Annotated in this window: 53 protein-coding genes and 1 pseudogene (2 of these 54 only partly in view); 38 read left to right on the top strand and 16 right to left on the bottom strand. The window is 72.7% G+C overall.

The genetic code is table 11. The annotated features are described in order from the left end of the window. The 4 genes from HOO61_RS19900 to HOO61_RS19885 all read left to right on the top strand — a co-directional run. Positions 1–7, top strand: the 3' portion of a protein-coding gene (locus HOO61_RS19900) for a sugar phosphate isomerase/epimerase (protein ID WP_172259114.1). It extends 1001 nt beyond the left edge of the window; the window shows 7 of its 1008 coding nt (coding positions 1002–1008); the start codon falls outside the window, past its left edge; it ends in the stop codon at positions 5–7. A gap of 10 nt (positions 8–17) precedes the next feature. Continuing rightward, positions 18–1196, top strand: coding sequence for an inositol-3-phosphate synthase (locus HOO61_RS19895; RefSeq protein ID WP_172259115.1), 1179 nt, complete (start codon positions 18–20; stop codon positions 1194–1196). Continuing rightward, entirely contained in the window at positions 1197–1736 is a 540-nt protein-coding gene (locus HOO61_RS19890) for a copper resistance protein CopC (RefSeq protein ID WP_367650205.1), read from the top strand. It begins immediately after the preceding gene. A gap of 290 nt (positions 1737–2026) precedes the next feature. Continuing rightward, positions 2027–3589, top strand: coding sequence for a M20/M25/M40 family metallo-hydrolase (locus HOO61_RS19885; RefSeq protein ID WP_253942388.1), 1563 nt, complete (start codon positions 2027–2029; stop codon positions 3587–3589). A gap of 98 nt (positions 3590–3687) precedes the next feature. On the opposite strand, the gene HOO61_RS19880 is transcribed toward HOO61_RS19885, so the two are convergent. From HOO61_RS19880 to HOO61_RS19865, 4 genes are read right to left on the bottom strand one after another with little or no spacing between them, the layout of a single operon-like run. Further along, a complete protein-coding gene (locus tag HOO61_RS19880) occupies positions 3688–4098 on the bottom strand; it encodes a universal stress protein (protein ID WP_216658889.1) in 411 nt (136 codons plus the stop codon). Continuing rightward, positions 4095–5648 (bottom strand): tripartite tricarboxylate transporter permease, encoded by a 1554-nt coding sequence (locus HOO61_RS19875; protein WP_172259118.1) that lies wholly within the window; start codon positions 5646–5648, stop codon positions 4095–4097. Before HOO61_RS19875 ends, HOO61_RS19880 begins: the two co-directional genes overlap by 4 nt. After that, the gene (locus tag HOO61_RS19870) at positions 5648–6187 is read right to left on the bottom strand and encodes a tripartite tricarboxylate transporter TctB family protein (protein ID WP_172259119.1); all 540 of its coding nucleotides are present in this window, start codon (positions 6185–6187) and stop codon (positions 5648–5650) included. Before HOO61_RS19870 ends, HOO61_RS19875 begins: the two co-directional genes overlap by 1 nt. Then, entirely contained in the window at positions 6184–7179 is a 996-nt protein-coding gene (locus HOO61_RS19865; RefSeq protein ID WP_172259120.1) for a tripartite tricarboxylate transporter substrate binding protein, read from the bottom strand. The genes HOO61_RS19870 and HOO61_RS19865 overlap by 4 nt, the downstream gene beginning before the upstream one ends. Before the next feature lie 118 nt (positions 7180–7297). Here HOO61_RS19865 and HOO61_RS19860 point away from each other — a divergent pair, with 118 nt between their 5' ends. The 4 genes from HOO61_RS19860 to HOO61_RS19845 all read left to right on the top strand — a co-directional run bounded on the left by HOO61_RS19860 (position 7298) and on the right by HOO61_RS19845 (position 11666). Then, the gene (locus tag HOO61_RS19860) at positions 7298–8905 is read left to right on the top strand and encodes an ATP-binding protein (protein ID WP_216658890.1); all 1608 of its coding nucleotides are present in this window, start codon (positions 7298–7300) and stop codon (positions 8903–8905) included. Beyond that, on the top strand, positions 8902–9594 hold the full coding sequence (locus HOO61_RS19855) for a response regulator (protein WP_172259122.1): 693 nt from the start codon (positions 8902–8904) through the stop codon (positions 9592–9594). The genes HOO61_RS19860 and HOO61_RS19855 overlap by 4 nt, the downstream gene beginning before the upstream one ends. A 73-nt stretch (positions 9595–9667) precedes the next feature. Further along, positions 9668–11182 carry a DNA-3-methyladenine glycosylase 2 family protein gene (locus HOO61_RS19850; protein WP_172259123.1) on the top strand — a complete coding sequence of 505 codons (1515 nt, stop codon included), beginning with the start codon at positions 9668–9670 and terminating at the stop codon, positions 11180–11182. 1 nt (position 11183) lies between these two features. Then, the gene (locus tag HOO61_RS19845; protein WP_172259124.1) at positions 11184–11666 is read left to right on the top strand and encodes a methylated-DNA--[protein]-cysteine S-methyltransferase; all 483 of its coding nucleotides are present in this window, start codon (positions 11184–11186) and stop codon (positions 11664–11666) included. Between the two features lie 16 nt (positions 11667–11682). Here the strand turns inward: HOO61_RS19845 and HOO61_RS19840 are convergent, their stop codons facing one another. Together HOO61_RS19840 and HOO61_RS19835 are read right to left on the bottom strand one after the other, a co-directional pair. Further along, entirely contained in the window at positions 11683–12264 is a 582-nt protein-coding gene (locus tag HOO61_RS19840) for a TIGR03086 family metal-binding protein (RefSeq protein WP_172259125.1), read from the bottom strand. A 232-nt stretch (positions 12265–12496) separates the two neighbouring features. Further along, entirely contained in the window at positions 12497–13219 is a 723-nt protein-coding gene (locus tag HOO61_RS19835) for an IclR family transcriptional regulator (RefSeq protein WP_172259126.1), read from the bottom strand. Positions 13220–13303: 84 nt separating this feature from the next. Here HOO61_RS19835 and leuC point away from each other — a divergent pair, with 84 nt between their 5' ends. The 3 genes from leuC (at position 13304) to HOO61_RS19820 (ending at position 16106) form a co-directional block, all read left to right on the top strand. Further along, positions 13304–14716, top strand: a complete 1413-nt coding sequence (gene leuC / locus HOO61_RS19830) for a 3-isopropylmalate dehydratase large subunit (protein ID WP_172259127.1) — start codon at positions 13304–13306, stop codon at positions 14714–14716. Between the two features lie 2 nt (positions 14717–14718). After that, positions 14719–15318, top strand: a complete 600-nt coding sequence (gene leuD, locus HOO61_RS19825) for a 3-isopropylmalate dehydratase small subunit (protein WP_172259128.1) — start codon at positions 14719–14721, stop codon at positions 15316–15318. A gap of 116 nt (positions 15319–15434) precedes the next feature. Continuing rightward, a complete protein-coding gene (locus tag HOO61_RS19820) occupies positions 15435–16106 on the top strand; it encodes an HU family DNA-binding protein (protein ID WP_172259129.1) in 672 nt (223 codons plus the stop codon). Positions 16107–16166: 60 nt separating this feature from the next. On the opposite strand, the gene cofC is transcribed toward HOO61_RS19820, so the two are convergent. Beyond that, positions 16167–16826 carry a 2-phospho-L-lactate guanylyltransferase gene (gene cofC / locus HOO61_RS19815; protein ID WP_172259130.1) on the bottom strand — a complete coding sequence of 220 codons (660 nt, stop codon included), beginning with the start codon at positions 16824–16826 and terminating at the stop codon, positions 16167–16169. A 123-nt stretch (positions 16827–16949) separates the two neighbouring features. Between cofC and HOO61_RS19810 the strand changes: the two genes are divergently transcribed. Both HOO61_RS19810 and HOO61_RS19805 read left to right on the top strand, forming a co-directional pair. Further along, a complete protein-coding gene (locus HOO61_RS19810) occupies positions 16950–17747 on the top strand; it encodes a 1-acyl-sn-glycerol-3-phosphate acyltransferase (protein ID WP_172259131.1) in 798 nt (265 codons plus the stop codon). Then, positions 17744–18745, top strand: a complete 1002-nt coding sequence (locus HOO61_RS19805) for an NAD(P)H-dependent glycerol-3-phosphate dehydrogenase (RefSeq protein ID WP_172259132.1) — start codon at positions 17744–17746, stop codon at positions 18743–18745. Before HOO61_RS19810 ends, HOO61_RS19805 begins: the two co-directional genes overlap by 4 nt. Before the next feature lie 356 nt (positions 18746–19101). Here HOO61_RS19805 and HOO61_RS19800 read toward each other — a convergent pair whose 3' ends face one another. Further along, positions 19102–20175 carry a PLP-dependent aspartate aminotransferase family protein gene (locus tag HOO61_RS19800; RefSeq protein ID WP_172259133.1) on the bottom strand — a complete coding sequence of 358 codons (1074 nt, stop codon included), beginning with the start codon at positions 20173–20175 and terminating at the stop codon, positions 19102–19104. 32 nt (positions 20176–20207) lie between these two features. Here HOO61_RS19800 and HOO61_RS19795 point away from each other — a divergent pair, with 32 nt between their 5' ends. After that, a complete protein-coding gene (locus HOO61_RS19795) occupies positions 20208–21353 on the top strand; it encodes a D-alanine--D-alanine ligase family protein (protein WP_172259134.1) in 1146 nt (381 codons plus the stop codon). Positions 21354–21365: 12 nt separating this feature from the next. Here the strand turns inward: HOO61_RS19795 and HOO61_RS19790 are convergent, their stop codons facing one another. Both HOO61_RS19790 and HOO61_RS19785 read right to left on the bottom strand, forming a co-directional pair. After that, positions 21366–21875: a DUF3515 domain-containing protein gene (locus HOO61_RS19790; protein ID WP_216658892.1), complete on the bottom strand. Its 510-nt coding sequence runs from the start codon at positions 21873–21875 to the stop codon at positions 21366–21368. A gap of 14 nt (positions 21876–21889) precedes the next feature. After that, complete coding sequence (locus HOO61_RS19785; RefSeq protein WP_135840790.1) at positions 21890–22126, bottom strand: Lrp/AsnC family transcriptional regulator; 237 nt, start codon at positions 22124–22126, stop codon at positions 21890–21892. A gap of 116 nt (positions 22127–22242) precedes the next feature. Between HOO61_RS19785 and HOO61_RS19780 the strand changes: the two genes are divergently transcribed. Beyond that, entirely contained in the window at positions 22243–23193 is a 951-nt protein-coding gene (locus HOO61_RS19780) for a thiamine-phosphate kinase (protein ID WP_172259135.1), read from the top strand. Positions 23194–23411: 218 nt separating this feature from the next. Here the strand turns inward: HOO61_RS19780 and rpmB are convergent, their stop codons facing one another. Beyond that, entirely contained in the window at positions 23412–23597 is a 186-nt protein-coding gene (rpmB, locus tag HOO61_RS19775; protein ID WP_056602600.1) for a 50S ribosomal protein L28, read from the bottom strand. A 211-nt stretch (positions 23598–23808) separates the two neighbouring features. On the opposite strand from rpmB, the gene HOO61_RS19770 reads away from it, so the two are divergent. From HOO61_RS19770 to HOO61_RS19725, 10 genes are all read left to right on the top strand, one after another. Next, positions 23809–25449, top strand: coding sequence for a DAK2 domain-containing protein (locus HOO61_RS19770; protein WP_172259136.1), 1641 nt, complete (start codon positions 23809–23811; stop codon positions 25447–25449). Positions 25450–25465: 16 nt separating this feature from the next. Then, on the top strand, positions 25466–27673 hold the full coding sequence (locus HOO61_RS19765) for an ATP-dependent DNA helicase RecG (protein WP_172259137.1): 2208 nt from the start codon (positions 25466–25468) through the stop codon (positions 27671–27673). A gap of 49 nt (positions 27674–27722) precedes the next feature. Beyond that, complete coding sequence (rsmD, locus tag HOO61_RS19760) at positions 27723–28292, top strand: 16S rRNA (guanine(966)-N(2))-methyltransferase RsmD (RefSeq protein ID WP_172259138.1); 570 nt, start codon at positions 27723–27725, stop codon at positions 28290–28292. Between the two features lie 43 nt (positions 28293–28335). Then, positions 28336–28821 carry a pantetheine-phosphate adenylyltransferase gene (coaD, locus tag HOO61_RS19755; RefSeq protein WP_172259139.1) on the top strand — a complete coding sequence of 162 codons (486 nt, stop codon included), beginning with the start codon at positions 28336–28338 and terminating at the stop codon, positions 28819–28821. A 100-nt stretch (positions 28822–28921) separates the two neighbouring features. Further along, positions 28922–29488 carry a DUF177 domain-containing protein gene (locus tag HOO61_RS19750; protein WP_367650151.1) on the top strand — a complete coding sequence of 189 codons (567 nt, stop codon included), beginning with the start codon at positions 28922–28924 and terminating at the stop codon, positions 29486–29488. A 59-nt stretch (positions 29489–29547) separates the two neighbouring features. Then, positions 29548–29733 carry a 50S ribosomal protein L32 gene (rpmF, locus tag HOO61_RS19745; protein WP_129454709.1) on the top strand — a complete coding sequence of 62 codons (186 nt, stop codon included), beginning with the start codon at positions 29548–29550 and terminating at the stop codon, positions 29731–29733. Further along, the gene (gene rnc / locus HOO61_RS19740; protein WP_216658948.1) at positions 29730–30470 is read left to right on the top strand and encodes a ribonuclease III; all 741 of its coding nucleotides are present in this window, start codon (positions 29730–29732) and stop codon (positions 30468–30470) included. Before rpmF ends, rnc begins: the two co-directional genes overlap by 4 nt. Before the next feature lie 3 nt (positions 30471–30473). Continuing rightward, positions 30474–31349: a bifunctional DNA-formamidopyrimidine glycosylase/DNA-(apurinic or apyrimidinic site) lyase gene (mutM, locus tag HOO61_RS19735; RefSeq protein ID WP_172259142.1), complete on the top strand. Its 876-nt coding sequence runs from the start codon at positions 30474–30476 to the stop codon at positions 31347–31349. A 73-nt stretch (positions 31350–31422) separates the two neighbouring features. Continuing rightward, on the top strand, positions 31423–31617 hold the full coding sequence (locus tag HOO61_RS19730) for a hypothetical protein (RefSeq protein WP_172259143.1): 195 nt from the start codon (positions 31423–31425) through the stop codon (positions 31615–31617). A gap of 71 nt (positions 31618–31688) precedes the next feature. Next, positions 31689–32933 (top strand): MFS transporter, encoded by a 1245-nt coding sequence (locus HOO61_RS19725; RefSeq protein WP_172259144.1) that lies wholly within the window; start codon positions 31689–31691, stop codon positions 32931–32933. 7 nt (positions 32934–32940) lie between these two features. Here the strand turns inward: HOO61_RS19725 and HOO61_RS19720 are convergent, their stop codons facing one another. Then, positions 32941–34005: a bifunctional 2-polyprenyl-6-hydroxyphenol methylase/3-demethylubiquinol 3-O-methyltransferase UbiG gene (locus HOO61_RS19720; protein WP_172259145.1), complete on the bottom strand. Its 1065-nt coding sequence runs from the start codon at positions 34003–34005 to the stop codon at positions 32941–32943. A gap of 59 nt (positions 34006–34064) precedes the next feature. On the opposite strand from HOO61_RS19720, the gene HOO61_RS19715 reads away from it, so the two are divergent. The 3 genes from HOO61_RS19715 to HOO61_RS19705 are packed head-to-tail and all read left to right on the top strand — an operon-like array spanning position 34065 to position 37022. Beyond that, complete coding sequence (locus HOO61_RS19715; protein WP_172259146.1) at positions 34065–35426, top strand: FAD-linked oxidase C-terminal domain-containing protein; 1362 nt, start codon at positions 34065–34067, stop codon at positions 35424–35426. A 38-nt stretch (positions 35427–35464) separates the two neighbouring features. After that, the gene (locus tag HOO61_RS19710; RefSeq protein ID WP_172259147.1) at positions 35465–36559 is read left to right on the top strand and encodes an alanine--glyoxylate aminotransferase family protein; all 1095 of its coding nucleotides are present in this window, start codon (positions 35465–35467) and stop codon (positions 36557–36559) included. Beyond that, positions 36552–37022 carry a GNAT family N-acetyltransferase gene (locus HOO61_RS19705; protein ID WP_172259148.1) on the top strand — a complete coding sequence of 157 codons (471 nt, stop codon included), beginning with the start codon at positions 36552–36554 and terminating at the stop codon, positions 37020–37022. The genes HOO61_RS19710 and HOO61_RS19705 overlap by 8 nt, the downstream gene beginning before the upstream one ends. A gap of 6 nt (positions 37023–37028) precedes the next feature. On the opposite strand, the gene HOO61_RS19700 is transcribed toward HOO61_RS19705, so the two are convergent. Then, positions 37029–37655: a hypothetical protein gene (locus HOO61_RS19700; RefSeq protein WP_172259149.1), complete on the bottom strand. Its 627-nt coding sequence runs from the start codon at positions 37653–37655 to the stop codon at positions 37029–37031. A gap of 126 nt (positions 37656–37781) precedes the next feature. Here HOO61_RS19700 and smc point away from each other — a divergent pair, with 126 nt between their 5' ends. The 5 genes from smc (at position 37782) to ftsY (ending at position 44219) form a co-directional block, all read left to right on the top strand. Continuing rightward, positions 37782–41336 (top strand): chromosome segregation protein SMC, encoded by a 3555-nt coding sequence (smc, locus tag HOO61_RS19695; protein WP_172259150.1) that lies wholly within the window; start codon positions 37782–37784, stop codon positions 41334–41336. Next, the gene (locus tag HOO61_RS19690) at positions 41336–41788 is read left to right on the top strand and encodes a thioesterase family protein (protein WP_172259151.1); all 453 of its coding nucleotides are present in this window, start codon (positions 41336–41338) and stop codon (positions 41786–41788) included. The genes smc and HOO61_RS19690 overlap by 1 nt, the downstream gene beginning before the upstream one ends. A 103-nt stretch (positions 41789–41891) precedes the next feature. Beyond that, positions 41892–42068 carry a hypothetical protein gene (locus HOO61_RS19685; protein ID WP_172259152.1) on the top strand — a complete coding sequence of 59 codons (177 nt, stop codon included), beginning with the start codon at positions 41892–41894 and terminating at the stop codon, positions 42066–42068. Positions 42069–42136: 68 nt separating this feature from the next. After that, complete coding sequence (locus HOO61_RS19680) at positions 42137–43051, top strand: class I SAM-dependent methyltransferase (protein WP_172259153.1); 915 nt, start codon at positions 42137–42139, stop codon at positions 43049–43051. A gap of 13 nt (positions 43052–43064) precedes the next feature. Further along, on the top strand, positions 43065–44219 hold the full coding sequence (gene ftsY, locus HOO61_RS19675) for a signal recognition particle-docking protein FtsY (protein ID WP_172259154.1): 1155 nt from the start codon (positions 43065–43067) through the stop codon (positions 44217–44219). A gap of 127 nt (positions 44220–44346) precedes the next feature. On the opposite strand, the gene HOO61_RS19670 is transcribed toward ftsY, so the two are convergent. Both HOO61_RS19670 and HOO61_RS19665 read right to left on the bottom strand, forming a co-directional pair. Next, on the bottom strand, positions 44347–47337 hold the full coding sequence (locus HOO61_RS19670) for a glycosyltransferase (RefSeq protein ID WP_172259155.1): 2991 nt from the start codon (positions 47335–47337) through the stop codon (positions 44347–44349). After that, positions 47327–48271: a rhamnan synthesis F family protein gene (locus HOO61_RS19665; RefSeq protein ID WP_172259156.1), complete on the bottom strand. Its 945-nt coding sequence runs from the start codon at positions 48269–48271 to the stop codon at positions 47327–47329. The genes HOO61_RS19670 and HOO61_RS19665 overlap by 11 nt, the downstream gene beginning before the upstream one ends. A gap of 214 nt (positions 48272–48485) precedes the next feature. Here HOO61_RS19665 and HOO61_RS19660 point away from each other — a divergent pair, with 214 nt between their 5' ends. From HOO61_RS19660 to HOO61_RS19640, 5 genes and pseudogenes are all read left to right on the top strand, one after another. Further along, on the top strand, positions 48486–49808 hold the full coding sequence (locus HOO61_RS19660; RefSeq protein WP_367650152.1) for an ammonium transporter: 1323 nt from the start codon (positions 48486–48488) through the stop codon (positions 49806–49808). Then, the gene (locus HOO61_RS19655) at positions 49805–50143 is read left to right on the top strand and encodes a P-II family nitrogen regulator (RefSeq protein ID WP_172259157.1); all 339 of its coding nucleotides are present in this window, start codon (positions 49805–49807) and stop codon (positions 50141–50143) included. Before HOO61_RS19660 ends, HOO61_RS19655 begins: the two co-directional genes overlap by 4 nt. A gap of 78 nt (positions 50144–50221) precedes the next feature. Further along, positions 50222–52456, top strand: a pseudogene (locus HOO61_RS19650) ([protein-PII] uridylyltransferase); the annotation flags it as partial. 142 nt (positions 52457–52598) lie between these two features. After that, positions 52599–54197, top strand: coding sequence for a signal recognition particle protein (ffh, locus tag HOO61_RS19645; protein ID WP_172259159.1), 1599 nt, complete (start codon positions 52599–52601; stop codon positions 54195–54197). Further along, positions 54194–54556 (top strand): hypothetical protein, encoded by a 363-nt coding sequence (locus tag HOO61_RS19640; protein WP_172259160.1) that lies wholly within the window; start codon positions 54194–54196, stop codon positions 54554–54556. The genes ffh and HOO61_RS19640 overlap by 4 nt, the downstream gene beginning before the upstream one ends. Positions 54557–54565: 9 nt before the next feature. Here HOO61_RS19640 and HOO61_RS19635 read toward each other — a convergent pair whose 3' ends face one another. Next, positions 54566–56377, bottom strand: partial view of a DUF4082 domain-containing protein gene (locus HOO61_RS19635; RefSeq protein WP_172259161.1) — the final stretch only. The gene runs 5868 nt beyond the window's last position; only the last 1812 of its 7680 coding nucleotides appear in the window; the start codon falls outside the window, past its right edge; its stop codon occupies positions 54566–54568.

Raw genomic sequence — 56377 nt, 5'->3', positions numbered from 1 at the left:
GTCCTGACGGGCCCCAGATGTCCATCGACCCCGTGCACCACCCGTCCGACCAGGACGACACGAACCCCGCCCACGTGGTGACGGCCAGGACAGGCGTGTGGTTCGTGGGTGCGCGGGGCTCGGTGGCCACCACAGCGGTGGTCGGTGCGTACGCCGTGGCGCATGGCCTCGCACCGACCACCGCTCTCGTGACCGAGCTGCCGGAGCTGCGGCCCGAGGGCCTGCCGCCCCTGTCGGGACTGGTCTTCGGCGGCCACGACGTCAGCTCACGCTCGCTCGCCAAGCGGACGGAGGAGCTCGCGGCGGGTGGTGTCGTGCCGCCGTCGGTCGTGGACGCGGCCCGCGCCCACCTCGAGACCGTCGACGCCGAGGTACGCCCCGGTCATGCGGCCGGGTCGGCCTCTGCAGCTGACGCGGTGGAACGCCTCGCCGCCGACATCACCGACTTCCGCGACCGGCACCGCCTCGAGCGCGTGGTCGTCGTCGACGTCGCCAGCACGCAACCGCCGGTCCCCGACCCCGACGCGATGACGGTCGTCGACGACGCGCTGCCGGTCGGCGCGGTCTACGCGCTGGCGGCCTTCCGCGCGGGCGCGCCCTTCGTGTCCTTCACCCCGAGCCCGTGCCTGCGGCTCCCGGTCGTGGTCGAGGCAGCAGCGCGCAGCGGCCTGCCGTGGGCCGGGTGCGACGGGAAGACGGGGGAGACCCTGCTCAAGTCGGCACTCGCGCCCCTGTTCGTCATGCGCGCCCTCGAGCTGCGGTCGTGGACGTCGGTCAACCTCCTCGGCGGCGGTGACGGTGCGACCCTGGCCGATCCCGAGGCCGCCCGGAGCAAGACGGTCGCCAAGCGCAGCGGCCTCGATGCCATCGTCGGCCGCGCTGTCCCAGGGCCGATGCACATCGACCAGGTCGAGGACCTGGGGGAGTGGAAGACGGCCTGGGACCACGTGCGGTTCGACGGGTTCCTCGGCACGCGCATGACGCTCCAGCTCACCTGGGAGGGCTGCGACTCCGCCCTCGCCGCGCCGCTCGTCCTCGACCTCGCGCGCCTGGTGTCCGCCGCCCACGCAACCGGCAGGACGGGCCCCCTCACCGAGCTGGCCTTCTTCTTCAAGGACCCCGTCGGGGCCACCGAGCACCGACTCGCCCAGCAGTGGGACGACCTCGTCGCCTGGCGCCAGGGGCTCGGAGCATGAATTCCGCGGCGCCGCGTCGCGGGCTCGTCACCGTCGTCCTATCGGGCCTCGCGGCCCTCCTCCTGTGGGTGCCACCGCCCGCCTCCGCCCACGAGGAGCTCGTGTCCTCCGACCCCCTCGGCGTCGGGCGTGCTCGAGGCGCTGCCGTCGCGCGCGATCCTCACCTTCTCCGGGGCGGTCGCCGAGGTCCACGAGGTGACCGTGACCGGTCCCGACGGCAGCGTCGCCAACGGCGCGGCCACCGCCTTCGGCGCCGAGGTCCGCCAGAACCTGTGGGCCGGCCCCGACGGCGCCTACACCCTGACCTACGACGTCCTGTCCGCCGACGGCCACGAGATCGCCGGTGAGATCCGCTTCGAGGTGGACGATGGCCTGCCCGCCGAGGTGCGGGCGGCGGGGTCCTCGGCGTCCACTGCGTCCGAGGACGACTCCGACGGGACGCTGCGCGGGGTCGTCGTCCCGGCAGCGGTGGTCCTGCTGTCCGGCGCCTGCGCGCTGGTCATCCGGCAGCGGCGCCGCACGGCGAGGGAACCGGCCTGATCCTCCGGCACGGCCGGGCGCTCGCCAGGGTTACCCGCCGCCGCTCGGGCACCAGCGCGAGCATGCACGGCGTGAGGTCGTGCCCCGTCCAGGTGCGTGGTGGTCCGGTCGGGGGGTGCGGCGTGGCCCGTTCGGGCCAGGAGATCCCTAGTCATCTGCGCACCTGTGCGCATAGGTTGAGCGCCGCGGGCGACACCCGAGTGCCCGTCGACACGAATTGAGCGACAAAGGAGTCCTCTATGGTCAGCAAGCGTTCTGGACGATCTCTGGGCGTTGCAGCAGCCGGTCTGATGGTTGCCACTGCAGGTGCGGCGGTGCCGCTGACGGCCTCGTCCTCGGCCGCGGCACCTGCCGAGAAGGCGTGCGACAGCCGCAACAACAACACGTACTCCAAGCTCCTCGAGTGCGTCTCTGCCGACGGGGTCACCAAGCACCTCGAGGCCTTCCAGGCCATCGCGGACGCCAACGGCGGCACCCGCGCTACCGACACGCCCGGCTACCAGGCCAGCGTCGACTACGTCGTCGGGGTGCTCGAGAAGTCGGGGTGGACGGCAGACGTCGTGCCGTTCACCTACAACGCGACGGACACAGTGCTCCAGCAGCTCACCCCGACGCAGGCCGCGCACCCCCACGCCGGCGCGACCGGCACGGGCGAGGGCGACGTGACGGCTGCGGTGGTGCCGGTCGACATCGTCCTGACCGGTACCCGTGCCAACACCAGCGGTTGCGAGGCCGCGGACTTCGCCGGTTTCCCGGTCGGATCCATCGCACTGGTGCAGCGCGGCACCTGCCCGTTCGCGGCCAAGGCGATCAACGCCGAGCAGGCTGGCGCGTCCGGGGTCATCATCTTCAACCAGGGCGACGCGTCCGCCGGAGACCGTTTCGGCGTCATCAGTCCGACCCTGTCCCCGACTCCCGAGAACCCGACCGTCGTCGACATCCCCGTGGTCGGCACGAGCTTCGCCGCCGGCGAGTCCCTGGCCCAGACGGGCTCGACGGCGCGCGTCGCCGTCACCTTCCGCGAGGTCACCGACTACAACGTGATCGGCGAGCTGAAGGGCGAGGTCGAGGACAACGTCGTCATGGCCGGCGCCCACCTCGACTCGGTGCCGGCAGGCCCCGGCATCAACGACAACGGCAGCGGCTCGGCCGGGCTGCTCGACGTGGTCGAGGCCATGGGCAGCTCCAAGCCCCAGAACACCGTGCGCTTCGCCTGGTGGGGTGCGGAGGAGATCGGCCTGCTCGGGTCCAGTGCCTGGGTCGCGCAGCGCACCCAGGAGGAGAAGGACGAGATCGCGCTCTACCTCAACTTCGACATGATCGGCTCGCCGAACTACTACTTCGGCATCTACGACGCCGACGAGTCGAGCTTCGTGGCGCCGGTGCCGGTGCCGGAGGGGTCGGAGCACATCGAGGAGACCCTGGAGTCGTTCTACACCGTGCGCAGCGAGCCGTACGACGACTCGGCGTTCAGCGGCCGTAGCGACTACCAGGCCTTCATCAACAACGGCATCCCGTCCGGTGGCCTCTTCACGGGCGCGGAGGTCGTCAAGACCCCGGAGCAGCAGGCGATCTGGGGTGGTGTCGCCGGTGAGTCGTTCGACCAGTGCTACCACCAGGCCTGCGACACGATCGACAACGTCAACCAGAAGGCGCTCGACATCAACTCCGACGCGGTCGCGTTCGCCGTGCTCACCTACGCCTACTCGACCGAAGGCGTCAACGGGGTCGAGGGCCGCAACGTGCCCGGCAGGTTCACCATCCCGGCTCCCGCCGGGCCGGAGCACACCTTCGCCGGACCTCTCGGCGGCGACGACGGGCACGACCACGACCACGAGGCCGTGGCCAGCTGAACCGAGCTGAACCCGGCTGAACCCGGCTGGGGTCCAGCAGCATCGTGCGGCCGGGATGGGCGACCAACACGTCGCCCGTCCCGGCCGCACTAGTGTCGTCAGCCGGCCGGCTTCACCGCCAGCACGGCGCAGTCCGCGCCGAGCAGGATCCGCTGGGCGACGCTGCCCATCAGCAGCTTGCCCACCGGCGAGCGGCGGCGCAGGCCGATCACGACCAGGTCGGCGGAGACGTCCTCGGCCACCGCCAGGACCTGGTCCCCGACGTCGGCGCCCATCGAGCGTCGTACGTCGACCTCGACACCCGCCGCGCCCAGCTCGGCCGTCAGCGCGGCGAGCTGGTCCTCGTCGGCGTAGCGCTCGTCGACCAGCGCGTCACCGCGCGTGGCGTTGACGACCACGATGCGTCCGTCGCGCAGCCGCGCCTCCTCCACACCGCGGTGCAATGCGGTCTCACCGAACTCGTCGGGGGTCCAGCCCACCACGATCGTCACTGCTGCCTGCTGGCTCATCGCACCTGCTCCTTGTCCACGGACTCGTCGGTCGGGGTGTCGAGCTCCTCGGCCACGGCGGCCGGGGTGGGGCGGATCCGGCGGACCGCCAGGGGAGCGATCACCGCGATCGCGACCACCACGTAGATCACCACGGCGAGGGGCTCGCTCCAGAGCCCGGCGACGTCGCCTCCCGAGATCGCCATCGCCTCGCGGAGCCGGAACTCCATCAGCGGCCCGAGGATGACGCCCAGGATCAGCGGCAGCACCGGGAGACCGAAGCGGCGCATCGCCAGGCCGAGCAGGCCGAGCAGCACCAGCAGGAACAAGTCGAAGGCCTGCAGGTTGGCGGCATACGCCCCGAGCGCGGCGAAGAACAGGATGCCGGCGTAGAGCTGAGGCCGGGGGATCCGCAGCAGCTTGGCCCACACGGGGGCCAGCGGGAGGTTGAGCACCAGGAGCAGCGCATTGCCGATCAGCAGGCTGGCCAGCAGCGCCCACACCAGCTCGGGCTGGTCGGTCATCAGGCCCGGGCCGGGCTCGATGCCGTATCCCTGGAGCGCCGCGAGCATGACCGCGGAGGTCGCCGTGACCGGGAGGCCGAGCGCCAGGAGCGGGACGAACGTGCCGGCGGCCGAGGCGTTGTTGGCGGCCTCGGGCCCGGCGACGCCCTCGATGGCGCCCTTGCCGAACTCGTCGACGCCCTTGCGCTTCGCGATCCGCTTCTCGGTCAGGTAGGACAGGAAGGTGGGGATCTCCGCGCCGCCCGCGGGCAGCGCACCGAACGGGAAGCCGTACGCCGTCCCGCGCAGCCACGGGCCCCACGAGCGCCGCAGGTCGTCGCGGCCCATCCACGGACGGCCGACCGGGATCACGTGCAGGGGGCTGCGACGGAGGTGGGCGGCCACCCACAGCGCCTCGCCGAGGGCGAAGATGCCGACCGCCACCACGACCACGTCGATCCGGTCCGCCAGCAGCGGCTGGTCGAAGCTGAGCCGGGGTTGGCCGGTGTTGAGGTCGAGCCCGACGAGGCCGATGGTCAGGCCGAGGAACAGGGCGATGAAGCCGCGCAGCGGCGACCCGCCGAGCACGCTGGTCACCATGATCATCGCGAGGACCATGAGGGCGAAGTAGGACGGGGCGCCGATCTCGACTGCCACCGAGGCCAGCGCGGGGGCGAAGAAGACGACCAGCAGGGTGCCGATGGTGCCGGCGATGAAGGAGCCGATCGCGGCGGTGGCCAGCGCCTGCGCCGCCCGTCCGGCCCGTGCCATCAGGTTGCCCTCGAGCGCCGTCATCACCGAGGCTGACTCGCCCGGGGTGTTGAGCAGGATCGACGTCGTCGAGCCGCCGTACATGCCGCCGTAGTAGATGCCGGCGAACATGATGAAGGCGCCGATCGGGTCGAGGCCGTAGGTCACCGGCAGCAGCAGGGCCACGGCCATGGCCGGCCCGATGCCGGGCAGGACGCCGACGAAGGTGCCCAGGAGCACGCCGATGCAGGCGAAGAGCAGGTTCTGCGGGGTCAGGACGGAGCCGAAGCCGTCCATGAGCAGGGAGAGGTTCTCCATCAGAGCACCCCGTCCAGGATCCCGGCCGGCAGGATGACGCCGAGCCCCTCGTGGAAGGCGTACCAGCTGCTCACCGACAGCACGAGGCCGACGATGACGTCGCGGACCAGGGTGCGGCTGCCGAGCGACCAGGCCGAGCCGACGAAGAGGATCGCGCCGCTGATGGCCCAGCCCAGGAACGAGATCGTCAGGACCGTGAACATCAGGACGCCGACCAGCTTGCCGACGGTGACCCAGTCGGCCGGCTGGTGCAGGTCGATGTCCTCGCCGCCCTCGGCCTCCGGGACGTCGCCGCGCAGGGTGGCGAGCACCAGCAGGACGCCGAGCAGGACCGTCACGGCTCCGATGACGTAGGGGAAGACGCGCGGCCCGACCGGGTCGCCGAAGCCGATGCGCAACGTGGTGGCGTCGTAGACGGTGTAGGCGCCGACGACGACGAGCGCGGCCGCGAGGCCGAGCTGCGCCAGGTCGCGCCGGGGTTCCGCCGTGGTGGCGGGTGAGCCCGGGGTGCCCGGGTGGGTGTCGAGTGGTGTGCTCACAGCAGCTCCAGCTCCTCGAGGGTGGTGGCGACGCGCTCGTCCTGTTCCTTCAGGAACTGGGTGAAGTCGTCGCCGGTCTTGAACTCGTCGATCCAGCCGTTGTCCTCGAGGGCCTGCTGCCACTCGGGGGTCTCGTGCATCTCCTCGAGCATCCCGATGAGCTCGTCGCGACGCTCCTCGCTGATGCCGGGGGGCGCCCAGACACCGCGCCAGTTGGTGAAGACCAGGTCGATGCCGGCCTCGGTGAGGGTGGGGGCGTCGCTGATGCCCTCACCTTCGAGCCGCTCCTCGCCCGACACGGCCAGGAGCCGCAGCTCGCCGGAGGACAGCTGGCCCTCGAACTCGCCGACGCCGGAGAAGCCGACGTCGATCTTCTTGCCGAGCAGCGCGCTCGTCAGCGGGCCGCCGCCGTCGTACGGCACGTAGCGCACGTCGCGGGCGTCGATGTCGACCGCGCTCGCGAGCTGCATCGGGAACAGGTGGTCCGGCCCGCCGGGGGACGACCCTCCACCGACGACGATCGAAGCGGGGTCGTCCTGCCACGCCTGCACGAGGTCGTCGATCGTCTCGTACGGCGAGTCGGCGGGGACGAGCACGCCCTCCTGGTCCTCGATCAGCTGGGCGAGCGGCGTCGCGTCGTCCATCGAGTACGGCGCACCGAACGAGTAGAGCGACCCCACCACGCCGAGCCCGGCGGTCATCAGGGTGCGCTCGTCGCCCTCGGCGTTCATCAGCCGTGTCATGGCGACCGACCCGCCGGCGCCGATCACGTTGGTGACCTCGAAGGAACCGCCGGTGATGTCGCCGTTCTCCATGACCGCGACCGCGGCACGGCCGGTCTGGTCGTAGCCACCGCCGGGGCTGTTGGGGATCAGCATCGTCAGGTCGCGGCTCTGGTCGCCGCGCGTCACGCCGCAGCCCGTCGCCAGGAGCAGCGCGCTGGCGAGCGCGGCCACCGTGGCGACCGCCTGCCTCGTCCTTCGGCGCATCATGTGCTCTCCGATCTCTCGTGTGTCTCGTCCGGGTCGTCCTCGCCGGACCGCCCACGACGATGGTGGAGACTGCGTGTGGTGCTCGTCACGCTTGGGTAAGCAATGGAGGTTGTGGAACTTGTGGTCACGCTCGCGCTGGTGGCCGGCGACCCTCGCCGGTCAGTTCCTGGTGCTGCAGCTCACGGTGCTGCTCGTCGTGGTCGCCGTTGCGAGCGTGGTGTCGGTGCAGCAGAGCGACGCCGACTTCCGCGACACGCGTGGTGCAGGGCTCCGCGCGGACGCGGAGACCCTGGCCAACACGAAGATCGTGCGCTTCTCGTTCCGCACCGACGCGGTCGAGGCCAACCGCTCCGCCCTGACCCCGCTGACCCAGCGGTTCCAGGCCAGCGGTGTCTACCTCACCGACCCCGACGGGGTCGTTCTGGTCAGCAGTGACTTCGACGGCCGCGACCGCCGCATCGACCTGTCCGGGAGCACGGTGCAGCAGCTGCGCCCGTGGACCGGCGACGTCGACGACTTCGGGACTCCGTCGATCGCCGCGCAGGTGCCGATCATCAACCGGAAGCTCGAGCTGGTGGGCATCGCGATGGTGGCCGAGGAGTACCCCACGTGGGTCGAGCGGGCGCGGAGCGTGCTGCCCGACCTGCTGACGTTCGCAGGCCTCGGGCTGGCCCTGGGGGTGGCCGGGTCGTTCCTGCTGTCGCGGCTCATCCGGCGTCGTACGCGCGGCCTGGAGCCGTCCGCCATCGCGGCGCTGGCCGACCAGCGCGAGGCGCTCCTGCACTCGATCCGCGAAGGGGTCGTCGCGGTCGCGGACGACGGCACCGTGACGGTGCTGAGCGACAGCGCGCGCGAGCTCATCGGCCTCGAGGGCGAGGTGGAGGGACGCCGCGTCGACGACCTCGACCTCGAACCCGCCGTGCGCGACCTGCTCGCCGACGACGCCGAGATCCGGGACCACGTCGTCGTCCTGGGGGAGCGGGTCCTCGTCGTCAACCGCAACCCCGTGGTCGAGGCAGGCCGCCGGGTCGCGTCGGTGACCACGCTGCGCGACCGCACCGAGCTGCTCGCCCTGCAGAGCGAGCTCAGCGCGCGCGAGTCGATCACCAACACCCTGCGCGCCCAGACCCACGAGTTCCACAACCAGCTGCACACGATCTCCGGGCTCGTTCAGCTGGGGGAGTACGACGAGGTGTCGCGGCTCGTCGGCACCCTGAGCCGGCGCCGCCGCGACATCTCCGACGCCGTCACGGCCCACGTCGACGACCCCGCCGTGGCTGCCCTGCTCATCGCCAAGACCAGCCTCGCCGCCGAGCGCGGCGTCGACCTGGTCATGGCCGTCGACAGCGACCTGCCCCGCCTCGACCCGGAGGCGTCCACGGACGTCGGCACGGTGCTGGGCAACCTCGTCGACAACGCCGTGGACGCCTCCGTGTCGGTCGGCGGCACGAGCGTCGAGGTCGACCTGCGCCTCGACGGTGACGTCGTACGCCTCGCCGTCTCCGACACCGGGCCCGGCGTGCGGCCCGAGATGGTCGGGGAGATCTTCCGGCGGGGCTGGAGCACCAAGGCCGCGACCGCCGAGGGCCGGGGTGTCGGGCTGGCGCTGGTGCAGGTGGTCTGCGAACGTCGGGGCGGCGCCGTCACCGTCCACCCCGGCCGGGACGGCTCGGGCGCGGTGTTCGAGGCACAGCTGCCGGGCGTCGGAGTGGGGGTGGAGGCATGACCGGACCGGGTGGCGCACTGGGCGTGCTCGTCGTCGACGACGACTTCATGGTCGCGCGCATCCACACGCAGTTCGTGGAGCGGACCGAGGGGTTCGAGGTGGTCGGAGTCGCGAGCAGCGGCCAGGCCGCTCTCGACGACACCGCCCGCCTGCGACCCGACCTGCTGCTGCTCGACGTCCACCTGCCCGACATGACCGGCATCGACGTGCTACGCCGGCTGCGGGCCGCGGGCGACGACGTGGGGGTGCTGATGGTCACCGCGGCACGCGAGGCCGACACCGTCCGGGCCGCCGCGGCCGGGGGTGCGGTGCACTACCTCGTCAAGCCGTTCGACTACGAGGACCTGCAGGTGCGCCTCGAGTCCTTCCGCGCGGCCCAGCTGGCCCTCTCCGGCTCGGGCGCGCCCGGACAGGACGACATCGACGCTGTCTTCGGGGCGGCCGGTGCGGCTCCTGCGCCGGCGGTGAGCCTGCCCAAGGGACTCAGCCCGGAGACCGCCGACCTCGTGCAGTCTGCGCTGCGCGAGGCGGGTGAGCTGTCCGCCGCCGAGTGCGCCGACGTCGTCGGCATCTCGCGCGTCTCCGCGCGCCGCTACCTCGAGCACTTCGTCGCCCGCGGTGCCGTCGTCGTACGCCTGCAGTACGGCGGGGCGGGGCGCCCTGAGCGCCGCTACCGACCGACCGGCTAGCACCTCGCACCGGGTCGACGGCAGTGTCCGATTTCCGCTGGTGCGAGGTCGCGTGGGGTGACAGGCTCGACGCATGACACCGACCGGGCACCTCGACACCGAGGCCTGCTACCGCGCCGTCCGCAGCCGGGACCGGCGCTTCGACGGGGTCTTCTACACCGCGGTCCGCACGACCGGGATCTACTGCCGGCCCTCGTGCCCGGCGCGGACGCCGGCGGCCGGCAACGTGACGTTCCACCCGACGGCGGCGAGCGCGCACGCGGCGGGCTACCGCGCCTGCAAGCGCTGCCTGCCCGACGCGACGCCCGGCAGCCCGGAGTGGGACGTCGCCGCCGACGTCGCGGGGCGGGCGATGCGGTTGATCGCCGACGGTCTCGTCGACCGCGAGGGCGTCGACGGGCTGGCCCGCCGGGTCGGCTACACCCCGCGCCACCTGGGCCGGCTGCTGACCCAGGAGCTGGGCGCCGGTCCGCTGGCGCTGGCCCGGGCCCGGCGCGCGCAGAGCGCGCGGGTGCTCATCGAGACCACCGACCTGCCGCTGACCGACGTCGCGTTCGCGGCCGGCTTCGCCAGCGTGCGGCAGTTCAACGAGACCCTGCGCGAGATCTACGCGTCGTCACCCTCCGAGCTGCGCGGTCGTCGCAACGGCTCCCACCGCGCCGGCGCCATCACGATGCGGCTCCCCGTCCGCACCCCGTTCGCCGGCCGGCGGATGCTCGACTTCCTCGCCTACCACCTCGTGCCGGGTGTGGAGGTCGCCGGACCCGGCTGGTACGCCCGCACGCTCGACCTGCCCCACGGCAGCGGGACCGTCCGTCTCGAGCTGGTCGACCTGCCCGACACGTCAGGGGCCGCCGGCGGCGGGACCGGCTTCGTCACGGCCGAGTTCCGGCTGGCAGACCTGCGCGACACCGCGGCCGCGAGCGAGCGCGTACGACGCCTGCTCGACGCCGACTGCGACCCGCGCGCCGTGGACGACCACCTCGGTGGCGACCCGGTCCTGGGCCACCTCGTGCGCGCCACGCCCGGTCTCCGGGTGCCCGGGCAGGTCGACGGCGACGAGACGGCGATCCGCACGGTCATCGGCCAGCAGGTCAGCGTCACCGGGGCGCGCACGGTCGCCGGCCGGCTCGTGGCCGCCCACGGGCGGACCGTCGAGTCGGACGTGCCGGGGCTGACGCACCTCTTCCCCGACGCCGCCTCGCTCGCGGCCGCAGACCCCGCCACCCTGCCCATGCCGCGCGCGCGGGGACGGGCGCTCGTCGGGCTGGCCGCGGCGCTCACCGACGGAAAGGTGCTGCTCGACCGCGGCCCCGACCGCGACGGCGTACGACGCGCGCTGCTCGAGCTGCCCGGCATCGGCCCGTGGACGGCCGACTACGTGGCCATGCGGGCGCTCGGGCACCCGGACGTCTTCCTGCCCACCGACCTCGCCGTGCGCCGGCTGCTCGCTGGCCTTGCGACGTCGGGTGGCGGCGACCCGGATCCCGAGCGCTGGAGGCCGTGGCGGTCCTACGCGCTGATGCACCTGTGGAACACCCTGATGCCCGACACACCTGCGCCGCCCCGCGCTGACGAGGAGAACTGACATGTGGACCGTGATGCCCTCACCGGTCGGCGACCTGCGCATCGTGGAGCGCGACGGCTCGATCGTGGCGATCGAGTTCTCGCCCTTCCGGCAGCCGGCAGACGGGCGCCCGCTCGGCGACCGGTCGGACGACCACCCGGTGCTCGCCGAGGCCGTGCGGCAGCTGACGGCGTACTTCGAGGGCGACCTGACCGTCTTCGACCTGCCGCTGGCGCCCGTCGGCACCGACTTCCAGCGTCGGGTGTGGACCCAGCTGGAGCTGATCGGCTACGGCGACACCGCGTCCTACGGCCAGATCGCCGGCCGGTTGGGCATGACCAACGCCGCCTCCCGCGCGGTCGGCCTCGCCAACGGGCGCAACCCGATCCCCATCGTGGTGCCGTGCCACCGGGTCATCGGCGCCAACGGCACGCTGACCGGCTACGCCGGCGGGCTCGAGCGCAAGCAGCAGCTGCTCGAGCTGGAGCAGGACGCCCTTTTCTGATCGCCTCCTGGGTCGGTCAGGCAGACCAGCGCGGGTCGCGGCCCGAGCGGGCGAGCACCTGCTCGAACGCCGACGCGCCAGGACCGGCGTCCACCGCCGGGCCGAAGAGGCCGGGCGTGCCGCCCTCGTCGAACCCGCCCACGAACGCCATGCACGCCTCGGCCGTCGCGTCGTCGCAGTCGTAGTCCTGACCAGTGGCGCGGGCGAGGTCCCAGCCGTGGAGGACGATCTCGTCGAGAGCCACCAGACCGGCCACCTGCCCGGGCAGGTCGACCCCGCCGGCACGCGTCATGCCCTCCCAGGCCTCGGGGTCGCGCCAGGCCGCGGCCAGCGCCGGCACCCGCTCGGCCAGTGCTTCCCGCCACCCGGGCTCGACGTCCGGCCAGCCGTCGGCGTCCGGACTGGTGTCGGTGAGGGGACCGAGGTCCTTGTCCGCCGCGGCGCGGAACGCGAGCGTCAGCCCGGCGAGGTGCTGGACGAGCTGCCCGACGGTGCGCCCCTCGCACGGGGTGGGCGCGTCGAGCTGGTCGTCGGTGACGTTGGCGGCGACGGCGACGAGCCGCTCGCCGGCGGGTCCGAGGTCCACGAGGTCTGCCATGCGCCCACCCTGCCCCAGGTCACCGACACCGGGAAGGGCCACCGCGCGCCCTGGCCCTCAGGTCGCTGAGGGTGGCGGCGTACGACAGCGAATGGGCGCTGTCGGATGTCGCGCGCCGCCACCGTGGGGCTCGGCCCGGTGGGGAGTGGCGGCAGATCGCAGAAGATCGGGGCGCGGGTGTGCGATGTGCCGCCACCCTCGATGAGACGGCGGGCGAGCGGTGGCCGCGGACCTACTCCGACGCGGCGCGGCGCAGCGACTCGGACAGCCGGTCGGCGGCGGCGAGGACGGCGGGCGCGTGCATCCGGCCGGGCTGGCGCGAGAGCCGTTCGAGCGGACCGGAGACCGACACCGCGGCGATGACCTTTCCGCCGGGGGAGCGGACGGGGGCCGAGACCGAGGCCACGCCCTGCTCGCGCTCGCCGACCGACTGCGACCAGCCGCGGCGGCGGATGCCGGACAGGGCGGTGGCGGAGAAGGCGGCGTTCTGCAGACCCCGGTGCATCCGCTCGGGGTCCTCCCAGGCGAGGAGGATCTGGGCTGCGGAGCCGGCGTTCATGGTGAGCTGGGAGCCGACGGGGATGGTGTCGCGCAGGCCGGACGGGCGCTCGGCCGCCGCGACGCACACGCGGTGCTCGCCCTGGCGGCGCCAGAGCTGGGCGGACTCGCCGGTGATGTCGCGCAGCCTGGCCAGCACCGGTCCGGCCGCGGCGAGCAGGCGGTCCTCACCGGCGGCGGCGGACAGCTCGCCCAGGCGCGGGCCGAGCACGAAGCGCCCCTGCATGTCGCGAGCCACGAGACGGTGGTGCTCGAGGGCGACAGCGAGGCGGTGGGCCGTCGGTCGGGCCAGTCCGGTACCGGCCACGAGGCCGGCCAGGGTGGCCGGTCCGGCCTCCAGCGCTGCGAGCACGAGCGCGGCCTTGTCGAGTACGCCGACGCCAGATCCGTTGTCCATATGCCGATATTCTCATCTCAGAGAGTGGGATGCAAGATGTACCGTCGTCCTGTCGCACGAGGCAAAGGCTAAGGAGTTTGTGTCATGGGCAAGACCCTGTCCGAGAAGGTCTGGGACGAGCATGTCGTCCGGAGCGCCCCGGGGGAGCCCGACCTCCTCTTCATCGACCTCCACCTCCTCCACGAGGTGACCTCGCCGCAGGCCTTCGACGGCCTTCGCCTGGCGAACCGCACCGTGCGGCGTCCCGACCTCACCCTGGCGACGGAGGACCACAACGTCCCCACCCTCGACTGGGACAAGCCGATCGCCGACCCGGTGAGCCGCACCCAGGTGGAGACGCTGCGCAAGAACGCCGCCGACTTCGGTGTCCGCCTGCACCCGCTCGGCGACGTCGAGCAGGGCATCGTCCACGTCGTCGGCCCGCAGCTCGGTCTCACCCAGCCCGGCATGACGATCGTGTGCGGCGACTCGCACACCTCCACGCACGGCGCGTTCGGCGCGATCGCGTTCGGCATCGGCACCTCCGAGGTCGAGCACGTGCTGGCGACGCAGACCCTGACCCAGGCCAAGCCGAAGACGATGGCCGTCACCGTCAACGGCAGCCTGCCCGAGGGCGTCACCGCCAAGGACCTCGTCCTCACGCTGATCACGCACACCGGCACGGGCGGCGGCCAGGGCTACATCGTCGAGTACCGCGGCCAGGCCATCGAGGAGCTCTCGATGGAGGGCCGCATGACGGTGTGCAACATGTCGATCGAGTGGGGCGCCAAGGCCGGACTGATCGCCCCGGACCAGACGACCTTCGACTACATCGAGGGCAAGCCGGAGGCACCGAAGGGAGCCGACTGGGACGCCGCGGTCGCCCACTGGAAGACCCTGCGCACCGACGACGACGCCGTGTTCGACAAGGAGATCGAGCTCGACGCGTCCACGATGACGCCGTTCGTCACGTGGGGCACCAACCCCGGACAGGGCGCGCCCCTGGGCGCGAACGTCCCGAGCCCCGACGACTTCGACGAGCCCAACGACAAGGTCGCGACCGAGAAGGCCCTGCAGTACATGGGTCTCGAGGCCGGCACCCCGCTGCGCGACGTCAAGGTCGACACCGTGTTCGTCGGCTCCTGCACCAACGGCCGCATCGAGGACCTGCGCCTCGCGGCCTCCGTCCTCGAGGGCCGCACCGTCGCCCCGGACACCCGTCTGCTCGTGGTGCCGGGCTCGGTGCGCGTACGTCTCCAGGCCGAGGCCGAGGGCCTCGACAAGGTCTTCCTCGCCGCAGGCGCCGAGTGGCGCGGCGCCGGCTGCTCGATGTGCCTGGGCATGAACCCCGACCAGCTCGCACCGGGTGAGCGCAGCGCCTCGACGTCCAACCGCAACTTCGAGGGACGACAGGGCAAGGGCGGTCGTACGCACCTCGTGTCCGTCCCGGTCGCCGCCGCCACCGCCGTGCGCGGCACCCTCTCCTCGCCCGCCGACCTCACGCCGATCGGAGCCTGACCATGGACAAGTTCACCACCCACACCGGCGTCGGCGTCCCGCTGAAGCGCAGCAACGTCGACACCGACCAGATCATCCCGGCGGTCTACCTCAAGCGCGTGACCCGCACCGGCTTCGAGGACGGCCTGTTCGCCGCATGGCGCAACGATCCCGGCTTCGTGCTCAACGACCCGACGTACGCCGCCGGGTCGGTGCTGGTCGCCGGCCCGGACTTCGGCACCGGCAGCTCGCGCGAGCACGCCGTGTGGGCCCTGCAGAACTACGGCTTCAAGGTCGTCATCTCATCGCGCTTCGCCGACATCTTCCGCGGCAACTCCGGCAAGGCCGGGCTCCTGGCGGCGCAGGTCGACGAGAAGGTCGTGCAGCGCCTGTGGGACTGGCTCGAGGACAACCCGGGTGGCGAGATCACCGTCGACCTGGAGAGCCGCACCGTCCGCGCTGGTGCGGGCGATGACGCCGTCGAGGACTCCTTCGACATCGACGACTACACCCGGTGGCGCCTCCTGGAGGGGCTCGACGACATCGGCATCACGCTCTCGCACGACGACGCGATCACCGCCTTCGAGGCGGGACGACCGGGCTGGAAGCCCGTCACTGCGTGAAAAACCCCTACAAACAGGGGCTTTGGTGATTGTTCTCACCCTTCCATGTGCCTAGCGTGCCTTGCAGAGGGTCGAGCACGAGCTCGGCGTCCGAGGTTCATTGGGAAGGGAAGCTAGTGAACAAGTCAGAGCTCATCGACGCGCTCGCCGCGCGTTACGAGGGGAACCGCAAGCAGGCGGCCCATGCACTGGAGTCCGTGCTCGACACCATCACCCGCGAGGTCGCGAAGGGTGAGAAGGTCGCCATCACGGGCTTCGGCTCGTTCGAGAAGGCAGTCCGCAACGCACGCTGGGTCCGCAACCCGCAGACCGGCGAGCGGATGAAGTCGAAAAAGAAGGCCGTGCCGAAGTTCTCCGCCGGCAAGGAGCTCAAGGACGTCATCTCGGGTGCGAAGAAGCTGCCGAAGCTGACCGCGGCGACGATGCCCAAGCCACCCGGCGTGCGGGCCGCGGCCGCGGCCGTGACGGGAGCAGCCGCCAAGAAGTCCACGCCGGCGAAGTCGACGGCCACCAAGTCGACCGCTGCCAAGAAGTCCTCGACCGCGAAGTCCGCCCCGGCCAAGACCACGGCGGCCAAGAAGTCGACGGCGAAGAAGGCCAGCACCTCGACGGCGAGCAAGACCGCCGCCAAGAAGGCCCCGGCGAAGAAGTCGGCGACCAAGTCGACCGCTGCCAAGTCGACTGCCAGCAAGAGCTCCGCCAGCAAGAGCACGGCCAAGAAGGCCCCGGCGAAGAAGGCCCCGGCCAAGAAGAGCACGGCCAAGAAGACGACGGCGAAGAAGTCCTGACGCCGCGCCGTCGCTGACGTCCTGGCTGCGGTCCTGCCGCAGCCGCGTGACACGGGCGGGTCACCCCGAGTGGGTGGCCCGCCTTTCGCTTGCCCGGGTCGTGTGCGGACCGACGCCGGCGAGCAGAGCAGCCCCGAGGTCGTCCGGGTCGTCGACATCCGTGCGGACGCTCGTCGCCGTGGTGCCCACCTCGACGGCCCCGGCGGCCTCGTGCCGAGCCGCGGACGCCAGGCCGAACGACGGGTAGAACGCGTCGGCAGCGGCGGCGTACAACGTGGTGCCCCGTCCGGTGTGGTCGCGCACGAAGGCGACCCGGCCGGCCGCAACCTGCTCGTGCACCTCCCCGAGCACACCGGCGAGCTCGACGGGCCGCAGCCCCGGAAGGTCGGCGCACAGCGCCACGGGCACCGCGCCCGGCCAACGCCGCGCGACCTCGGCGGCGGCCTGCACGAGCGTCGCGTTCAGGTCGTCACTGACGCCGTCCGGGATCACCTCACAGCCGAGTGTGCGCACGGACGCGGCGAGCCCGTGGTCGTCGGTGACGACGAGGACGGCGTCGACGCCCGGCGTCGCGGCGGCGGCATGGACGGTGTCGAGCGCGAAGGCCTCGGCGAGCTCGCGCCGGTGATCGGCGGGGAGCCCCAGCCGGGACTTCCCGTAGGTGGGCGGCTTGACGGGTACGACGACCACGCAGCGCGCGGGTCGGGCATCGGCGGACATCGCGACGATTCTCCCACCCAGGGCCAGCGTGCCGGTGGCGTCCCCGCACCCTGCTGACCGAGTAGCCTGCTCGCGACGCAGACAGCGTCCGGGCCGGGCCCGCGAGACAGCACGAGGGAGGGGATGGCGTTGCGCGTCAGGAAGCTGGAGCAGAAGCGCGGCTGGGCGATGACCGTCGCCGCGACGATCCTCAAGCCGACGCTGCTCAGTGCCACCTCCCGCACCTGGATCGACGGGGAGAAGATCCCCGCCACGGGTGGCTGCATCGTGGTCATCAACCACATCTCCCACGTCGACCCGTTGCTCTCGGCGCACTTCGTCTACGACCACGGCCGGCTGCCGCGCTACCTGGCCAAGTCCGGGCTGTTCAGCAACAAGTACCTCGGCGGGTTCCTGACCGCCGCCGGCCAGATCCCGGTGGAGCGGTTGAGCCGCAACGCGATCGGCGCGTACGACGCCGCGGTCAAGGCGATCGGCGACGGCGAGTGCCTCATCGTCTACCCCGAGGGCACGCTGACCCGTGATCCCGGCCTCTGGCCGATGAAGGGCAAGACCGGCGCCGCCCGCATCGCCCTCGCCACCGGCTGCCCGGTCATCCCGGTGGGTCAGTGGGGCGCGCACGAGGTGCTCCCGCCCTACACGAAGAGGCCGCACCTGGTGCCGCGCAAGAACATCGTGATGAAGGCGGGTGACCCGGTGCCGCTCGACGACCTCCTCGCCCTTCCGTCGTCGACGGAGCGGACGGCGCGGGCCACCGATCGCATCATGGACGCGATCACCGCGATCGTCGCCGACATCCGCCAGGAGACACCGCCCGCCGAGCGCTACGACCCGCGCCGCAGCGGCGTACGCGAGATCGGCAACCCGCACCCCACCGCCCACCACGGGGCCCACCGGACGAAGAGGAAGCGCACCCGATGACGAAGATCGCAGTGTTCAGCGCAGGTTCGTGGGGCACCGCGTTCTCGCTGGTCCTCGCCGACGCCGGCAACGACGTGTCCCTGTGGGCCCGCCGCGGGGAGGTCGTGGAGGCGATCAACGAGCGCCGCGAGAACACCGACTACCTGCCGGGCATCGAGCTCCCGTCGTCGATCTCCGCGTCCACCGATCCCGAGGAGGTCGCCGCCGACGCGGACGTCGTGGTGCTCACGGTGCCGTCGCAGAGCCTGCGCGAGAACCTCACCGCCTGGGCGCCGATCCTCCCCGAGAAGGCCACGCTCGTCTCGCTCATGAAGGGCGTCGAGCTCGGCTCGCTGATGCGGATGAGCGAGGTGATCCAGGAGGTCACCGATGCCTCGGCCGACCGCATCGCCGTCGTCAGCGGACCCAACCTGGCGCGCGAGATCGCCCGCCGAGAGCCGGCCGCGTCGGTCGTCGCCTGCGTCGATGAGGAGCGGGCCAAGCACATCCAGGCCATCACGCACGGACCGTCCTGGCGGCCCTACACGTCGGTCGACGTGCTCGGCTGCGAGATCGGTGGCGCCTACAAGAACGTCGTGGGTCTCGCCGTCGGCATGGCGGTGGGGCTGGGCTTCGGCGACAACACCACCGCCTCCGTCATCACGCGCGGCCTCGCCGAGACCGCCCGCCTGGCCACCGCGCAGGGCGCCAACCCGTTGACCCTCATGGGCCTCGCCGGTCTCGGCGACCTGGTCGCGACGTGCTCGTCGCCGCTCTCGCGCAACCGCACCTTCGGCGAGCGCCTGGGTCAGGGCATGACGACCGAGGAGATCTACGCCTCGACCCGTCAGGTGGCCGAGGGCGCCAAGTCCTGCAAGTCGCTGCTCGAGCTGGCCCGCCGCACCGGCGTCGACGCCCCGATCGCCGAGGCCGTCGACGCCGTTGTCGACGGCAAGATGACCGCGCACGACATGATGAACTCCTTCATCGCCCGCGACACCAAGCCCGAGCTGCACTGATGAGACGCCCAGCTCCGACCGAGGAACGAGGTCGGGGCGTGGGGCGGCCAGATCGAGCAAGCGACGCGACTGAGGAACGAGGTCGGGGCGTGGGGCGGCCAGATCGAGCAAGCGACGCGACTGAGGAACGAAGTCGCACGAGCGCGTCGAAATCCGACGGCCCCTCGCGCAACGTCATGGGCTCCAGCGGACGCCCCGGGGCGCGTGCGGCCGTCGCATGGTCGGCGAGCTGGAGCCGCCCAACGTAGGCAGTTCGCATCACTGATCCGCCTCGTCACGCTCGAACGCCGAGGCTGCGGCCGCGAACTGCCTACGTTGCGCGCGACGCGCCCGGCGGCCGGGGCCAGCGGAGACGATCAGCCGACACACCCGTCGAGCGCGGTGCGCAGGTCGTCCCAGAGGTCCTCGACGTCCTCGATGCCGACGGAGAGCCGGACGAGGCCGTCGGGGATGGTGGCGGCCTCGGCCTTCCAGCGACGACGACGCTCGAGGCTCGACTCGACGCCGCCGAGCGAGGTGGCGTGGATCCACAGCCGCGTCTTGCGGCTGAGCAGGTCGGCGGCCATCTCGCCCTGCGCGAGGACGATGCTGACGATCGCGCCGAACCCCGGGTAGCGCACCTCCGACAGCGCGGGGTGCTCGCCGAGTCGGCGTACGAGCTCCTGGGCGTTGGCCTGCGCGCGCTCGACCCGCAGGTGCAGGGTGCGCAGCCCGCGCAGCGTCAGCCAGGCCTCGAACGGTCCGGGGATCGCCCCGACGAGGTCGCGACGCCCCTTGAGCACGGCCCAGAGCTCGTCGTCGCGGGTGATGATCGCGCCCATCTGCACGTCGGAGTGGCCGGCGAGGTACTTGGTCGCGGAGTGCACGACGAGGTCGACGTCGTCCTCCAGCGGCCGCTGGAGCAGGGGCGTGGCGAAGGTGTTGTCGACGACGACGTAGGCGCCCGCCTCGTGCGCGGCCTTGGTGATGGTGGGGATGTCGGCGACCTCGAGGGCCGGGTTGGTCGGCGACTCCAGCCACACGAGCGCGGCGCCGTCGCAGGCCGCGACGACCGCGTCGGTGTCGGTGATGTCGACCATCTCGGCAGTCAGCCGACCGCGCGACTCGAGGTCGGCGAGCTGCATGATCGTGCCGGTGTAGCCGTGCCGGGGCACGACGACCTTGCCCTCCGTGCCCACCAGGTCGAGCACGGTCGCGACCGCGGCCAACCCCGAGGCGAAGGTCAGGCAGCGACCGCCCTCGAGCGCGCCGAGCGCGTCCTCCAGCGCCGTCCAGGTCGGGTTGCCGTAGCGGCCGTACTCCACCTCGCCGCCGGCGACGTAGGTCGCCGCCATCGTGATCGGGGTGTTGAGCGGGGCATCGGGGACCCTGTCGGGCCGACCGGCCGTGACGGCGATCGTGCCGGGCCTGAGCGGTGAGTCTGGAGCCATGCGCGCCAGCGTAGGTGGATAGGGTCGAGGCGATGAACCACACCTCCCCTGACAAGACCGTCGACCCCACCAGCCGCAAGCCGCGCGTCGCCGTCGTCTTCGGCGGTCGCTCCTCCGAGCACGGCATCTCGTGCGTGACCGCGGGCAGCGTGCTGGCCGCGATCGACCGGGAGGCGTACGACGTCGTGCCGGTCGGGATCGCCCCCGACGGGCGGTGGGTGCTCGAGAGCGACGAGCCCACCCGCCTCGCGATCCGCGGCAACGACCTGCCTCAGGTCGACGCCGGCCGGTCACCGGTGGCGCTGATGGGCGCCGCCACCGGCACTGACCTCGTCGTGGCAGAACCGGCCAGCGTCCCCTCCGTGATCGGCGAAATCGACGTGGTCTTCCCGCTGCTCCACGGCCCGTGGGGCGAGGACGGCACCCTGCAGGGGATGCTCGAGATGGCCGGCGTGCGCTACGTCGGCTCCGGGGTGCTCGCCTCCGCGATCGGCATGGACAAGGCCTACATGAAGGTCGTCCTGCAGGCCGCCGGGCTCCCCGTCACCCCCGGCATCGTCGTCACCCGCACGGAGCACGAGCAGGACGCGGTCGGCGTACGCGCCCGGGTCGAGGAGCTCGGCTTCCCGTCCTTCGCCAAGCCCGCCCGCGCCGGGTCGAGCATGGGCATCAGCAAGGTCCACGACGCCTCGGAGATCGACGAGGCGCTCGAGGAGGCGTTCCGCCACGACCCCAAGGTGCTCGTCGAGCAGTCGATGGAGGGCGGGCGCGAGGTCGAGTGCGGCGTGCTCGGCACGCTCGAGGGTCCGCCGGAGACCTCGCGGCCCGGCGAGGTGCGCACCGGCGGCGACCACGAGTTCTACGACTTCGAGGCCAAGTACCTCGCCGACCAGCACACCGAGATCGACATCCCCGCCGACCTGCCCGCCGAGACCGAGCAGCAGCTGCGGGCGATGGCCGTGCGTGCCTTCGAGGCGCTGTCGTGCGAGGGCCTCGCGCGCGTCGACTTCTTCGTGATGCCCGACGGCTCGCTGGTCATCAACGAGCTCAACACGATGCCGGGCTTCACCCCGACCTCCATGTACCCGCAGATGTGGGCCGCCGCCGGCATGTCGTACCCCGACCTCGTCGACCGGCTCGTCCAGCTCGCGCTGCGTCGCGACACCGGCCTGCGCTGAGGCTCGTCAGCGTCAGAGGCAGGAGAGCCCCTTGCCGAGGTGCTCCTCGAGCGCGGGCGCGAGCTCGGCCAGCGCCCGGTCGATGCCCTCGGTGCGGTAGTCCGCCGGCACCGAGACCTCGACATAGGGCCTCAGGCTCAGGGCGATCGGGGTGGCGTCCACCGACAGGTCGGAGAGCTGGTCGTCGGGGACGTACCACCCGACGCCGTCGATGACGTTGCACTCGGCGGTCGGCTCGTAGTCGTCGGGCTCGGGGACCCCGCAGGTGAGGACGTACGCCGGATCGCCCCAGGCTGCCCCCAGCGCGTCGGCCGGTTCGACCTCGCGCCGCTCCTGGCCGGCGAGCGTGTCGGGGAGGTCGGCGACCAGGGACTCGCACGCGGCCAGGTCGGAGCCGGAGAGGTCGCCGGAGTCGATGGTCGGGGTGCTGCTGCACCCCGCCAGGGCGAGCGCCGCGAGGGCGGCCCCGGACGCGACGACGCCCCGGCCCGAGGACGGACCGAGGCGTCGACGCAGGTGCACGTGGGCCGGACGGCTCAGATGTGGACGACCGGGCAGGTGAGCGTGCGGGTGATGCCGTCGAGGTTCTGCACCTTGGAGACGACGAGCTTGCCCAGCTCGTCGACGTTCTTGGCCTCGGCACGGACGATCACGTCGTAGGGACCGGTGACGTCCTCGGCGAGCGTGACGCCGTTGACCTGGGCGATGGCCTTGGCCACCTCGGCGGCCTTGCCGACGTCGGTCTGGATCAGGATGTAGGCCTGGACGACCATCGTGGACTCCTCGGTCTCTTCAGCGGGTGTGACCGGGCCAACCTACCGCGCCGCGCGCCGGCCCCGACAGGGGATGGGTGACAGTGGTCACGGCCCTCGTCTGGTGGGATGGGTCCATGGCACTGGCAGCGGACGCAACCCTCGGCGAGGCAGGCGAGTTCGGCCTGATCTCCGAGCTCGTGGAGATCTTCGAGGGGGACGAGCACGTGCTCGTCGGGCCAGGGGACGACGCCGCCGTGCTGCGCATCAAGCACGGCCACGTCGTGGTCTCCACCGACCTGATGGTCGAGGGCCGGCACTTCCGCCGCGACTGGGCCGGCGCCGACGACGTCGGCCACCGGGCGGCGGCGCAGAACCTCTCCGACGTCAACGCCATGGGCGGCACCGCGCGACACCTCACGATCGGCCTCGCCGCTCCCGCCGACCTCCCGGTCGCCTGGGCACTGGACTTCGCCCGCGGCTTCGCCGAGGAGTGCGCGAGCGTCGGCGCCACCGTCGTCGGCGGCGACGTCACCCGCGCTGACCAGGTGATGATCGCCGTCACCGTGCTCGGCCAGTGCACCCAGGCGCCCGTCCTGCGCTCCGGCGCCCAGCCGGGCGACGTGCTCGCGCTCACGGGCCGCCAGGGGTGGGCCGCAGGCGGCCTCGCGGTCCTCGGCCGCGGCTTCCGCTCCCCGCGGGTGCTCGTCGAGGCCTACCGCCGACCGGAGCCGCCGTACGGCGCGGGCAAGGTGGCGGCCGAGGCGGGTGCGACGGCCCTGATCGACATCTCCGACGGCCTCCTCGCCGAGGCCGGCCACCTCGCGGAGGCCAGCGGCGTCGCCATCGACGTACGCGCCGGCGCCTTCGAGATCCCCGAGCCGCTCCAGGCGGTCGGCGCGGCGCTCGGCGCCGACCCGCTCCAGTTCATCCTCGGCGGCGGTGACGACCACTCGCTGCTGGCGACCTTCCCCGACGCGGCCTCCGTCCCGGCCGGCTGGCAGGTCGTCGGCGAGGTGACCGAGGGCGAGGGCGTCACCGTCGACGGTGCGCCCTACGACGGCTCGACCGGCTGGACCCACTTCTGACGCCGGGCGGCGACGAGTTCCGGGAGGCGCAGCGGCGGGCAGCTCATCGACCTGGCGGGGGAGTCCGACACCTCGGGGGGTGCACAACCCCCTCGAAGTGACGGACTCCCTGCATGAGCGGGGAGTCCCCGAAGGGGCGGGCCCCGGAAAAGATCTCGGAAGCACGACGAAGCCCCCGCCGCATCAGCGACGGGGGCTTCGGCGAAGAAGACGTCAGGTCAGCGCGAGACCTTGCCGGCCTTGAGGCAGCCGGTGCAGACGTTGAGGCGCTTGGGCGTGCCGTTCACGGTCGCCCGGACGCGCTGGATGTTGGGGTTGAAACGACGCTTGGTGATCTTGCGCGACCAGGGACGGTTGTTTCCGAAGCCCGGCTTCTTGGCGCAGATGTCGCAGACGGCAGCCACCGTGCACTCCGATCCGTTCGAGGTTGATGTCTTGGAGGCCCGCACCACCAGAAGCGGCAGCAGGCAACCGCGCAAGAGTAGCCGAGGACTGGCGGCGAGATGAAATCGCAGGGGCCGTGGGTGCCGGGCACTACCCTGTGGCGCGCACCACATCGTACGACGAGGCAGCCGCACCACCACATCCAGCAGACACCGGGAGCAGACCGACGCGATGGAGCACGTCACCCACGGCATCACGCTGGACGGCGTCGCGCGGTTCGTCGAGATCGCGACCGACGCCCTGTCCTCGGCCCGCGAGGAGATCGACGCGCTCAACGTCTACCCGGTGCCCGACGGTGACACCGGCACCAACATGTTCCTCACGGTCTCGGCCGCCCGCGACGCGCTGCGCGAGGCCCGGGGGAGCGACCCGGACCTCTCCCTCGGTGACGGCATGGCGGTGCTCGCCCGCGCCGCGCTCATGGGCGCCCGCGGCAACTCCGGTGTGATCCTCAGTCAGATGCTGCGTGCCTACGTGCACCACCTCGCGGGCGCGGCGATCGCCGACAAGCCGGCCGAGACGATCGCCGCGGCGATGGCCGAGGCCACCGAGGCCAGCTACGCCGCCGTGGGCGCGCCGGTCGAGGGCACGATGCTGACCGTGTCGCGCGCCGCCTCCGACGCCGCGCTCGAGGCGGCCGGCCGGGGAGCGCGCACGCGTGACGTCTTCACCGCCGCGGCAGCCGCCGCCCGCGACGCCCTCGCCCGCACCCCCGAGCAGCTCGACGTGCTGGCCCACGCCGGGGTCGTCGACGCGGGCGGTCGGGGGCTGTGCGTCGTCCTCGACGCCGTGGAGACCACCGCGACCGGGCGGCGGCCCACGCCGTGGTCGGCGCCGATCGGCACCCACCACATCCCGGTGGCGACCGCCCTCGCCGGCGACGACCTCACCGAGGACGGCCCGGGCTACGAGGTGATGTACCTCCTCGACGCGGACGACCAGCACGTCGCCGAGCTGCGCGCCACCCTCGCCGGGCTCGGCGACAGCCTCGTCGTGGTCGGTGGCGACGGCCTGTGGAACGTCCACGTGCACGTCGACGACGTCGGTGCCGCCATCGAGGCGGGGATCGGTGCCGGGCGCCCGCACCGCATCCGCGTCACCCACTTCGCCGACCAGGTCGCCGCCGGGCGGCAGCGGGTCTCGACCCGCACCGGGCGCCAGGTCGTGGCGGTCGCCGCGGGCCCTGGACTGACCGCGCTGTTCGAGTCGGCGGGCGCGGTCGTGGTCAGCGGAGGGCCGGGGCGGCGCCCCTCCACCGGCCAGCTCCTCGAGGCCATCGAGTCGTGCGGCGCCGCCGAGATCGTGCTGCTGCCCAACGACGGCGACACCGTGCGAGCCGCCGAGATCGCGGCCCGCACGGCCGAGGCGGAGCACGACGTCGTGGTCGAGGTCATCCCGACCCAGGCTCAGGTGCAGGGACTGGCCGCCATCTCGGTGCACGAACCCGGCCGCACCTTCGACGCCGACGTCCGGGAGATGACGGCGACGGCCCGCCACGTCCGCCACGGCGCGGTCACCGTCGCCGCCCGCCGGGCGATCACGATGGCCGGCCCGTGCGAGCCGGGCGACGCGCTCGGCGTGATCGCCGGCGACTTCGCGGTCGTGGGCACCGACCTCGAGACGGTGGCCGACGAGGTGCTCGAGCGGCTGCTCGCGGGCGGCGGCGAGCTGGTCACGATCGTCTCCGGCGAGGGCGGGGTCGAGCTCGCCGACCGGGTCGCGGCGCGGGTGGAGCAGCGGCACCCGACCGTCGACGTCGCGGTCCACGACGGCGGCCAGCCGCGCTACCCGCTGCTCGTCAGCGTCGAGTGACGGGCAGGATCACCGCATGGTCGCGATCACCCCGGACAGCCCGATCGGCGCGGTGTTCGGCAACAGCCACAAGAAGCGCAAGCTGGCCGAGGAGGGCCTCGGGCTCGAGACGGTCGGCGACCTGCTGCGCCACTTCCCGCGCCGCTACGTCGCCGCCACCGAGCTGTCGGAGGTCGCCACACCGGTCGTGGGTGAGCAGCTGACGATCGTCGGCGAGGTCCGGTCCTGCGAGAGCGCGTCCTTCTTCAGCGGCAACCGCCGCCAGTTCCGTACGACGGTGCGCCTGCGCACGGACGGTCCCGACTTCTCCGTCACGCTGTTCAGCCCCTACGCCAACCAGGCCGACCGCCACGAGGCGCAGTTCCGCCCCGGCAGCCGGGCGATCTTCACCGGCAAGGCGAAGCAGTTCCGCGGCAGCTGGCAGCTCGAGCAGCCCCACGGCTTCACCCTCGACGGCGACGAGGCGGTCTCGCTGAGCAAGCTCCTCCCGATCTACCCCCTCACCGCCAAGCTCTACTCGTGGGACCTGCAGAAGGTCGTCACAGCCGCGCTCGACCTCGTCACCGGGGTTCCCGACCTGCTCACCCCCGAGCTGCGTGAGCGGTTCGGGGTCCTCGACGTGATGCAGGCGCTGCGCTGGATCCACGCCCCTGACGACTGGAAGCAGGTCGGCGCCGCCCAGAAGCGGTTCCGCTTCGAGGAGGCGCTCGTGCTCCAGCTCGTCCTCGCCCGGCGCCGGGCGGCCCACCGCGCCCAGGGCGCGCAGGCCCGCGCCCGCCGTGACGACGGGCTGCTGGACGCCTTCGACGCGCGGTTGCCGTTCGAGCTCACCGGTGGCCAGCGCGAGATCGGCGACCTGGTCGCCGAGGAGCTGGGCCGCGACCACCCGATGAACCGGCTCCTGCAGGGCGAGGTCGGGTCGGGCAAGACGCTGGTCGCGCTCCGCGCGATGCTGCAGGTGGTCGATGCCGGGGGGCAGGCCGCGCTCCTCGCCCCCACCGAGGTGCTCGCCCAGCAGCACCACCGGTCGATCTCCGCGATGCTCGGCGACCTCGCGCAGGGAGGCATGCTCGGCGGTGACGCCGACGCCACCCAGGTCGTGCTGCTCACCGGGTCGATGGGCAAGGCGGCCCGGCAGGAGGCGATGCTGCGCATCGTCACCGGCGAGGCCGGCATCGTGATCGGCACCCACGCCCTCCTCGAGGACAGGGTGGAGTTCGCCGACCTCGGCCTGGTCGTCGTCGACGAGCAGCACCGCTTCGGCGTCGAGCAGCGTGCGGCGCTCACCGACAAGGCCGGCACGCCGCCCCACGTGCTCGTCATGACGGCCACCCCGATCCCGCGCACGGTCGCGATGACCGTCTTCGGCGACCTCGAGACGTCCGTCCTCGCGGAGCTCCCGGCCGGCCGCGCGCCGATCCAGACCAACGTCGTGCCCCTCGCCGACCAGCCCTCGTGGATCGACCGGGTCTGGCAGCGGGTGCGCGAGGAGGTCGAGCGCGGGCACCAGACCTACGTCGTGTGCCCCCGCATCTCCGGCGACGCCGGCGAGGAGGGCGAGACCGACCAGCTCGACTTCGACGAGGACGGCGCCGACATCACGCCCCGACGCCCGCTCGCCGCGGTCGAGGACGTCCACGCCGAGCTCGCGTCGGGCCCGCTGGCCGGGCTCCGCACGGCTGTCCTGCACGGACGCATGACGCCCGACGACAAGGACCGCACGATGCGGGCCTTCGCGGCCGGCGACATCGACGTGCTGGTCTCCACCACGGTCATCGAGGTCGGGGTCGACGTCCACAACGCCACGGCGATGGTGCTCCTCGACGCCGACCGGTTCGGTGTCTCGCAGCTGCACCAGCTGCGCGGTCGCGTCGGCCGGGGCGGCCTGCCCGGGCTGTGCCTGCTGGTCTCCCACGCCGAACTCGGCACTCCCGCCCGCGACCGCCTCGACGCCGTCGCGTCGACCACCGACGGCTTCGAGCTGAGCCGCGTCGACCTCGAGCAGCGTCGCGAGGGTGACGTGCTCGGCGCCCATCAGTCGGGGTTCAGGTCCGGCCTCGTCACACTTCGGGTATTGCGCGACGAGAAGACGATCGTCCGCGCCCGAAACGCCGCAGAGGCGCTACTCTCCGAGGATCCTGCGCTCGCAGGGGCGCCCGACCTGGCCGACGCCGTCGCCGAGGTGGAGCGTTCAGCGGCGTCGGCCTACCTGGACAAGGGCTGAGACGAGTGCTGGGACAAGAGCTGGACGGAGAAGGGCACAGCACGGGGACATGACTCGGATCATCGGGGGATCGGCGGGGGGCCGGCGGCTGGAGACGCCGCGCGGACAGACGACCCGTCCCACGAGCGACCGTGTGCGCGAGGCGCTCTTCTCAGCCATCGAGTCGCGCACCGGCTCGCTCGACGGGCTGCGCTTCCTCGACCTCTACGCCGGATCGGGCGCGGTCGGCCTCGAGGCGTGGTCGCGCGGTGCGGGGGTGGTGACGATGGTCGAGCACGACCGGCGCACGGCCGCGCTCATCACCCGCAACGCAGCCACCCTCGGCTTCTCCAAGGCCCGGGTGGTGGCGGCCTCGGTGGCCACGTTCCTGTCCTCGCCGCCCGCCGCGCCCTACGACATCGTCTTCTCCGACCCGCCCTACCCGATGTCCGACGCGGACGTCGACGCCGACCTGGTCGCGCTGGTCGCCCACGGCTGGCTCGTCCCCGGCGCGCTCGTCGTGGTCGAGCGAGCGGCGAAGCGCACCATCCTCACCTGGCCGCCCGGCACCGTGGAGGAGCGCACGAAGCGCTACGGCGAGACCGCGCTTTGGTACGGTCACGCCACCCCGGCCCCCTGATCCCGAGACGGGACCAGAGCCTCCACTCAATGGAAGGACGCCCGTGCGTCGCGCTGTCTGCCCCGGGTCCTTCGACCCGGTGACCAACGGCCACCTCGACATCGTCACCCGAGCCGCGTCGCTCTTCGACGAGGTGGTCGTCGCCGTCGGCGTCAACATGAGCAAGAACAGGCTGTTCACCCCCGACGAGCGCATCGCGATGCTGCGCGAGACCACCGCGGGGATCGCCAACGTGCGGGTCGCCGGGTTCGACGGCCTCATCGTCGACTTCTGCCGCGAGCTCGAGGCGGTGGCGATCGTGAAGGGCCTCCGTGGGGCGGGTGACTACGAGTACGAGCTGCCGATGGCGCAGATGAACGCCCACCTCACCGCGGTCGAGACCGTCTTCCTCCCCGGCGCGGTCGGCAACGCGTTCGTCTCCTCCAGCCTGATCAGGGAGGTCGCCGCGCTCGGCGGCGACGTACGCGGCCTGGTCCCCGAGCCGGTCCGCGAGCAGCTCGTGGCACGGCTGGCCGAGCGCACGTCGTGACACCCTGGGGGAGACCCCACCCGCCACTCGTTTTGCCCCGTCGGTGGGGCGGCGGATACGATTCCGAGGTTGTGTTGGTGTCCAGATGTGGGAGCTCGACGTGAACAGCCTGGACCCGAGGGCGCCGCTCGTGCTCGATACTCGCGAGCTCGGCCGCCGCCCGGGGTCCCAGCGTGAGCTCGAGCTCTCCGTTCCGGCGCCAGCACGACTTGGCATCGAAGTCCTCGCTGTCCCCGAAGGATCGCCGGTCGAGCTCGACCTGCGGCTGGAGGCGGTCATGGAGGGCGTGCTGCTCACGGGCACGGCCACGGCCGCGCTCGAGGGGGAGTGCGTACGGTGCCTGGAACCGATCGAGGACGAGGTCCACGTGACGCTCCAGGAGCTCTACGTCTACCCCGACCAGCACGACAGGGCCACGGAGAACGACGACCGTGACCTCGACGACGAGACCAGCCAGCTCGAGGACGACCTGCTCGACCTCGAGCCCCTGCTGCGGGACGCGGTGGTGCTCGCACTACCGTTCCAGCCGCTGTGCATGGACGATTGCCCGGGATTGTGCACCGAGTGCGGTGCGCGACTCGCGGACGACCCGGACCACGCGCACGACGCGCCGATCGACCCGCGCTGGGCGGGGCTCCAGCAGATCCAGCAGGACACCCGAGACTGACTCCACCGGAAATCCCCGGCGGAGAAGCAAGCAAGCCACACGTAACCAGGAGACACACCATGGCTGTTCCGAAGCGGAAGATGTCGCGCAGCAACACGCGCCACCGCCGTTCGCAGTGGAAGGCCGTCGCGCCGACCCTCGTGACGTGCGCCAACCCCGCCTGCGGCTCCAAGCACCTCCCGCACCGTGCGTGCGGCCAGTGCGGCCAGTACGGCGCCAAGGCCGACCGTCGCCAGGTCCTCTGACCACCGACGAGCTCCGCGCAGCGCTCGGTGATCCGGTCCTGGATCCCGAGCTGCTGCAGCGTGCCCTGACCCACCGCTCGTTCGCCTACGAGAACGGGCAGATCCCGACCAACGAGCGCCTGGAGTTCCTCGGGGACTCCGTGCTCGGGGTCGTGGTCACCGAGACGCTCTACCGCGCGCACCCCGACTTCAGCGAGGGCCGGCTGGCCAAGCTGCGGGCCGCGGTCGTCAACGCGCGAGCGCTGGCCGACGTCGCCCGGCAGATCGGTCTCGGCCAGCACATCAAGCTGGGTCGCGGCGAGGAGACCACCGGCGGTCGCGACAAGGCCTCGATCCTGTCCGACACCGTCGAGGCGGTCATCGGCGCGATCCACCTGAGCGGCGGCATCGACGAGGCCGCCAAGGTCGTCCACCTGCTCTTCGACCCGGTGATGGAGGCCGCGGCGTCGATGGGTGCCGGCCTCGACTGGAAGACCTCCCTCCAGGAGCTCTCCGCCGACCTCGGGCTCGGCGTGCCGGAGTACCTCATCGAGGACGACGGCCCCGACCACATGAAGACCTTCGTCGCGCGCGTGCGCGTCGGCGAGCAGGTCCTCGGCAACGGCACCGGCCGCTCCAAGAAGGAGGCCGAGCAGGGCGCCGCCGAGACCGCCTACCGCGAGATCAAGGCTGCCGCCCACGTCGACGGCCGGCCTGCACCGGAGACCGCACCGGTCGTCACCGCCTCCGACGCCTGAGCCGTGCCCGAGCTCCCCGAGGTCGAGGTCGTCCGCGCCGGCCTCGAGCGCCACGTCGTCGGCGCCACCATCGAGGCCGTCGAGGTGCTCCATGCCCGGCCCGTCCGCCGCGACCACCGCGGGTCGACCGGCTTCGTCGCAGCCCTCGACGGGCAGCGCGTCGAGGCGGTCCGCCGCCGCGGCAAGTACTTCTGGCTGGCGTTCGCCAACGGCGATGCACTGCTGGGCCACCTCGGGATGAGCGGGCAGATGCTCCTCCACGAGCCCGGTGCGCCCGACGAGCGCCACCTGCGGGTCCGGTTCGGCCTGCGCACCGCCGAGGGACGTCCCCTCGAGATGCGCTTCGTCGACCAGCGCATGTTCGGCGGCCTCGTCGTCTCGGCGGGGGGCGCGGACCTGCCGACGGAGATCGTGCACATCGCGCGGGACCCGATCGACCCGGCGTTCGACGACGACGAGTTCGTGCGCCGCGCGCGACGACGTACGTCCGCCGTCAAGCGGCTCCTGCTCGACCAAGGCCTCGTCTCCGGGGTCGGCAACATCTACGCGGACGAGGCGTTGTGGCGCGCGCGCCTGCACGGTGAGCGACCGGGCGACCGGCTCACCGGACCCGTGCTGCGCGAGCTGCTCGGCCACGTCCGCGACGTGATGGGGGAGGCCCTCGCCCAGGGCGGCACGTCGTTCGACGCCCTCTACGTCAACGTCAACGGCGAGTCCGGCTACTTCGACCGGTCGCTCGACGCCTACGGCCAGGAGGGGGAGCCGTGCCGGCGCTGCGGCACACCGATCCGCCGGGTGGCGTTCATGAACCGGTCGTCGTTCTTCTGCCCGCGCTGCCAGCGGCCGCCGCGGGCCCGGCCGGTGCGCCGAGCGGATTGACCCCGGCCCGCCGCAGTGGGACTCTGGTAGACGGCCGGATCGTCGGTCGCCCCGTCCCCTCGAAAGGCTCCCCATGGCCAAGGCGCTGTTGGGTCATGTGAACAGCGACGTACGGACCACGTCCGTCCTCGCCGTCGAGAACAGCCGGCTCCGCCGACGCGTCGACGACCTGGAGGCGCTCGTGCTGCGCCTGCAGGCCGAGAACGACCGGCTCGCGACCGCCGCGCGTGAGGCGGAGCTGCTGGTCGAGGACCTCCAACCCGCCTGACCTGCCCCGCCTGACCCGCACCCGGATGTCGCGGTGCGGCGAGACGGCCGCGCACGTAGGCTCACGTGCTTGTGAGCCGCCTCGTCGAGACCGTCTTCCCCCACCGGCTCGGCACCGGGTTCCGATGGCTCGTCGGGTCGTCATGGGTGACCAACCTCGGCGACGGCGTGCTCATCGCGGCGGGTCCGCTGCTCGTCGCCTCCCAGACCCGCGACCCGCTGCTGGTCGCGGCGGCCATGATCGCGCTGCAGGTGCCGTGGCTGCTGATCGGACTGGTCGCCGGGGCGCTCGCCGACCGGCTGGACCGGCGCCTGGTGATCATGACCGCCAACGCGGTGCGCGGGCTCGTGCTGGCCGGGCTGTGCGTCGTCATCGCCACCGGTCAGGTCAACATCGCGCTGGTCATCGCGGCGATGCTCGCGCTCGGCACCGCCGAGACCTTTGTCGACGCCACCGCGGGCACGCTCACGCCGATGCTGGTCGAGAAGCGCGACCTCGGCATCGCCAACTCGCGGCTCATGGCGGGCATGATCACCGGCAACCAGCTCGTCGGACCGGCGGTCGGCGCCCTGCTCTTCTCGGTCGGCATGGTGTGGCCGTTCGTCCTCACCGTCGTCTGCATCGCAGCAGGGGTGGTGCTCGTGTCCCGGATCGGTACGCCGCCGGGCGCCGTGCGCGGCGACGTCGACACCCACGTCCGGCAGGACATCGTCGACGGGCTGCGCTGGCTGATGGGCAACCCGCCCGTGCGCACGCTGGCCGTGATCATCGTGGTCTTCAACGTCACCTGGGCGGCTCCCTGGTCGGTGCTCGTCCTGTGGGCCCTCGAGCGCGTCGGGATCGAGGAGGCCGGGTTCGGCCTGCTCACCACGGCGGCCGCGCTCGGCGGCCTGCTCGGGACGTTCTCCTACGGCCGCCTCGAGCGGCTCGTGCCCCTGGCCACGCTGATGCGCGCGGTGCTGCTGGCCGAGGTGCTGTTCCACCTCGCCATGGCGCTCACGACCTCGCCGTGGGCGGCGTACCCCCTGATGTTCTGCTTCGGCGCGTACGCCTTCGTGTGGGGCACGCTGTCGCAGGCGGTGCGCCAGCGCGCCGTGCCCAGCGAGCTCCAGGGGCGCGTCGGCTCGGTCTACATGGTCTGCGTGATGGGCGGCATGCTCCTGGGTGGGCTGCTCGGGGGCCTCATCGCCCGGGAGTGGGGGCTGACCGCGCCGTGGTGGTTCGCCTTCGTGGGCTCGGGCATCACGCTCGCGCTGGTGTGGCGCTCGCTCGCGCAGATCGCCCACGCCGACGAGGCCGCGACCGCCGCGGCCTGACCCGAGGTCAGGGGCGGCGCAGGCGCCGCTCGAGCCGAGCGAGCGGCCCGGTCCGGTCGGCGGGCGCGGCCTGTGCTGCCTGCACCGCGCGGTCGCGCTGGCGTCGCGCGCGGTCGCGTGCGGCCCGCACCCGGGCGAGCCGCTCGCGCGTCTCCGCCAGCCGCCGCTCCACGTCGGCCAGCTGGTGCGCGGGCACCACGTCGTCCTCGCTCGCGACCGGTGCCTCGTCGGGCAGCTCGGCGCGCACCCCGGCGAGCGCTGCCCGTGCCTCCTCGGCGGCCACCGCCGGCTCGCGCCTGCGGTCGAGACGTCGCAGGGTGGCGTAGAACTCCTGCTCGCCCACCCGCGTGGCGGTGAGCCGCTCGACGGCGAAGTCCACCTGGCCGAGGGCGAGCAGGTCGTCCATCAGGTCGGCGAAGCCTCGCGGCGTCAGCGGCCAGACGTGGCAGTCGACGTACTCACCGGCCTGCTGCCGGGCGAGGTGGCGGCGGACGTCGTCGATCGGGTGCAGGCCCTGCGTCGGGGGCGGCACGCCGGCCCACGCCTGCTCGGCCGGGTGGTCGACGGCCCGCATGAAGTGGTCGAGCACCGCGCGCACCGACGGTGTGCGGTCGCCGTCGAGGTGGGCCTGGACCACCTGGCCGACGGTCGTGGGGGCGCGGTGCACGTCGAAGCAGTAGCGGCGGTCCGGGATCGCCAGGAGCAGCGCGCCGTCCCAGGTCAGCACCTGCGCGACGTCGCGCAGCCAGCCGAGCATGTCGGGCACGTGCTCGATGACGTGGCTGGCCACGACGTGCTGGAAGGGCGCGTCCTCGGCGACCGCCTCCGCGAGCGTGGACACGGTGCCGTCGGGCCGGGTGAGCCAGAAGTGCTGCTCGGGGATCGCGTCGGGGTCGACGGCCGGGTTGCCGTCGTAGTGGGCGACCAGGCCCGCCCGGTCGACGACGTCGACGTAGCGCACGTCGGCGACGTCCGGGCTGACGACCGGGTTGGCCAGCGGGCCGATCTCCAGGCACCGTCCCTGCCCGAGGTCGGCGTCGCCCACGATCCGGGCGCGGCGTGCGGCTCTCATGCCTGCCGACCCTAGGTCGTCGGGGTCCCGGTCCCCGCACGGCGTGCCACGATGGGCGCGTGGATGCCCTCGCCGAGCTCGTGGAGTCCCTGCCGGAAGGTGTCGTGGCGACCGACCCGGCCACCGTCGACACCTACCGCCACGACTGGTCGCGCGACACCGGTGCCGGCACCCCGGTCGCGGTCGTGCGCGCCGAGGACGCCGTCCAGGTGCAGGTCGCGGTGCGGTGGGCGGCCGCGCACGGCGTGCCGGTCGTGCCGCGCGGTGCCGGGTCGGGCCTGTCGGGAGGTGCCAGCGCCGTCGACGGCGGCATCGTGCTCAGCCTCGAGCGGATGCGGGCGATCGAGATCGACACCGACTGCCAGGTCGCCCTCGTCGAGCCGGGTGCCTTCAACGCCGAGGTGAAGGCCGCTTCGCGTGAGCACGGCCTCTGGTACCCGCCTGACCCGTCGTCGTACGAGATCTGCTCGATCGGCGGCAACGTCGCCACCAACGCCGGTGGCCTGTGCTGCGTGAAGTACGGCGTCACCACCGACTACGTCCTCGGCCTCGACGTGGTCCTCGCAGACGGCACGCTCATCACCCTCGGCGGCAAGCGGATCAAGGACGTCGCCGGTCTCTCGCTGCTCAAGCTCTTCGTGGGGTCGGAGGGCACGCTCGGCATCGTCACACGGGCGATCCTTCGCCTGGTCCCACTGCCCCTCCCGCCCGCGACGCTCGTGGCGTCGTTCGCCTCGGTGGTGGCTGCGGCCGAGGCCGTCGTCGCCGTACGCCGTACGCTGCGGCCCTCGATGATGGAGCTGATGGACCGGGCCACGATCAACGCCGTCGAGGACTTCTCACCGCGTGGTCTCGACCGGACGGCGGGGGCACTGCTGGTCGTGCAGTCCGACGCCCCGGGCGATGCCCGCGTCGCCGAGATCGCGGCCGTGGAGGCGGCCTGCGTCGCGGCCGGGGCGACCGAGGTCGTCCTCACCGACGACCCGGCCGAGGGCGAGATGTTCGTCGAGGCCCGGCGCATGGCGTTCCCGGCGGTCGAGGCCCGCGGCAGCCTGCTGCTCGAGGACGTCGGGGCGGCGGTGCCGCTGCTCCCGGACCTGCTGGCCGCGGTGACCGAGATCGCCGCGCGGCACGACGTCGAGATCCCGACCGTCGCCCACGCCGGCGACGGCAACACCCACCCGATCATCGTCTACGACGCCGCCGACGCGGACTCCGAGCGCCGGGCGCGCGCTGCCTTCGAGGACATCCTCCAGGCCGCCATCCGCCTCGGCGGCACCATCACCGGGGAGCACGGCGTGGGTCGCACCAAGAAGTCGGCGCTGCCCGACCAGCTCGGAGAGGACGTGATGGCGCTGTCGAGACGGATCAAGGACGCACTCGACCCGGCCGGCATCCTCAACCCCGGGGCCGTCCTGTGAAGCCCATCGGCTGCCGGGGTGGGTCTACGGTCGGCTTCATGATCCGCGAGCGCCACCTCTTCGGTCCGGGCCCCTCCAACCCCTACCCGGAGGCCACCCGTGCCCTGGCCGAGCCGCTGCTCGGGCACCTCGACCCGGAGTTCCTCCGGATCATGGACGAGACCTGCGACATGCTCCGCACGGTCTGGGGCACCGACAACGCGCGCACGCTGCCGCTCAGTGCCACGGGCTCGGCAGGCATGGAGGCGGCGTTCGTCAACACCGTCCACCCCGGCGACGTCGTCGTGGTCGCGGTCAACGGACTCTTCGGCCAGCGGATGACCGACGTCGCCGCCCGCTGCGGCGCCGAGGTCGTCGCGGTCGAGCACGACTGGGGCCAGCCGGTCGATGTCGACCGCGTCCTGTCCGCGCACCCGTCGCCCGCCATCATCGCTGCCGTCCACGCCGAGACGTCGACCGGCGTCCGCTCCGACATCGCCGCGCTCGGAGCCGGCAAGGGCGACGCCCTGCTCCTCACCGACGCGGTCACCTCGATCGGCGGCATCGAGCTGCGCGCCGACGACTGGGGTGTCGACATCGGCTACGCCGGCACGCAGAAGTGCCTGGGCGTCGCGCCCGGCCTGGCGCCGTTCACCATCAACGACCGTGCCTTCGAGCGCCGCGTCGAGAAGCCGCGCTCGTGGTACCTCGACCTCGGCATGCTCGGCGGCTACGTCGGCGAGGCGGGCGTCAAGGGCGGGCAGCGCACCTACCACCACACCGCGCCCACCGCGATGGTCGCCAGCCTCCACGGCGGCCTGACCCGGATCCTCGACGAGGGCCTCGACGCCGTGTGGGCGCGCCACCAGGAGGCGGGCGACACGCTGCAGGCGGGCCTGCAGGAGATGGGCCTCGAGCTCTTCGCCGCCGAGGGGAGCCGTCTGCCGGAGCTCACCACGGTCCGGGTGCCCGACGGCGTGGACTCCGCCGGCGTGCGCAAGGAGCTGCTCGAGCGCCACGGCATCGAGATCGGCGCAGGCGCGGGGGAGCACGCCACCAGCGTGTGGCGCATCGGCCTCATGGGCCGCAACGCCCGCCCCGACGCCGTGCTCCTCGTGCTGGCGGCGCTGGAGGACGTCCTCGACCGTGCCTGACCTGTCGTTGCGTCCGATGATGCAGGAGGAGTACGACGCCTGGCGCGCCCAGTCGGTGCGGGACTACGCCGCGGACATCGCGAAGTCGCGCGACCTCGACCTCGAGGCCGCCATGGCGCAGTCGGCGGGGGAGTTCGCCCAGCTGCTCCCCGACGGCCTCGCGAGCACGGACATGCACCTGTGGACCGCGGTGGTGGACGACCAGGCTGTCGGCATGGGGTGGATCGAGCTGCGGCAGCGTGCCTCGGGTGTCTCGGCCTGGATCTACGACATCAGCCTCGACGCCGACCACCGCGGACGCGGCCTGGGCCGCGAGCTGCTCGACGCCCTGCACGCCGCCGCCCGCGACCTCGGCGCCACGTCGATGGCGCTCAACGTGTTCGGCGACAACACCGCCGCGATCCGGCTCTACGAGGCGTCCGGCTACGCGGTCACGGCCCAGCAGATGAGGCGCGAGCTCTGAGCCCGGTCAGCGCACGCGGTCGACCGCGAGCCGGCCCAGGGCGAGCACACCGCGCTGCGGGGGACGTACGTCGGTGAAGCTCACGTCGAGCACCGACACGGTGCGGCCGGTGCGCACCACCAGCACGCGGCGCCAGTCGACCGCGCCCCGCGAGAACCAGCCGATCAGCATCCCGGCGGACTCGTCGCCGACGACCGGCGGGAACCACGCCCGGTTCTTCAGGAGCACGTCGCCGCCCTCGCCGTCGTCGGTGTCCACGTCACCCACGCACCGCTTGCTGAAGTCGCGGTAGCGCTTCACGAGGTCGCGGGCCTGACGCACGGAGTCGAAGCGGACGAGGTTCTGGTCGATCAGCGACACCGACCGGCGCCTGCTCGTGACCGACAGACCACCCTGGATCCGGCTGCTGCCGCGCACCGCGACACCCTGGTCGTCACAGCCGCGCGGGGCGAAGACGGGCGAGCGGTGGACGCCGCGCGACGGGTTGCGCACGTCGGGGTAGACGACGACGTAGTCCTCGAGCGTCAGCAGCTGCTGGCGCGTCAGCGGCTCGGGCGGTGCCGGCGCGGCGACGACCGGGGAGGGCGCGAGCAGCACGGCGAGGACGGCCAGGACGATCAGCGGGCTCCGCATCGCCCCAGCATGGCGTGGTGCCACGCCGCGTGCAACGGCCTCCGGCAGCGACCGGTGTCGTAGGGTGAGCCGCGCTGAGCTTCCCCAGTTGTCAGTGGCCGTCTCTCGACCGGTGAGGAGCCCGCGTTGTACCTGAAGAGCCTGACCCTCAAGGGGTTCAAGTCCTTCGCGTCCTCGACGACGATGCAGCTCGAGCCGGGCATCACCTGCATCGTCGGCCCCAACGGGTCGGGCAAGTCCAACGTGGTCGACGCGCTGGCCTGGGTCATGGGCGAGCAGGGCGCCAAGAGCCTGCGCGGCGGCAAGATGGAGGACGTCATCTTCGCCGGCACGTCCGGCCGTCCGCCGCTGGGGCGCGCCGAGGTGCAGCTGACCATCGACAACTCCGACGGTGCGCTGCCGATCGACTACGCCGAGGTCACCATCAGCCGCACGATGTTCCGCAACGGCGGCTCGGAGTACGCCATCAACGGACAGGGCTGCCGGCTGCTCGACGTGCAGGAGCTGCTCAGCGACTCCGGCATCGGCCGTGAGATGCACGTGATCGTCGGCCAGGGCCAGCTCGACTCGATCCTGCACGCCACCCCGGAGGACCGCCGCGGCTTCATCGAGGAGGCCGCCGGCGTCCTCAAGCACCGCAAGCGCAAGGAGAAGGCGCTCCGCAAGCTCGACGCGACCGACGGCAACCTCACCCGCCTCGCCGACCTGCTGTCGGAGATCCGTCGGCAGCTCAAGCCGCTGGGGCGCCAGGCCGAGGTCGCCCGCCAGGCGCAGACCGTGCAGGCCGACGTGCGCGACGCCCGCGCCCGCCTGCTCGCCGACGACCTGGTCACGGCGCGCACGGCGCTCGAGTCCGAGCTCGCCGACGAGTCGGTGCTTCTCGAGCGTCGCGAGGAGGTGGAGGCCGCGATCACCGCCGGCCGCGAGCAGGAGGCCCGCCTCGAGGCGGCCCTGCGCGACGACCTGCCCCGACTGGCCGCGGCGCAGGAGACCTGGTTCGCCCTGTCCGGCCTGAAGGAGCGGTTGCGCGGCACCGCCTCGCTGGCCGACGAGCGCATCCGCAACGCGGCAGGGGCAGCCGAGGGCGACACCGTCGACTCCGGCCGCGACCCCGACGACCTGGAGGCGCAGGCCGAGCGGGTGCGCCGCCAGGAGGCCGAGATCGCCGAGCAGGTCGAGCAGCAGCGCGCGTCCCTCGACGCCGCCGTGGTCGCCAAGCGCGCGGCCGAGGAGGCCGCGGCCGAGGAGGACAAGCGCGTCGCCGGTCTGCAGCGCGCTGCCGCCGACCGGCGCGAGGGGCTCGCCCGGCTCACCGGGCAGGTCAACGCGCTCACGTCCCGCTCGGAGGCGGCCGACGCCGAGATCCAGCGGCTCACCGACGCCCGTGAGGACGCCGTCACGCGCGCCGATCGGGCGCAGCGCGACTTCACCGCGCTCGAGACCCGGGTCGCGGGCCTCGACGCCGGCGAGGAGGGCCTCGACTCCGAGCACGAGGACGCGGTGGCCGCGCTCGACGAGATCGAGGAGCAGCTCGCCAAGGCGCGCGAGGACGCCCAGCAGGCCGAGCGCGAGCGCGCTGGCCTCGTCGCCCGTCGCGACGCGCTGGAGATCGGGCTCAACCGCAAGGACGGCGCCGGGGCCCTTCTCGCCGCGACCGACGAGGTCGGTGGCCTGCTGGGCTCGGTGGCAGCGCTCCTCGACGTCGACCACGGCTACGAGACGGCCGTCGCCGCCGCCCTCGGCGCCGCCGCCGACGCGGTGGTCGTCTCCGACGCAGGCGCGGCCGTCGAGGCGATCGCCCACCTCAAGCACGACGACCTCGGACGCGCCGGGATGCTGCTGGGCGGCGCGCCGGCCGCCGACCGCGACTGGCCCACCCTCCCCGACGGTGCGACGTACGCCGTCGACGTCGTGTCGGCGCCCGACGACGTACGCCCCGCGCTGGCGCGGCTGCTGCACCAGGTCGCCGTCGTCGACGACCTCCCCACCGCCCGGGGCCTCGTCTCCCAGCTCCCCGACGTCGTCGCCGTGACCCGCGAGGGCGACCTGCTCGGCGCCCACTTCGCCGCCGGCGGCTCGACCAGCCAGCCGAGCCTGATCGAGATCCAGGCGGCCGTCGACGAGGCCGGCGAGAAGCTCGCCGAGGCCACCGCCTCAGCCGAGCGCCTCGGCTTCGAGATCTCCCGCCTCGAGGCCGCCCGCCACGACGCCCTCAAGCGCGTCGACGTCGCCCTGGCCAAGCTGCACGAGTCCGACGCCACCCTCGCCGCGGTGGCCGAGGAGCTCGGGCAGTACGGCTCGCAGGCCCGCGCCGCCAAGGGCGAGGCCGAGCGGCTCGAGCGCGCCATCGCCACCGCGCAGGAGGCCCGCGAGGCCGCCCTCGCCGGTCTCGTCGACCTCGAGGCGCGCCTCGCCGCCGCCCAGGACGTCACCGACGAGGAGCCCGACACCGCCGAGCGCGAGCGGCTCGCCGCGGCGGCCCGCGACGCCCGGCAGGCCGAGATGGACGCCCGCCTCGCACTGCGCACCGCGGAGGAGCGGGCCCGCGCGCTGCACGGCCGGGCCGACTCCCTCCTGCGTGCCGCGCAGGCCGAGCGCGAGTCGCGCGCCCGCGCCGCCGAGCGCCGCGAGCGGCTGATCCGCGAGGGTCGGGCGGCAGAGGCCGTGTCGTCCGCCGTCCGCGTCGTCCTCCACCAGCTCGAGCGCTCGGTCATGCTGGCAGCCGACGAGCGCGCCGCGGTGGAGGAGTCCCGGCAGGGGAGCGAGCAGGAGCTCATGGCCGTGCGCACCCGGCTGCGCGACCTCGGTCGCGAGCACGACGAGCTCGTCAGCTCGGTGCACCGCGACGAGATGGCCCGCACCCAGCAGAAGATGCGCATCGAGCAGCTGGAGGAACGCGCGCTGGAGGAGCTCGGGCTCGATCCCGACGGCCTGGTCTCCGATTACGGCCCGACCACGCCGATCCCGTTCACCGGCGAGGTGCCCGAGGGGGAGGAGCCGCCGGAGCCCACCGCCTTCGTGCGCGAGGAGCAGGTCAAGCGACTGCGGTCCGCCGAGCGCGCCCTGTCGATGCTCGGCCGGGTCAACCCGCTCGCGCTGGAGGAGTTCTCGGCGATGGAGGAGCGGCACAAGTTCCTCACCGAGCAGCTCGAGGACCTCAAGCGAACCCGCAAGGACCTCCTCGACATCGTCCGCGAGGTCGACACCCGCGTGGAGCAGGTCTTCACCGAGGCCTACGCCGACGTGGAGAAGGCCTTCGACCAGACCTTCGCCCGCCTCTTCCCCGGGGGCGAGGGCCGGCTGGTCCTCACCGACCCCGGCGACATGCTCACCACCGGCGTCGAGGTCGAGGCCCGGCCGCCGGGCAAGAAGGTCAAGCGGCTCTCGCTGCTGTCCGGTGGCGAGCGGTCGCTCGTCGCGGTCGCGTTCCTGGTGGCGCTCTTCAAGGCCCGGCCGTCGCCGTTCTACATCCTCGACGAGGTCGAGGCGGCGCTCGACGACACCAACCTCGGCCGCCTGCTCCAGATCTACGAGGAGCTGCGCGAGAACTCCCAGCTGCTCGTCATCACCCACCAGAAGCGCACCATGGAGGTCGGCGACGCGCTCTACGGCGTCACGATGCGCGGTGACGGGGTGTCCGCCGTCATCAGCCAGCGCCTCCGTGATGCGGAGTCGGCGTAGTGGCACAGGACGTACCCACCCGGGCCGACTACGTCGCCTGGCGCACCGCCACCACGCGCTGGCGCGACGACGACGCCTACGGCCACCTCAACAACGCCACCTACTACGAGCTGTTCGACACCGCCGTCAACGCCTACCTCTACGAGGCGACCGGGGTCGACGTGCGCGCGCTGCCGCAGATCGGTGTGGTCGCCGAGACCGGGTGCCGCTACTACCGCGAGATCGGCTTCCCCGACCCGATCGAGATGGGGCTCGTCGTCGACAAGGTGGGGACGAGCTCGATCGTCTACCGGATCGGGCTGTTCCAGGGCCCGTCCGACGAGGCGGCCGCAGAGGGACGCTTCGTCCACGTGTACGTCGACAACTCCCGCGGCGCGGGCGAGCGGCCGGTGACCCCGATGCCCGACGTCGTGCGCGCGGCCGTCGTACCCCTTCTCCGCCCCGAGGGGTGAGCGTCCTCACCCCGACGCGCCGGTGACAGGCGCCGATGCACGAGGGTCACGCGTCGTGTGCCACCGTGGAGGAGACCCGCCCGGCCCACCTCGGAGGAACCCCGTGCTCGCGATCGTCCTGATGATGTCCCTCGGCGTGCTCGTCGCCGCCGCCGTGGCTGTCTACGTCGCCTACCCGCACCGTGGCGAGGAGATGCCGGTCGCGCCGCAGCTCGGCGACGCCATGCGCAAGGGCGTCGACGCCCTCCCGACCCTCGAGGACTCCGAGTCCCGCGTCTGACCCCGGCAGGCCGGTGACCACCGGCGTGGCGCCTCGCGGCGGCCGGCTCGCGGACTAGCGTGCGAGAGGTGACCGGCTCCCGCCAGGACGTCCCCAAGGGCTACTGCGCAGCCTGCGGGGCGATGGTCTCCCGCGGCTTCCGACCGGGACCCGACGGCCGTCCTGACGCGAAGTGCCCCCGGTGCGGGAGCCTGGAACGGCACCGCTTCCTCTCGCTCCTGCTCGGCGTCCTGTCGCCGGAGCTGCGCGACCTCGACACGGTGGTCGAGATCGCACCCTCGCGGCAGTCGAAGGTGCTGCTCCACCGCCTCGAGGCCCGTCGCCGGGTGAGCCTGGACGCCGGGTACGACGCACGCGACGTCGACGCGCTCGCCAGCCTCACCCACCTCCCGCTCCGCGACGGCTCGGTCGACCTGCTGGTCTGCTACCACGTGCTCGAGCACGTCCCGGACGACTGCGCGGCGATGCGGGAGATCGCGCGGGTGCTCAGTCCGCGCGGGATCGCGCTGCTCGAGGTGCCCATCAAGATGGGTGTCGCGACCGACGAGGACCCCTCCGCGACGCCTGAGGAGCGCGTCCGGCGCTTCGGCCAGCACGACCACGTGCGGTGGTACGGCGACGACTTCGACTCCCGCCTCGCGGACGCGGGCCTGGCGTCAGTGCGGGTCACGCCGCCAGCGCTGGTGGGGGAGTCGGCCGTGCGGTGGTTCCGGCTGATGCCCCACGAGGTCGTGTGGGTCGTGCACCCGGGAGCGGGGACGGCGTCCCCGATGCTGGCCGGCGGCGCCGGGTCCGGGCTGACCGCCGCCTTCGACGCGGTGCTCGCCGACCTCGCGAGGGCGCAGGGCCGCCTCGCGCGCGAGCGCGAGCGGGCCGACCGCCTCGTCGCCCAGCGGGACGAGCTGCGGGCTCGGCTGGCGGCCGAGGACACCCGTCGCGAGGCCGGGGTGCTCACCCGCCTCCGGCGCGCCGTGCCCCTCTGATTGGATTGGCCCCATGGGTGACTGGCTCTATCTGATCATCGCCATCGCGGTCGTCGGCGTGCTCACGCTCGCCGGGCTGCTGACGTCCGGACGCCGGCGCAAGGAGGTGCAGCCGCCCAGCGGTCGCACCGACGTCATCGCGCCGCCCCCGACCGAGACCGACGTCGCGACCGGGGCGCCGCCCGAGCCGGCGGTCGACACCGCCGAGCCCGTCGTCGAGGCCCCGGCCGCACCGACCCTCGAGAAGCCGGAGAGCACGGCATCGCGGCTCGTCCGCCTGCGGCAGCGGCTCTCGCGCTCGCAGGGCGGTCTCGGCAAGGGGCTGCTTGCGCTCCTCAGCCGCGAGCGCCTCGACGAGGACACGTGGGAGGCGATCGAGGACACGCTGCTCACCGCCGACGTCGGCGTCGCGCCCACCCAGGCCCTCGTGGAGCGGCTCCGCACCCGCCTGCGGGTCGAGGGAGGCACCGCACCCGACGCACGCGAGGTCCTGCGCGAGGAGCTCATCGAGCTCGTCGGCACCGACCTCGACCGCCGCGTCCAGGTGACCGGCACCGACGGCAAGCCGGGCGTGGTGCTCGTCGTCGGCGTGAACGGCGCCGGCAAGACCACCACCGTCGGCAAGATCGCCCGGATCCTGGTGGCCGAGGACCTCTCGGTCACCCTCGGCGCCGCCGACACGTTCCGCGCCGCGGCCGTCGACCAGCTCGCCACCTGGGGCGAGCGCGTGGGCGTCGAGGTCGTGCGCGGCCCCGAGGGCGGCGACCCCGCCAGCGTCGCGTTCGAGGCGGTCAAGCACGGCGTCGACAACGGCGTCGACACGGTGCTCGTCGACACCGCCGGCCGCCTGCAGAACAAGGCCGGCCTGATGGACGAGCTCGGCAAGATCAAGCGCGTCATCGAGAAGCAGGCCGACGTCACCGAGGTGCTGCTCGTGCTCGACGCGACCACCGGCCAGAACGGCCTCATCCAGGCGCGCGTCTTCAGCGAGATCGTCGACGTGACCGGCATCGTCCTCACCAAGCTCGACGGGTCCGCCAAGGGCGGCATCGTGGTGCAGGTGCAGCGCGAGCTCGGCGTACCGGTCAAGCTCGTCGGCCTCGGCGAGGGCCCCGACGACATGGCGCCGTTCGACGCGGCCGCGTTCGTCGACGCACTGCTGGGCTGAGCTTGTCAGGCCGTGCACGGGCCGACATCTTCAGGAATCCCCGGCTGCCCGGGGATCGCTGAACATGTCAGGCCGTGCACGGGCCGACAACTTCAGGACCAGTCGACCCGACGGGCCTGGTACGCCGTCAGCGGCGGGCGAGCAGCGCGCGCACGGCGTCGTCGATCAGGGTCTCGGCACGCTTGTCGAAGCTGTGCTCGGCGATGATCCGGGTCGCGATCTCGCGCCGGGCGGCGTTGTCGGGGAAGGCGTCGTAGGGCGGCTCCACGAGGCGCGCGAGCTCGTGCTCGTTGTCGAAGGGCAGCACCAGGCCGGAGAAGATCTCCTCGAGGCCGTCGATGCGGTCGCTGAGGATCCGGGCCCCGCAGGCAGCCGCGTCGAAGAGGCGGTTGGAGGCGAAGCTGTCGCGCCGCATGTCGAGGTGGTGGTCGTTGAGCACGATGCCGGCCGAGGCGTAGAGCGCGCCGACCTCACGGTTGTCGACGCCCCCAGAGGCGATCTGGTCGCGCTCGACGAAGTCGGTCCAGTCGTTGCCGTGCAGGGTGAGGTCGGCGCCGATCGCCAGGGCGCTGCGCACGGCGTAGCGGTAGATGCCGCGTGAGTTGCCCACGAAGAGCAGCGCCGGGCCGGTGTCGGGCTCGGCCCGCTCCGGGTGGAACCAGCGGGTGTCGGTGCACTGCAGCAGCGACGTGACGGGCGTGCCCCACTCACGGCTCACGCGCGCCGACCAGCTCGTGCTGGCGGCGTAGACGAGGTCGAAGCCGGCCACCTCGTCGGGCGTGATCATGTCGGGGTGGCTGATGATCCACTCCACGTTGAGCAGCCCCGGCCGGGGCATGACGCGGTCCAGGCCGCGGAGCACCAGCAGGACGTCGTCGTGGTCGCGCGAGTCGCGCTGCCGCGCGTCGCGACGGTCGATGGCCACGTGCTGACCGCGTCGCTCGAGGGCGTCGGCCAGGGAGCGCGCGAAGTAGGTGTCGCCCCACCGGTCGCCGCGCTGGGCGGCGGGTGCGGCGATGTCGACGGCCCACCGCAGGCGCGGGGGCGACTCGCGGATGCCCTCGACGGCGCGGAGGACGAGCTCGGGGACGAGGACAGACGGCGCGGCGCGGTCGTCGGGGTCGGCTGCGACCCGGCGGCTGCGTTCGTCGGTCACCTCGAGGCCAGCCGTGCGCAGCTGGTCGTGCGAGCGGTCGGTCGGGGGCGGCGGCCCGGCGAGGACGGTGGGGCGCAACGACGACATCGCACCGATGAGCCGCTCGGGCTCGGCGTAGGGGGTGCGCGAGGTGATCACCGCGTCCGGCACCAGGACCGTCCCGCCGACTCCGGCCCGCTGTGCCCGCAGGCCGAGGTCGGTCTCGCCGAGGACGGAGTGGTAGCGCGCGTCCAGCCCGCGGAGCGCGACCGCCGCCTCGGTGCGCAGGGCCACCACCGCGGCGGCCGGCGCGGCGACGTCGCAGGTGCCGATCCGGAGGGCGTCGCTGGTGGGCAGGCCGGCGAGGAACAGCTCGGGGTGGGGGTTGTCGGAGGTGAACCGAGCGCCGGCGCTGAGCACGACGCCGTCGAGGTCGACGACCAAGGGCTGCACGAGGCCGACCCCGGGCTCGCGCAGCGCAGCGGCGAGCCGCTCGGCGATCGGTTGGCGCGGTGGCATCGCCTCGGGCCGCACCAGTACCACGGTGCTGCCGGTCGCCTGCGCGACACCGACGTTGGTGGCGACGGACATGGACACCGGGGCGGGGACCGAGACGAAGCGGGCGCCGGGGATGACCGCGGCGATCGACGCGGCCAGGACGTGGTGCGCGCGACGCATCCGGACCCCGACGAGCACCAGCTCAGACCCCTCGCGCGGCACCGAGCCGAGCCACTCCACGGTGCGCCGCGGCTCCGGCCCCAGCGGCATGACGTGGCTGACGAGCGACTCGTCCGTCTCGCGGGTCGCCGCGGCGTCCCAGTCGACGAGCTGGCGCTCGAGGACGACGGAGTCCCAGTCGTCGCCGAAGCCGGGCTGCGGGGTCTCCGGGCGCCGGAGGACGGGTACGTCGACCGCGAGCGGCTCGTGGTCGCGGGTGAGCCGCAGCACGAGGTCGCGCTCCACCGCCCCGTCGAGGCCCTCGTCGAAACCGCCGACGTCCTTGACCGCGTCGCGCCGCAGCAGCGCGGTGGCGAGGTCGACCGGGCGTCCGCCCAGGAGCTCGTGCCGCGACCGGGCGACCGCCCCTGCACCGGCGACCACTGCCGCCGCCCCGCTCTGGTGGGCGTGCGCCAGCAGGTCGCCGAGCATGTCGGGGAGCCACTCCCGTCCGAGCGGCAGGAAGGCGACGTGCTCGGCGGTGCCGTGCTCGAGGGCCACGTTGAGGGCCCGGGCCGCCCCGCAGCGCGACTCGCGCACGACGGTGATGCGGTCGTCGAAGGCCGCGACTCCCTGGAGCACGGCTGCGGTGTCGTCGGCCGACCCGCGGTCCACGGCCACGAGGTGCCAGTCGGTGAAGGTCTGGGCCTGCAGCGAGGCCACCGTCTGGTGGACGAGCGGGCCGGCGTCCTGCGCGGCCATCACGACGGTCACCGCGGGCGAGGTGCCCAGAGCGGTGGGGAGCGCGGGGGTGGGCCCGACGAGCTGCGGACGCTCCCTCACGACCTCCTCGCGCCACTGGGTCGCGGCCTCGATGGCGGCCGCACGGTAGGTGGCCCAGGAGACCTTGCGGGGCAGGATGCGGGTGGGCAGCGGCGTACCGGGGCCGGAGGCGGACAGCCAGTAGGACAGCGCGCCGTAGGGATGGTGCCGGGCCTCGGGGTAGGCCGCGAAGACGATCCGCGGGTCGACCAGCGGGTGGGGCGCGATGCGGTTGCGGCGACGGCGCTCGGCGACGTACCAGAGAACGGGGTGCTGGCCGGCTCGCTGCCACGAGCGGCGGCGCCCGATCCACTGGGCCTCGAAGAGCGGGTGGGGCGAGACGTCGCCTGCCTCGACGACGGCGCGGGCCGCCTCGAGGGGCGAGCCGAAGGTGGTGCCGAGCTGGGCGGCGACGTAGTCGACGTCGACGAGCCCGGAGGCGACCATCACCTCGGCGGCGTCGTCGAGCCGCACCTGGCTCGGGCGGCGACGCTCACCGCGCATCGGAGTACCTCACCCTCGGGAAGAGGGGCTCGAGGGCCAGCGGAGTAGGTAGGAGCCGTTCGGTGTCGCGCAGCGGGTAGTACTGCGCGGTCTCCTCGAGGAACTCACGCACGCCCTCGAAGCGCTGGGGATACCGGCGCTCGCACAGCTCGAGCAGGCGCTTGGCGTCGAGGTTGTAGGGGTCGTAGCGCAGGGTGTCGATCTTGACGTAGGGGAGCCGGGCGTCGTCGAGCACCCGGTCGGCCAGGCTGCGCGCCGGGTTCCACGGCTCGTTGGCCCGCTCGCGCCACTCGCGGACCTCGGCGCGGGTGCGCGGGAAGTGGGAGCGGTGGGCGGCCCACCAGCGCATCCGCTCGCGGGCGATGCGACGGTCCTCGGGGGTCTCGACGAAGTAGGTGTCGGAGACGAAGCCCGCCTCGTAGAGCCGGCGGGACATGCCGACCTCGTAGCGCCGGATCACCTGGCGGCGCTTGGAGATCGGCTCCATCTCCTCCCAGAAGGTCGTGAACGCTCGCGAGCCGACCACCCACGGCCGGAAGGCGATGAAGAAGGACTGGATGTGCGGCGCGACGCGCTCGGCCCCCGTCAGGCCCCAGAAGTCGCAGGGCCGGGTGGCCATCTCGGTGAAGACGGGCTCGTAGGAGTCGAGGGCGAAGACGTAGGTGTCGTTGCACACCACCACCTCGTCGTACGCCGTCAGGTCGCCGGCGGCGTCGAGGCCGACCTTGTAGCTGAAGAAGTCGTAGCCGTAGTTGGCCCGCTCCACCAGGACCGCCCGCTCGGCCAGCCAGGCGCGCGCGGAGTCCTGCAGGCTGGCCGTCGTGCACACCAGCAGCGTGTCGACCGACGCGGCCAGTGCCTCCACCTGACCACGCACGTGGGGCCGAAGCTCCCCGGCGACGTCGTAGTGCGCCATCACGGCCAGTCTGGACACGGCCGAACACTAACAAGGCGGCCTCCGGGGCCGATCCGTTCACACACCCGTAACACGACGACCCATTCCGTTGCGTGCATGCAACATCCGTCGCAGCCCGGTGAAACCTCGCCCGCACAGGCTGCGGGTCATCACGTGGGCACCGGCATGACAGCGGCGTCATCGCCCGGTGACCACCCCCGTTTCGCTCGTGCTCGAAATCCCTGGAGGTCCTGTGGACGGCTATTACGCCTTCATGCTGGTGGCGACTGCCTTCGTCCTGATGATGACGGTGCCCGCGCTGGCCCTGTTCTACGGCGGCATGTCGCGGTCGAAGTCCGTGCTCAACATGATGATGATGTCCTACGTGGCGGCTGCCATCGTCGGCATCCTCTACGTCGCCGTCGGCTGGTCGATGGGGTTCGGCGGCGACGGCACCTTCTTCGCGAACCCCTTCGAGCTCCTCTGGCTCGACGGCGTCACCACCGACACCTACATCGGCGTCATGTTCCAGATGACCTTCGCGATCATCACCGCCGCGCTGATCAGCGGCGCCGTCGCCGACCGGCTGAAGTTCTCCGCCTGGGTGGTCTTCGTCCCGCTGTGGTCGCTGATCGTCTACTTCCCGATGGCGCACATGGTCTTCAGCTGCACCGAGGACTCGCTCATCTGCGGTCGCATCGGTGCCCAGGACTACGCCGGTGGCACGGCGGTCCACATCAACGCCGGTGTCGCGGCCCTCGTGCTGGTCCTCCTGCTCGGCAAGCGGATCGGCTGGCCGCGTGAGCAGATGCGCCCGCACAACCTGACCCTCACGATGCTCGGCGCCGGCCTGCTCTGGATGGGTTGGTACGGCTTCAACGTCGGCTCCATCGTCTTCGCCGGCGAGGAGGGCGAGGCGTTCACCGAGCGCTTCATGTCCGAGACCGGCCGCACCTTCGCCAACACCACGCTGGCCACCATGGCGGCCATCATCGGCTGGCTCCTGGTCGAGCGCCTGATCCACAAGAAGGCCACCTCCCTCGGTGCCGCGTCGGGCATCGTCGCCGGCCTGGTCGCGATCACCCCGGCCGCCGGTGCGGTGAACCTCTCCGGCGCGGTGGCGATCGGCCTCGTCGCCGGTGGTGTCTGCGCCTGGGCCGTGGGCCTGAAGTACAAGCTCGGGTACGACGACTCGCTCGACGTGGTCGGCGTGCACCTGGTCGGCGGCGTCGTCGGCACCGTCCTGATCGGTGTGTTCTCCACGGCCGACGGCGCTGGCGGGGTCGACGGGCTCCTCTACGGCGGAGGGTTCGGCTCGCTGGGCGACCAGACCCTCGGTGTCGTGGTGGCCGTCATCTACTCCGGCGTCCTGACCACTGTCATCGCCCTGGGGATCAAGTACACGATGGGCCTGCGCCTCGACGAGGAGGACGAGGTCAACGGCATCGACCTCGTCGCCCACGGCGAGTCGGCGTACGACCTGCACAGCGGCACCAGCGGCGGCGGCAGCAGCGTGCTCGCTGCCTCGACCGCCCCCGCCACCACGACCAGCAAGACGGAAGGAGCCAGCGCATGAAGCTCGTGACCGCGGTGATCAAGCCGCACAAGTGGGAGGACGTCCGCGAGGCGCTCGAGACCTTCGGGGTGGCCGGCATGACGGTCTCCGAGGTCAGCGGCTACGGCCGCCAGAAGGGCCACACCGAGGTCTACCGCGGGGCGGAGTACGACATCGCCCTCGTGCCCAAGATCCGCATCGAGATCGTCGTCGACGACGCCGACGCCGACGACATCGTCGGGATCGTCGTCAAGACCGCGCAGACCGGCCGGATCGGCGACGGCAAGGTCTGGGTCAGCCCGGTCGAGACCGTCGTCCGCGTCCGCACCGGCGAGCAGGACGCGTCGGCACTCTGATGGGCGGGCGTCTCGGGGACCACGCATGAGCACCCCACGTCGTTCCTCTCCTCCGCTTCGCTCCTCCGAGCAACGACGCAGGGACCCCGCATGACCGCAGCAGATCGACACACCAGGGCCACCTCGGCCGACGAGCTCTGCCGGGAGGCGTACGCCGCCTCCGGCGGGCCCGTCACCGGGGTGGCCCTGGTCGCCGTCGGGGGCTACGGTCGGGGCGAGCTCGCCCCGCACTCCGACCTCGACGTCGTCCTCGTCCACGAGGACGGACTGGACCTGGGTGGGCTGGGCGCCACCCTGTGGTACCCGCTGTGGGACTCCGGTCGACGCCTCGACCACTCGGTCCGCTCGATGACCGAGGTGCTCGAGGCGGCGGCCGACCTGCGGGTCGCGCTGGGTCTGCTCGACGCCCGCCACCTCGCCGGCGACCCGGGGCTCAGCCTCCGGCTGCGTACGACGATGCTCGCCGACTGGCGCCGGCAGGCCCGCACCCGACTGCCGGAGCTGAAGGCGATGACCCTCAAGCGCCACGACGTCACCGGGGAGCTCGGGCACGCCTCGGTGCCCGACGTCAAGGAAGCCGAGGGAGGCCTGCGCGACGCCGGCGTGCTGAAGGCGATCGAGGCCAGCTGGCTCGTCGACGCCTCCACCCCGGCGCTCGAGGCGGCGCGGCAGATGCTCCTCGACGTCCGCGACGAGGTGCAGGACCTCGCCGGACGGCCCGCCGACCGCATCGCCCCCGAGATGTGGGGACCGCTGGCAGACCGCCTGGGGCTCGCCGACGCCGAGGCGGCCCAGCGCCACGTCCGCTCGCTCGGGCGGCGCATCGGACACCTGTCCCGCCTGGCGTGGCGGCGCACGGACGCCGTGATGGCCCGACCGACGGGCGAACGCGACCGCCGGACGCCCGCGCTGGAGCGGATCGCTCCCGGCATCGCCCTCTCCCGCGGTGAGGTGGTCCTCGACGCCGGCACCCGGCCCGGCGACGACCCCACCCTGCTGCTCCGCGCCGCGGCGGAGGCCGCGAGCCGCGACGCCGTGCTCGCCCCGACCACCGCCGCCCGCCTCGTGCGCGAAGGTGCTCCGCTGCCCGTGCCGTGGCCGGCGCCCGCCCGTGACGCGCTGGTCCGGCTGCTCGCCAGCGGACCGGGGCTGCTGCCCGTCTGGGAGACCCTCGACGAGGTCGAGGGCATCGAGACGTTCCTGCCCGAGTGGGAGCAGATCCGGCTGCTGCCGCACGCCTCGGCGATCCACCGCTTCACCGTCGACCGGCACGTGGTAGAGACGTGCGCGGAGGCCGGCGCGCTGATCCGCACCGTCCGCCGACCCGACCTGCTCCTGGTCGCGGCGCTGCTGCACGACATCGGTAAGGGCTCGCTCCAGGACCACTCGGTGGCCGGCGAGCCGCTGGCCCGCAAGGTCGTGGCGCGGATGGGCTTCACCGACCTCGACGCCGAGGTGGTCGCCTCCCTCGTGCGGTGGCACCTGCTCCTCGCGGACCTCGCGACCACCCGCGACCCCGACGACCCGGCCACCACGGCCGAGCTGCTCACCCACGTCCCCGACGCGGCCAGCCTCGAGCTCCTGCGCGCCCTCACCGAGGCCGACGCCCGGGCCGCCTCGCCCGCGGCGTGGACGACCTGGCGGGCGACCCTGGTCGACCGGCTCGTCTCCCGGGCCGGTCATGCCCTCGGCGCCGAGATGACCCACGTCGCCCCGGCCGGGTCGCTGACGATCCCCGACGCCGTACGACGTGACCCCGCCGCCGTCTCGGTCACCATCACCCCGCACGAGGTGGGCGCGACCGTCACCGTGGTCGCGGCCGACCGCGTCGGCCTGCTCGCCGACGTCGCCGGCGGCCTGGCGGCGCTGCGGGTGCCGGTGCACGCCGCCCGGGCCTGGGCGCAGGTCGACGCCGACGGCGAGTGGGGCGTCAGCGCGTGGGAGGTGCCCGACGCCTACCTCGACGCCACCGTCGTCCGCGAGCGCATCCGCCGCGTCGTCGAGGGCACCCAGCGCCTCCCCGAGCTGCCCGCGCGACCGGACGGCGAGCTGCCGCCCATCGTGGAGGTCCGCCCGGACGCCTCACGCGCCTCGCTGGTGCTCGAGATCCGCACCTCCGACCGCCCCGGCGTGGTCCACCGCGTGCTCACCACCCTCGCCGGGCTCGGGCTGACCGTGGCCTCGGCCCACGTCTCCACCCTCGGGCCGCAGGCGGTGGACGTGTTCTACGTGCAGGAGGTCGGGGGAGTGCGCCCGACGGAGGAGCGTGCCGCGGCCGCCGCCCACGCCGTACGCACGGCACTCGGGGGCTGAGCCGGGCAGCCGGGCTCGGTGGCCGAGCGGACGGCTGGGCTCGTCGGCTGAGCCCGGACGGGGTGCGGCCGTTAGTCTTGGTCGTCGTAGCAGACTCTGATCCGCCCTGATCCACCACCGATGCGAGGGACAGACCCACACCGTGTTCGCCACACTCTCCGACCGCCTTGCCGACACCTTCAAGAACCTCCGCGGCAAGGGCCGGCTCTCCGAGGCCGACATCGACGCCACTGCGCGCGAGATCCGCATCGCGCTGCTCGAGGCCGACGTCGCGCTGCCGGTGGTGAAGGAGTTCGTCGGTGCGGTGAAGGAGCGGGCCCGCTCGGAGGAGGTCAGCGGGGCCCTCAACCCGGCGCAGCAGATCATCAAGATCGTCCACGAGGAGCTCGTGACGATCCTCGGCGGCGAGACCCGCCGCCTGCGCTACGCGAAGAGCGGACCGACTGTCATCATGCTCGCTGGCCTCCAGGGTGCCGGCAAGACGACGCTCGCGGCCAAGCTCGCGCTGTGGCTCAAGGACCAGGACAAGACGCCGATGCTCGTCGCGGCCGACCTCCAGCGCCCCAACGCCGTCCAGCAGCTGCAGGTCAACGGCGAGCGGGTCGGCGTCCCCGTCTTCGCCCCCGAGCCCGGCAACGCCCAGGGAGTCGAGCACGGCGGGGACCCGGTCGACGTGGCGCGCAGGTCGATCGAAGAGGCGAAGCGCAAGCTCCACGACGTCGTCATCATCGACACCGCCGGTCGCCTCGGCGTCGACGCCGAGCTGATGAAGCAGGCGGCCGACATCCGCGACGCCGTCCAGCCCGACGAGGTGCTCTTCGTCGTCGACGCGATGATCGGCCAGGACGCGGTCACCACCGCGCAGGCGTTCCTCGACGGCGTCGGCTACGACGGTGTGGTGCTCACCAAGCTCGACGGTGACGCCCGCGGTGGTGCCGCGCTGTCGATCCGCTCGATCACCGGCAAGCCGGTCATGTTCGCCTCCAGCGGCGAGAAGATGACCGACTTCGACCTCTTCCACCCCGACCGGATGGCCTCGCGCATCCTCGACATGGGCGACATGCTCACCCTGATCGAGCAGGCGGAGAAGGCCTTCGACTCCGAGCAGTCGCTGAAGGCCGCAGAGAAGCTCGCCACCAAGGGCGGCTTCACGCTGGAGGACTTCCTCCAGCAGATGATGCAGATCCGCAAGCTCGGCTCGATGACCAAGATCATGGGGATGCTGCCCGGCATGGGGCAGTTCCGCGACCAGCTCGAGAACTTCGACGAGCGCGAGATCGACCGCATCCAGGCCATCATCCAGTCGATGACGCCGGCCGAGCGCGACAACCCGAAGATCATCGACGGCTCGCGCCGTGCCCGCATCGCCGCCGGCTCCGGACGTCAGGTCTCCGACGTCAACCAGCTCGTCGACCGCTTCTTCGAGGCGCGCAAGATGATGGAGCAGATGGCCCGTGGCGGCGGTGTGCCCGGGATGCCCGGGATGCCCGGCATGCCGGGGCTCGGCGGCGGCAAGCGGGCCGGCGCCCGCCAGGCCGCGCAGGGCGGCAAGGGCAAGAAGGGCAAGAAGCGCGTCTCGGGCAACCCCGCCAAGGCCGCGCAGCAGAAGGAGCAGCAGAAGGCCGCGTCGGCGGAGAAGTCCGCGAACCCCTTCGGCAACCCCGACGGTGCCGAGGTCGACTACGAGAAGGCCGCCGAGCAGCTCAACCTGCCCAAGGACTTCTCCCAGTTCCTCAAGTGACTTCGACCCTGGTTGTCGACGGCGCCAACGTCGTCGGCTCGGTGCCCGACGGCTGGTGGAAGGACCGCGCGGGTGCGGCGCGGCGGCTGCACGAGCGGCTCCTGGTCGCCGACACGTCGTACGACGAGATCGTGCTGGTGCTGGAGGGGAAGGCCAAGAGCGGCGTCCGGGCCGGCCGGGACGCCCACGTCCGCACCGTGCACGCGGCCCGCGACGGGGATGCCGAGATCCGGGAGCAGGCGCGTCGCGCGGGCGAGGCGGGTGGCCAGGTGGTCGTGGTGACCGCGGACCGGGCGCTCGCGGCCAACGTCGCACCGGCCCAGGTGCTCAGCCCGTCCTGGCTGCTCGACCGGCTCTGACCCCGCTGCTCAGTGGGCTCCGCGCCCGCCGCCGCGGGTGAGTCCGACCCCGCGGACGACGGGCAGGGACGTCGACGTCGCGGACAGGTGCACGGCGTACTGCACGTAGCGACCCTCGAGCCCGACGTCGACCCCGGGCCGCACCAGCCGCCAGTCCGACCACGTGCCGTCCGGGTCCGGGCGGTCGCCGGTCCGGATCCGCACCAGGATCCGGGCACCCGCCGGCTCGGCGGAGTCGAGGGCCAGCCGCGTCCAGGTCGCCTTGCGCCCGGAGTCGACGACCCGCGACGTGTAGGTGCCCGATCCCCGCCCGCTGAGGGTGAGGGAGCCCAGCCCCCGGTCGTCGAGCCGCATCCGGTCGTCGGTCCTGCCGGTGCGGAAGTCCTCCGCCGTGAACATCGCCAGGCCGGGCGCGAGCGACCGGAACCGCGTCGTCCGGGCGCGTGCGGCGTTGCCGGCGCCGTCGCGCGACCCGACCCGCACCGTGTGGGCGCGGCGCGGTGCGAGGTCCGTCACCACCACGACGTGGCGGCGCGTCAGCCGGTCGTCGAGCCCGATGCCGCGCGCGGTGCGGCCCGCCTGGCGGTAGGTCACGCGCGAGGTCGAGGGCTCGTCCGTGCGCCAGGTGATGCGGGCCGTGCCGTCGGTCATCGGCCGTACGCGGACGTCGCTGATCCGGGGGGCACGGAGGTCCGCGCCGGGCGTCGTGAAGGTCGCGGGTGCCGCGCCGCTCGCCGGCCACCGGACGACGTCGCCGTCGGTCCCGCGCGACTGCACCACGTAGTGGTACCGCGTCGCGGGGGCGAGCCCGTCGAGCTCGGCGAGGTGCTCGGTGGTGCTCCCGTTCACGACCACCGCCTCGTCCAGGTCCGTGGGGGAGGTGCCGAGCCGCACCACCGTCGTCCCCGGGTCGGTCGTGGTCCACGTGAGCGAGGTCGTGCCCGTGTCGTCCGTCGTGGCCCTCGTGGCGGTGACCAGGTTGGTGCCGCCCGCCGGGGTGTACGTCGCCTGGTGGGCACCGCCGACGGCGGGGAACACGGCGTACTGCTGGCCCTTGACCGTCATCGTGGTGAACGGCACCGCCGTGCCACTGCGGGTGACGGCGCTGAGGGTGGCGCCCCCCGGACCCGTGGTGGGCAGCATGGCCGTGAGGCCGGTCGCGCCGACGCCGACGCCGATCGTGAACGAGAGCGTGCCTCCGCTCCACGACAACCCGGAGAAGGACGAGGCGTTGCGGCCGTCGGTCCACGTCAGCAGCTGGCGGGCGGCGATCACCGGCACGTTGCGTGCCTGCGCCGACGCCAGCACCTGGGTGTCCTCGAACGTCGAGGCCGCGTCGGTGTGGAGGTTGGCGGTGAACGCGCCGTAGTAGCCCTGGCTGCCGAGCGCGCGGTCGAGCAGGGTGTTCGGGGTGAACGGGTAGCTCTGCCCGGACTCGTCGGTCATGTTCGTGTTGGCCTGGAAGACGTCGATCATCGATCCGTCGGTGTCGGTGAACCGCATCGGCATGCCGGAGCCGTTCATGAAGCCGGGCCGGTCGGCGATCCACGAGCCGGGGTAGTAGTAGTAGTTGGTGTCGAGGCGGATCCCGGAGGCGAGCTCGGCCTTCGGCTGGGACACCCAGTCGCTCCACACGATGCAGTGGAAGCGGCTGGTCGTCGGCGAGGGCAGGGAGGTGTACTTCGCGCGCCACGTCCCGAGCTGGCTGGTGTAGGTGTCCTCCAGGCCCTGGTACGACGTGAAGTTGGTGCAGTTGTTCTGCGGGTGCAGCCCGACCTCGAAGCCCTGCGTCTGGAAGCCGGCCGCCTGCGCGTTCGTCAT

It is taken from the genome of Nocardioides sp. zg-1230, assembly GCF_013155335.1.
In the GTDB taxonomy this organism is placed as follows: domain Bacteria; phylum Actinomycetota; class Actinomycetes; order Propionibacteriales; family Nocardioidaceae; genus Nocardioides.
Note: the sequence above shows the minus strand (reverse complement) of the source record. Positions and strands in the feature narration are given on the sequence as shown.

Excerpts from the sequence above, each read along its gene's own strand:
- cofC (WP_172259130.1), bottom strand. The coding sequence starts at position 16,826 with ATGTCCGCCGATGCCCGACCCGCGCGCTGCGTGGTCGTCGTACCCGTC.
- HOO61_RS19885 (WP_253942388.1), top strand. The coding sequence starts at position 2,027 with ATGGTTGCCACTGCAGGTGCGGCGGTGCCGCTGACGGCCTCGTCCTCG.
- HOO61_RS19670 (WP_172259155.1), bottom strand. The coding sequence starts at position 47,337 with ATGCGCGGTGAGCGTCGCCGCCCGAGCCAGGTGCGGCTCGACGACGCC.
- HOO61_RS19730 (WP_172259143.1), top strand. The coding sequence starts at position 31,423 with ATGGCCAAGGCGCTGTTGGGTCATGTGAACAGCGACGTACGGACCACG.
- HOO61_RS19840 (WP_172259125.1), bottom strand. The coding sequence starts at position 12,264 with ATGGCAGACCTCGTGGACCTCGGACCCGCCGGCGAGCGGCTCGTCGCC.
- HOO61_RS19895 (WP_172259115.1), top strand. The coding sequence starts at position 18 with ATGTCCATCGACCCCGTGCACCACCCGTCCGACCAGGACGACACGAAC.
- HOO61_RS19795 (WP_172259134.1), top strand. The coding sequence starts at position 20,208 with ATGAACCACACCTCCCCTGACAAGACCGTCGACCCCACCAGCCGCAAG.
- HOO61_RS19785 (WP_135840790.1), bottom strand. The coding sequence starts at position 22,126 with ATGGTCGTCCAGGCCTACATCCTGATCCAGACCGACGTCGGCAAGGCC.
- HOO61_RS19850 (WP_172259123.1), top strand. The coding sequence starts at position 9,668 with ATGACACCGACCGGGCACCTCGACACCGAGGCCTGCTACCGCGCCGTC.
- HOO61_RS19710 (WP_172259147.1), top strand. The coding sequence starts at position 35,465 with ATGATCCGCGAGCGCCACCTCTTCGGTCCGGGCCCCTCCAACCCCTAC.
- HOO61_RS19805 (WP_172259132.1), top strand. The coding sequence starts at position 17,744 with ATGACGAAGATCGCAGTGTTCAGCGCAGGTTCGTGGGGCACCGCGTTC.
- HOO61_RS19845 (WP_172259124.1), top strand. The coding sequence starts at position 11,184 with ATGTGGACCGTGATGCCCTCACCGGTCGGCGACCTGCGCATCGTGGAG.
- rpmF (WP_129454709.1), top strand. The coding sequence starts at position 29,548 with ATGGCTGTTCCGAAGCGGAAGATGTCGCGCAGCAACACGCGCCACCGC.
- HOO61_RS19810 (WP_172259131.1), top strand. The coding sequence starts at position 16,950 with ATGGCGTTGCGCGTCAGGAAGCTGGAGCAGAAGCGCGGCTGGGCGATG.
- HOO61_RS19865 (WP_172259120.1), bottom strand. The coding sequence starts at position 7,179 with ATGATGCGCCGAAGGACGAGGCAGGCGGTCGCCACGGTGGCCGCGCTC.
- rsmD (WP_172259138.1), top strand. The coding sequence starts at position 27,723 with ATGACTCGGATCATCGGGGGATCGGCGGGGGGCCGGCGGCTGGAGACG.
- HOO61_RS19800 (WP_172259133.1), bottom strand. The coding sequence starts at position 20,175 with ATGGCTCCAGACTCACCGCTCAGGCCCGGCACGATCGCCGTCACGGCC.
- HOO61_RS19770 (WP_172259136.1), top strand. The coding sequence starts at position 23,809 with ATGGAGCACGTCACCCACGGCATCACGCTGGACGGCGTCGCGCGGTTC.
- HOO61_RS19765 (WP_172259137.1), top strand. The coding sequence starts at position 25,466 with ATGGTCGCGATCACCCCGGACAGCCCGATCGGCGCGGTGTTCGGCAAC.
- HOO61_RS19720 (WP_172259145.1), bottom strand. The coding sequence starts at position 34,005 with ATGAGAGCCGCACGCCGCGCCCGGATCGTGGGCGACGCCGACCTCGGG.
- leuC (WP_172259127.1), top strand. The coding sequence starts at position 13,304 with ATGGGCAAGACCCTGTCCGAGAAGGTCTGGGACGAGCATGTCGTCCGG.
- HOO61_RS19780 (WP_172259135.1), top strand. The coding sequence starts at position 22,243 with ATGGCACTGGCAGCGGACGCAACCCTCGGCGAGGCAGGCGAGTTCGGC.
- HOO61_RS19655 (WP_172259157.1), top strand. The coding sequence starts at position 49,805 with ATGAAGCTCGTGACCGCGGTGATCAAGCCGCACAAGTGGGAGGACGTC.
- ftsY (WP_172259154.1), top strand. The coding sequence starts at position 43,065 with ATGGGTGACTGGCTCTATCTGATCATCGCCATCGCGGTCGTCGGCGTG.
- HOO61_RS19855 (WP_172259122.1), top strand. The coding sequence starts at position 8,902 with ATGACCGGACCGGGTGGCGCACTGGGCGTGCTCGTCGTCGACGACGAC.
- HOO61_RS19880 (WP_216658889.1), bottom strand. The coding sequence starts at position 4,098 with ATGAGCCAGCAGGCAGCAGTGACGATCGTGGTGGGCTGGACCCCCGAC.
- leuD (WP_172259128.1), top strand. The coding sequence starts at position 14,719 with ATGGACAAGTTCACCACCCACACCGGCGTCGGCGTCCCGCTGAAGCGC.
- HOO61_RS19700 (WP_172259149.1), bottom strand. The coding sequence starts at position 37,655 with ATGCGGAGCCCGCTGATCGTCCTGGCCGTCCTCGCCGTGCTGCTCGCG.
- HOO61_RS19875 (WP_172259118.1), bottom strand. The coding sequence starts at position 5,648 with ATGGAGAACCTCTCCCTGCTCATGGACGGCTTCGGCTCCGTCCTGACC.
- HOO61_RS19835 (WP_172259126.1), bottom strand. The coding sequence starts at position 13,219 with ATGGACAACGGATCTGGCGTCGGCGTACTCGACAAGGCCGCGCTCGTG.